Source organism: Cedecea sp. NFIX57 (genome assembly GCF_900177785.1).
Taxonomy (GTDB): Bacteria; Pseudomonadota; Gammaproteobacteria; order Enterobacterales; family Enterobacteriaceae; genus Cedecea; species Cedecea neteri_C.
In genome coordinates this window covers 1-56665 of sequence record NZ_FXAS01000021.1, presented here as the reverse complement: position 1 = coordinate 56665, position 56665 = coordinate 1, and the positions used below count along the sequence as shown (strand labels likewise).

Annotated in this window: 55 protein-coding genes and 1 riboswitch (1 of these 56 cut by a window edge); of the genes, 31 read left to right on the top strand and 24 right to left on the bottom strand. The window is 54.5% G+C overall.

The annotated features are described in order from the left end of the window. Together murQ and murP are read left to right on the top strand one after the other, a co-directional pair. Positions 1-73: the 3' end of an N-acetylmuramic acid 6-phosphate etherase gene (murQ, locus tag B9Y90_RS17735; protein ID WP_085542046.1), read on the top strand. It extends 836 nt beyond the left edge of the window; only the last 73 of its 909 coding nucleotides appear in the window; its start codon lies off the left edge, out of view; it ends in the stop codon at positions 71-73. Positions 74-75: 2 nt separating this feature from the next. After that, positions 76-1527 carry a PTS N-acetylmuramic acid transporter subunit IIBC gene (gene murP / locus B9Y90_RS17730; RefSeq protein ID WP_085542045.1) on the top strand — a complete coding sequence of 484 codons (1452 nt, stop codon included), beginning with the start codon at positions 76-78 and terminating at the stop codon, positions 1525-1527. Between the two features lie 2 nt (positions 1528-1529). On the opposite strand, the gene B9Y90_RS17725 is transcribed toward murP, so the two are convergent. Next, positions 1530-2330 (bottom strand): helix-turn-helix transcriptional regulator, encoded by an 801-nt coding sequence (locus tag B9Y90_RS17725; RefSeq protein WP_085542044.1) that lies wholly within the window; start codon positions 2328-2330, stop codon positions 1530-1532. A 9-nt stretch (positions 2331-2339) separates the two neighbouring features. Next, the gene (locus B9Y90_RS17720) at positions 2340-2891 is read right to left on the bottom strand and encodes a kinase inhibitor (RefSeq protein WP_085542043.1); all 552 of its coding nucleotides are present in this window, start codon (positions 2889-2891) and stop codon (positions 2340-2342) included. Between the two features lie 303 nt (positions 2892-3194). On the opposite strand from B9Y90_RS17720, the gene tauA reads away from it, so the two are divergent. Genes tauA through tauD form a run of 4 tightly spaced genes read left to right on the top strand, consistent with a single transcriptional unit; the run spans position 3195 to position 6621 of the window. Further along, positions 3195-4169, top strand: a complete 975-nt coding sequence (tauA, locus tag B9Y90_RS17715) for a taurine ABC transporter substrate-binding protein (RefSeq protein ID WP_085542042.1) — start codon at positions 3195-3197, stop codon at positions 4167-4169. A gap of 15 nt (positions 4170-4184) precedes the next feature. Continuing rightward, positions 4185-4952, top strand: a complete 768-nt coding sequence (gene tauB / locus B9Y90_RS17710) for a taurine ABC transporter ATP-binding subunit (protein WP_085542041.1) — start codon at positions 4185-4187, stop codon at positions 4950-4952. Next, positions 4949-5776 (top strand): taurine ABC transporter permease TauC, encoded by an 828-nt coding sequence (tauC, locus tag B9Y90_RS17705; protein WP_085542040.1) that lies wholly within the window; start codon positions 4949-4951, stop codon positions 5774-5776. The genes tauB and tauC overlap by 4 nt, the downstream gene beginning before the upstream one ends. Further along, entirely contained in the window at positions 5773-6621 is an 849-nt protein-coding gene (gene tauD, locus B9Y90_RS17700) for a taurine dioxygenase (RefSeq protein ID WP_085542039.1), read from the top strand. Before tauC ends, tauD begins: the two co-directional genes overlap by 4 nt. 43 nt (positions 6622-6664) lie before the next feature. Here tauD and nepI read toward each other — a convergent pair whose 3' ends face one another. Continuing rightward, positions 6665-7846 carry a purine ribonucleoside efflux pump NepI gene (gene nepI, locus B9Y90_RS17695; protein WP_085542038.1) on the bottom strand — a complete coding sequence of 394 codons (1182 nt, stop codon included), beginning with the start codon at positions 7844-7846 and terminating at the stop codon, positions 6665-6667. Positions 7847-8434: 588 nt separating this feature from the next. Between nepI and fimA the strand changes: the two genes are divergently transcribed. From fimA to sfmF, 6 genes are all read left to right on the top strand, one after another. Further along, positions 8435-8989: a type 1 fimbrial major subunit FimA gene (fimA, locus tag B9Y90_RS17690; RefSeq protein ID WP_039287876.1), complete on the top strand. Its 555-nt coding sequence runs from the start codon at positions 8435-8437 to the stop codon at positions 8987-8989. A 78-nt stretch (positions 8990-9067) separates the two neighbouring features. Further along, the gene (gene fimI, locus B9Y90_RS17685; protein WP_039296303.1) at positions 9068-9613 is read left to right on the top strand and encodes a type 1 fimbrial protein subunit FimI; all 546 of its coding nucleotides are present in this window, start codon (positions 9068-9070) and stop codon (positions 9611-9613) included. Between the two features lie 44 nt (positions 9614-9657). Next, complete coding sequence (fimC, locus tag B9Y90_RS17680; RefSeq protein ID WP_085542076.1) at positions 9658-10353, top strand: type 1 fimbria chaperone FimC; 696 nt, start codon at positions 9658-9660, stop codon at positions 10351-10353. Between the two features lie 31 nt (positions 10354-10384). Further along, positions 10385-12979, top strand: a complete 2595-nt coding sequence (locus B9Y90_RS17675; protein WP_085542037.1) for a fimbrial biogenesis usher protein — start codon at positions 10385-10387, stop codon at positions 12977-12979. 27 nt (positions 12980-13006) lie between these two features. Continuing rightward, entirely contained in the window at positions 13007-14011 is a 1005-nt protein-coding gene (gene fimH / locus B9Y90_RS17670) for a type 1 fimbria D-mannose specific adhesin FimH (protein ID WP_039287871.1), read from the top strand. Between the two features lie 9 nt (positions 14012-14020). Then, entirely contained in the window at positions 14021-14536 is a 516-nt protein-coding gene (sfmF, locus tag B9Y90_RS17665; RefSeq protein WP_039287868.1) for a fimbria assembly protein, read from the top strand. A gap of 74 nt (positions 14537-14610) precedes the next feature. Here the strand turns inward: sfmF and fimZ are convergent, their stop codons facing one another. The 4 genes from fimZ to fimW form a co-directional block, all read right to left on the bottom strand. Further along, a complete protein-coding gene (fimZ, locus tag B9Y90_RS17660) occupies positions 14611-15243 on the bottom strand; it encodes a fimbria biosynthesis transcriptional regulator FimZ (RefSeq protein WP_039287865.1) in 633 nt (210 codons plus the stop codon). Positions 15244-15807: 564 nt separating this feature from the next. Further along, on the bottom strand, positions 15808-16548 hold the full coding sequence (locus B9Y90_RS17655) for a hypothetical protein (RefSeq protein ID WP_085542036.1): 741 nt from the start codon (positions 16546-16548) through the stop codon (positions 15808-15810). An 8-nt stretch (positions 16549-16556) separates the two neighbouring features. Next, positions 16557-17264 (bottom strand): EAL domain-containing protein, encoded by a 708-nt coding sequence (locus B9Y90_RS17650; protein WP_039287859.1) that lies wholly within the window; start codon positions 17262-17264, stop codon positions 16557-16559. Between the two features lie 252 nt (positions 17265-17516). Further along, on the bottom strand, positions 17517-18119 hold the full coding sequence (fimW, locus tag B9Y90_RS17645) for a fimbria biosynthesis transcriptional regulator FimW (protein ID WP_039287857.1): 603 nt from the start codon (positions 18117-18119) through the stop codon (positions 17517-17519). A gap of 213 nt (positions 18120-18332) precedes the next feature. Here fimW and tsr point away from each other — a divergent pair, with 213 nt between their 5' ends. Next, positions 18333-19997, top strand: a complete 1665-nt coding sequence (gene tsr / locus B9Y90_RS17640; protein WP_085542035.1) for a methyl-accepting chemotaxis protein — start codon at positions 18333-18335, stop codon at positions 19995-19997. Between the two features lie 52 nt (positions 19998-20049). On the opposite strand, the gene B9Y90_RS17635 is transcribed toward tsr, so the two are convergent. Continuing rightward, positions 20050-20985, bottom strand: a complete 936-nt coding sequence (locus B9Y90_RS17635) for a LysR family transcriptional regulator (RefSeq protein ID WP_039287851.1) — start codon at positions 20983-20985, stop codon at positions 20050-20052. 178 nt (positions 20986-21163) lie between these two features. Here B9Y90_RS17635 and B9Y90_RS17630 point away from each other — a divergent pair, with 178 nt between their 5' ends. Next, entirely contained in the window at positions 21164-22498 is a 1335-nt protein-coding gene (locus B9Y90_RS17630) for an MFS transporter (RefSeq protein ID WP_085542034.1), read from the top strand. Positions 22499-22513: 15 nt separating this feature from the next. Then, positions 22514-23680 (top strand): M20 aminoacylase family protein, encoded by a 1167-nt coding sequence (locus B9Y90_RS17625; RefSeq protein ID WP_085542033.1) that lies wholly within the window; start codon positions 22514-22516, stop codon positions 23678-23680. Positions 23681-23729: 49 nt separating this feature from the next. Here the strand turns inward: B9Y90_RS17625 and ubiK are convergent, their stop codons facing one another. Then, positions 23730-23990, bottom strand: a complete 261-nt coding sequence (gene ubiK, locus B9Y90_RS17620; protein WP_039296297.1) for a ubiquinone biosynthesis accessory factor UbiK — start codon at positions 23988-23990, stop codon at positions 23730-23732. Positions 23991-24112: 122 nt separating this feature from the next. Then, positions 24113-24261, top strand: a riboswitch (FMN riboswitch). 94 nt (positions 24262-24355) lie between these two features. On the opposite strand from ubiK, the gene ribB reads away from it, so the two are divergent. Both ribB and ygiD read left to right on the top strand, forming a co-directional pair. Further along, a complete protein-coding gene (gene ribB, locus B9Y90_RS17615; protein WP_008460907.1) occupies positions 24356-25009 on the top strand; it encodes a 3,4-dihydroxy-2-butanone-4-phosphate synthase in 654 nt (217 codons plus the stop codon). A 178-nt stretch (positions 25010-25187) separates the two neighbouring features. Then, a complete protein-coding gene (gene ygiD, locus B9Y90_RS17610) occupies positions 25188-25976 on the top strand; it encodes a 4,5-DOPA-extradiol-dioxygenase (RefSeq protein ID WP_085542032.1) in 789 nt (262 codons plus the stop codon). 33 nt (positions 25977-26009) lie between these two features. Here the strand turns inward: ygiD and B9Y90_RS17605 are convergent, their stop codons facing one another. The 3 genes from B9Y90_RS17605 to tolC form a co-directional block, all read right to left on the bottom strand. Further along, positions 26010-27170 carry a glutathionylspermidine synthase family protein gene (locus tag B9Y90_RS17605; RefSeq protein ID WP_085542031.1) on the bottom strand — a complete coding sequence of 387 codons (1161 nt, stop codon included), beginning with the start codon at positions 27168-27170 and terminating at the stop codon, positions 26010-26012. 6 nt (positions 27171-27176) lie between these two features. Then, a complete protein-coding gene (locus tag B9Y90_RS17600) occupies positions 27177-27854 on the bottom strand; it encodes a DUF1190 family protein (RefSeq protein WP_085542030.1) in 678 nt (225 codons plus the stop codon). A 169-nt stretch (positions 27855-28023) separates the two neighbouring features. After that, positions 28024-29508 carry an outer membrane channel protein TolC gene (tolC, locus tag B9Y90_RS17595; RefSeq protein WP_085542029.1) on the bottom strand — a complete coding sequence of 495 codons (1485 nt, stop codon included), beginning with the start codon at positions 29506-29508 and terminating at the stop codon, positions 28024-28026. 212 nt (positions 29509-29720) lie between these two features. Here tolC and nudF point away from each other — a divergent pair, with 212 nt between their 5' ends. The 5 genes from nudF (at position 29721) to parE (ending at position 34265) form a co-directional block, all read left to right on the top strand. Further along, entirely contained in the window at positions 29721-30353 is a 633-nt protein-coding gene (gene nudF, locus B9Y90_RS17590; RefSeq protein ID WP_039287831.1) for an ADP-ribose diphosphatase, read from the top strand. 2 nt (positions 30354-30355) lie between these two features. After that, entirely contained in the window at positions 30356-30781 is a 426-nt protein-coding gene (locus B9Y90_RS17585; protein WP_085542028.1) for a DUF1249 family protein, read from the top strand. A gap of 143 nt (positions 30782-30924) precedes the next feature. Next, positions 30925-31752, top strand: coding sequence for a 3',5'-cyclic-AMP phosphodiesterase (gene cpdA / locus B9Y90_RS17580; protein ID WP_085542027.1), 828 nt, complete (start codon positions 30925-30927; stop codon positions 31750-31752). Next, entirely contained in the window at positions 31752-32327 is a 576-nt protein-coding gene (gene yqiA, locus B9Y90_RS17575) for an esterase YqiA (RefSeq protein ID WP_085542026.1), read from the top strand. Before cpdA ends, yqiA begins: the two co-directional genes overlap by 1 nt. Before the next feature lie 45 nt (positions 32328-32372). Further along, positions 32373-34265, top strand: a complete 1893-nt coding sequence (gene parE, locus B9Y90_RS17570; RefSeq protein ID WP_008460924.1) for a DNA topoisomerase IV subunit B — start codon at positions 32373-32375, stop codon at positions 34263-34265. A gap of 64 nt (positions 34266-34329) precedes the next feature. Here parE and B9Y90_RS17565 read toward each other — a convergent pair whose 3' ends face one another. The 4 genes from B9Y90_RS17565 to qseB form a co-directional block, all read right to left on the bottom strand. After that, complete coding sequence (locus B9Y90_RS17565) at positions 34330-34647, bottom strand: putative quinol monooxygenase (protein ID WP_085542025.1); 318 nt, start codon at positions 34645-34647, stop codon at positions 34330-34332. A 30-nt stretch (positions 34648-34677) separates the two neighbouring features. Beyond that, positions 34678-35259 carry an NAD(P)H-dependent oxidoreductase gene (locus B9Y90_RS17560; protein WP_039287817.1) on the bottom strand — a complete coding sequence of 194 codons (582 nt, stop codon included), beginning with the start codon at positions 35257-35259 and terminating at the stop codon, positions 34678-34680. A gap of 116 nt (positions 35260-35375) precedes the next feature. Then, positions 35376-36737, bottom strand: a complete 1362-nt coding sequence (gene qseC / locus B9Y90_RS17555; protein ID WP_085542024.1) for a quorum sensing histidine kinase QseC — start codon at positions 36735-36737, stop codon at positions 35376-35378. Further along, entirely contained in the window at positions 36731-37393 is a 663-nt protein-coding gene (gene qseB / locus B9Y90_RS17550; RefSeq protein ID WP_085542023.1) for a quorum sensing response regulator transcription factor QseB, read from the bottom strand. The genes qseC and qseB overlap by 7 nt, the downstream gene beginning before the upstream one ends. A gap of 192 nt (positions 37394-37585) precedes the next feature. On the opposite strand from qseB, the gene B9Y90_RS17545 reads away from it, so the two are divergent. The 6 genes from B9Y90_RS17545 to B9Y90_RS17520 all read left to right on the top strand — a co-directional run bounded on the left by B9Y90_RS17545 (position 37586) and on the right by B9Y90_RS17520 (position 45882). Then, positions 37586-37987: a YgiW/YdeI family stress tolerance OB fold protein gene (locus B9Y90_RS17545; protein ID WP_085542022.1), complete on the top strand. Its 402-nt coding sequence runs from the start codon at positions 37586-37588 to the stop codon at positions 37985-37987. A gap of 147 nt (positions 37988-38134) precedes the next feature. After that, entirely contained in the window at positions 38135-40405 is a 2271-nt protein-coding gene (gene parC, locus B9Y90_RS17540) for a DNA topoisomerase IV subunit A (protein ID WP_039287806.1), read from the top strand. A gap of 90 nt (positions 40406-40495) precedes the next feature. Then, positions 40496-41251, top strand: coding sequence for a 1-acylglycerol-3-phosphate O-acyltransferase (locus B9Y90_RS17535; protein WP_039287803.1), 756 nt, complete (start codon positions 40496-40498; stop codon positions 41249-41251). A 62-nt stretch (positions 41252-41313) separates the two neighbouring features. Next, complete coding sequence (gene ftsP / locus B9Y90_RS17530) at positions 41314-42726, top strand: cell division protein FtsP (RefSeq protein WP_039297975.1); 1413 nt, start codon at positions 41314-41316, stop codon at positions 42724-42726. A 207-nt stretch (positions 42727-42933) separates the two neighbouring features. After that, entirely contained in the window at positions 42934-45102 is a 2169-nt protein-coding gene (locus B9Y90_RS17525) for a YgiQ family radical SAM protein (protein ID WP_085542021.1), read from the top strand. A 117-nt stretch (positions 45103-45219) separates the two neighbouring features. Continuing rightward, complete coding sequence (locus B9Y90_RS17520) at positions 45220-45882, top strand: HAD family hydrolase (RefSeq protein WP_085542075.1); 663 nt, start codon at positions 45220-45222, stop codon at positions 45880-45882. Positions 45883-45922: 40 nt separating this feature from the next. Here B9Y90_RS17520 and phnE (B9Y90_RS17515) read toward each other — a convergent pair whose 3' ends face one another. The 6 genes from phnE (B9Y90_RS17515) to yqhD all read right to left on the bottom strand — a co-directional run bounded on the left by phnE (B9Y90_RS17515) (position 45923) and on the right by yqhD (position 51907). Further along, a complete protein-coding gene (gene phnE / locus B9Y90_RS17515) occupies positions 45923-46804 on the bottom strand; it encodes a phosphonate ABC transporter, permease protein PhnE (RefSeq protein ID WP_085542020.1) in 882 nt (293 codons plus the stop codon). Further along, positions 46801-47670, bottom strand: a complete 870-nt coding sequence (phnE, locus tag B9Y90_RS17510; RefSeq protein ID WP_085542019.1) for a phosphonate ABC transporter, permease protein PhnE — start codon at positions 47668-47670, stop codon at positions 46801-46803. Before phnE (B9Y90_RS17510) ends, phnE (B9Y90_RS17515) begins: the two co-directional genes overlap by 4 nt. Before the next feature lie 101 nt (positions 47671-47771). After that, a complete protein-coding gene (gene phnD / locus B9Y90_RS17505) occupies positions 47772-48713 on the bottom strand; it encodes a phosphonate ABC transporter substrate-binding protein (protein WP_008460942.1) in 942 nt (313 codons plus the stop codon). 35 nt (positions 48714-48748) lie between these two features. Beyond that, entirely contained in the window at positions 48749-49591 is an 843-nt protein-coding gene (gene phnC / locus B9Y90_RS17500) for a phosphonate ABC transporter ATP-binding protein (RefSeq protein ID WP_039287781.1), read from the bottom strand. 221 nt (positions 49592-49812) lie between these two features. Further along, positions 49813-50640 (bottom strand): 2,5-didehydrogluconate reductase DkgA, encoded by an 828-nt coding sequence (gene dkgA, locus B9Y90_RS17495; RefSeq protein WP_085542018.1) that lies wholly within the window; start codon positions 50638-50640, stop codon positions 49813-49815. Positions 50641-50743: 103 nt separating this feature from the next. Then, the gene (gene yqhD, locus B9Y90_RS17490; protein WP_085542017.1) at positions 50744-51907 is read right to left on the bottom strand and encodes an alcohol dehydrogenase; all 1164 of its coding nucleotides are present in this window, start codon (positions 51905-51907) and stop codon (positions 50744-50746) included. Positions 51908-52094: 187 nt separating this feature from the next. On the opposite strand from yqhD, the gene B9Y90_RS17485 reads away from it, so the two are divergent. Beyond that, positions 52095-52982, top strand: coding sequence for an AraC family transcriptional regulator (locus tag B9Y90_RS17485; RefSeq protein ID WP_085542016.1), 888 nt, complete (start codon positions 52095-52097; stop codon positions 52980-52982). A 60-nt stretch (positions 52983-53042) separates the two neighbouring features. Here the strand turns inward: B9Y90_RS17485 and yghB are convergent, their stop codons facing one another. After that, positions 53043-53702, bottom strand: coding sequence for a DedA family general envelope maintenance protein YghB (gene yghB, locus B9Y90_RS17480; RefSeq protein WP_085542015.1), 660 nt, complete (start codon positions 53700-53702; stop codon positions 53043-53045). A gap of 176 nt (positions 53703-53878) precedes the next feature. Further along, a complete protein-coding gene (gene metC, locus B9Y90_RS17475; protein WP_085542014.1) occupies positions 53879-55066 on the bottom strand; it encodes a cystathionine beta-lyase in 1188 nt (395 codons plus the stop codon). A gap of 256 nt (positions 55067-55322) precedes the next feature. Between metC and exbB the strand changes: the two genes are divergently transcribed. Together exbB and exbD are read left to right on the top strand one after the other, a co-directional pair. Continuing rightward, positions 55323-56057, top strand: coding sequence for a tol-pal system-associated acyl-CoA thioesterase (exbB, locus tag B9Y90_RS17465; RefSeq protein WP_085542012.1), 735 nt, complete (start codon positions 55323-55325; stop codon positions 56055-56057). Positions 56058-56063: 6 nt separating this feature from the next. Continuing rightward, positions 56064-56489 carry a TonB system transport protein ExbD gene (exbD, locus tag B9Y90_RS17460; protein ID WP_008460960.1) on the top strand — a complete coding sequence of 142 codons (426 nt, stop codon included), beginning with the start codon at positions 56064-56066 and terminating at the stop codon, positions 56487-56489. Positions 56490-56665 lie beyond the last annotated feature (176 nt).

Genomic DNA, 56665 nt, shown 5'->3' with positions numbered 1-56665 from the left:
CGAAGAGGCAAGCGAGCTGCTGGCGAAAAAACAAGGTTTTATACGTGAAGCATTGCGGGGGTTAAACGGGTAGCTATGGCGAAAATCACCGGCTCGATGATGGAAGACATCCTGCGCCTGACGGGCGGCAGCGGCAATATTCTTGTCTGCGGCAACTGCATGACGCGCCTCAGGCTGACGCTCAAAAACAGAGATCTCGTTCAGCACGACGACCTGAAGAAAATTCCCGGCGTGATGGGCGTGGTCAACGGCGACGACCAGCTGCAAATTATTCTCGGTCCTGGCAAAGCGCAAACCGCCAGCGAGCTGATGAATTCGATGCTCAGGCTGGAGGGCTTAAGCGAGCCGGAGCGTGGCGAAAGTGCGGACCTGGCCGCGCTCGCCAGCCAGAACAAACAGCAGATGAAGGCGAAGCAGAACAGCGCGGTGCATAACTTCCTCACCAAGTTTGCCACCATCTTCACGCCGCTGATCCCGGGCTTTATTGCCGCCGGGCTGCTGCTGGGGATTGCCACGCTGCTGCAGCAAACATTGGTGGTGGAAGGCACAACCCCTGCGGCATGGCTGACCCAGCTTATCGCCTATATGAAGGTGTTCAGTATCGGGCTGTTTACCTTCCTGAGCATTCTGATTGGCTTCAACACCCAGAAAGCTTTCGGCGGTACCGGCGTAAACGGGGCGATCATTGCCTCGCTGTTTATTCTGCGCTACGTGCCGGAAGGTAAAGTGGGCTATTACGCCGGAATGGATACCTTCTTCGGGCTGGCTATCGATCCGCGCGGCAACATTATTGGCGTGCTGCTGGCCTGTATGCTCGGGGCGTGGATCGAACGTCAGGTTCGACGGATGATCCCGGACAACCTGGATATGATCCTTACCTCGACGATGACCTTATTGATCACCGGGGCGATTACCTTTGTGGCGATCATGCCCATCGGCGGCGAGCTGTTCAAAGGCATGTCGTGGCTGTTTATGCACCTGAACGGCAACCCGTTCGGCACGGCGATTCTGGCCGGGCTGTTCCTGATTGCCGTGGTGTTTGGTATTCACCAGGGATTTGTCCCGGTCTATTTCGCGCTGATGGATGCTCAGGGCTTTAACTCGCTGTTCCCGATTCTGGCGATGGCCGGTGCGGGACAGGTGGGAGCGGCGCTGGCCCTGTTTGCCCGTTCGCCGAAAGGCTCGGTCCTGCGCACGCAAATCAAAGGGGCGATTATTCCCGGCCTGCTGGGCATTGGCGAGCCGCTGATTTACGGCGTGACGCTGCCGCGCCTTAAGCCGTTTATCACCGCCTGTATCGGCGGCGGGATTGGCGGGTTCTTCATCGGGCTGGTGGCCTGGCTGGGGCTGCCTGTCGGGCTGAATACGGTGTTTGGGCCGTCGGGTTTGGTGTCGATTCCGCTGATGACTTCTCATCAGGGGATCTTCGCCGGGATGGCGGTTTACGTTGCCGGGATTGTTATCGCCTACGTGGCCGGGTTTATCATGACCTGGTGCTTTGGCTGTAAGAACGTTGATTTGAGCTGAATTTACTGCGCTTTAGCGGCCTGCCGCAGCGCGCGCGGCGTTATCTGGAAGCGTTTTTGAAAACGAGCGGTAAAGCGAGACGGACAAAGATAGCCGTTCTCTCTTGCCACTTCGCTTATCGGGGTGTGCGTTGTCTGGATGGCGGCGAGGGCGTTATTCAGCCTCACGTCATCCAGCAGGTTCTGGAAACTTTCGCCTTCGGCGGCGAGGTGGCGGCGCAGCGTTGAGGTGGACATAAACAGCTGACGCGCCATTTCCGGGGCTGTCCAGCGCGCGCCAGGGTTGGCCAGCAAAAGGTTCTGGCAGCGACTGACCAGCGAATCCTGCGGATGAGAGAGAAAAAGATCGCTGATGTTGTTCTTCCCCAGCGTCAGCAAAATCGCCATCGCCAGATGTTCTAAAACCTGAGCTGGCAGCTTTTTCTGCAGGGCACTTTTTAATTGTTCCCAGCAGAAAACCAGCCCTTCATTTTGCCGTAAACAAAAGCCACGTTTGCTCTCTTCCTGCGGCTCCAGAGGATAAAACTGCCGGAAGCGCTGAATTAATCCCGGCGGCAGATAGAGCATTTCTGCCAGATAAAAACCGCCCTCGGGATAATTAGCAATGCCAAACTCATGCCCGGAGGGAAACAGGATTATCTGGCTGTTATTGGCAATATCGTTTTGCTCGCCCCAGCTCACCACTTTTTTACCCTGGCGAATGCGGCATAAGGCAGGCATCAGCAGTTTAACCCGATGGAGTTCGTGGGCCTGATACATGCGAATTTCCTGTATCGCCACGCGCGACTCTGCCTCTGCCTGCATAATAACTCCTTACTTGATGCCGTAGACCGGAACCACTTCTGTCGTGGCTATTTTGTTGGCGGTTAACATGTAGCCAACCAGGGCGCCGCTGGCGTTGGCGTCAATCGGCAGCTTGTCGGTTTTTAATGCCCAGACTTTAAAGTGGTAATGATGCGGTTGATCGCCCTTTGGCGGACATGCGCCACCAAAGCCAGCATAACCATAATCGTTTCTGCCCTGAACAGCGCCAGTCGGAAGTTTTGTGCCGTCTTTATTCCCCGCGTCGGCGGCAAGAGACGTTACGGCGACGGGAATATTCACCACCGTCCAGTGCCACCAGCCGCTGCCAGTAGGAGCGTCCGGGTCGTAGGCGGTCACGGCAAAACTTTTGGTGCCTTTTGGCGCGCCTGACCAGCTCAGTTCGGGTGACTGATTGCCACCGGAGCAGCCAAAGCCTTCGAAGACCTGCGCTGTTGCAAGCGGCGTCCCGCTTTTCATCTCGCTACTTTTTACCTGAAACCCAGCGGCTTCGGCGGATAACGATAAAAATGCCAGCGCGGCAACCACAATATGCTTTTTCATAACGACCTCTTGCTTGTTGGAATAATGCTTATTTTAGGGAAGCCGTGAAAGGCATTTCGTGCAGAACGGCGCGCCAATCGTGCCAAAAAGGTCAGAATGGCTTTATTTGCCGCCAGGAAAGAAACGTTTTTAATCATTTGTTTCCCGCCAAATAAGACAGGTGTTTTATTTATTGCCGCTCAATAACTATCGATACTCACTTTTTTTCTAAGGACGGAAAGGCATTAGCGATAATTTTTTATTCTTTTATGGAATCGTTGTCGTTGGAAATACTGCTTTCTCCCCCGAGACAGGAGCAGAATCATGGCAGCAAAACGACACTCACTCTGGCTGGTTGCACTGGCCTTAATCGCAGCTCAGGCCCACGCGGTGGACGTCACCGTGGCGTATCAAACCTCCGCCGAACCCGCCAAAGTTGCGCAAGCCGATGACGCTTTTGCCAAAGACAGCGGGGCGAAAGTGGAATGGCGTAAGTTCGACAGCGGCGCGAGCGTGGTGCGGGCGCTGGCCTCGGGCGATGTGCAAATCGGCAATATCGGCTCCAGCCCGCTGGCCGTTGCCGCCAGCCAGAACGTACCGATTGAAGTTTTCCTGCTGGCCTCCCGGCTCGGTAACTCCGAAGCGCTGGTGGTCAAAAAAGGCATCAAAACGCCGCAGGACTTGATCGGCAAACGCATCGCCGTGCCGTTTATCTCCACCACCCATTACAGCCTGCTGGCTGCCCTCAAACATTGGGGCATCAAGCCGGATCAGGTGCAAATCCTTAACCTTCAGCCTCCGGCAATCATCGCCGCCTGGCAGCGCGGGGACATCGACGCCGCTTACGTTTGGGCTCCGGCAGTGAACGAGCTGGAAAAAGACGGCAACGTGCTGACGGATTCGGCGCAGGTGGGCCAATGGGGCTCCCCAACGCTCGATGTCTGGGTAGTGCGTAAAGACTTTGCCGAAAAACACCCCGATGTGGTCACCGCTTTTGCCCGCAGCGCCGTTGCTGCTCAGCAAAGCTATCTCACCAACCCGGATGGCTGGCTTAAACAGCCGGACAACCTGAGCAAGCTTTCGCGTCTGAGCGGCGTGCCGGAAAGCGACGTCCCGGGGCTGGTGAAGGGCAATACCTACCTGACGGCGACGCAGCAGGTTGAACAGCTTAGCGGCCCGGTGAACAAAGCCATCGTGGACACCGCGCACTTCCTGAAAGAGCAGGGCAAAGTGCCGGCGGTCGCCACCGATTATAGCCAGTTTGTGACCGACCGCTTCGTGAAGCCGCTGGCGCAGTAAACAGGAGACACGGCGATGCTACAGGTTTCGCATCTCAGCGCGGAGTACGGCGGCAAGCCGGTACTCGACGACATTAATCTGACGGTGGACGAGGGCGAGCTGCTGGTGGTGCTCGGCCCTTCCGGCTGCGGTAAGACCACGCTGCTTAACCTGATCGCCGGTTTCGTCCCTTATCACTCCGGCAGCATTACGCTGCAGGGCAAAACGGTTGCAGGCCCCGGCGCCGAGCGCGGGGTTGTTTTTCAGAACGAAGGGCTGCTGCCCTGGCGCTCGGTGCTGCATAACGTGGCCTTCGGGCTGCAGCTTGCCGGGCAGGCTAAGCCCGAGCGCGAAGAGATTGCGCTCGACATGCTGCGCAAGGTAGGGCTGGAAGATAAGGCAAAAAACGCCATCTGGCAGCTTTCGGGCGGGCAGCGGCAGCGGGTGGGCATTGCCCGGGCGCTGGCGACGAAGCCCCAGCTTTTGCTGCTGGACGAGCCGTTTGGCGCACTGGATGCCTTTACCCGCGAGCAGATGCAAACCCTGCTGCTGAAGCTGTGGCACGAAAGCCGTCGGCAGGTGCTGCTGATCACCCACGACATTGAGGAAGCCGTCTTTCTGGCGACGGAGCTGGTCTTGCTATCGCCTGGCCCTGGCCGCGTCCTGGAGCGGCTCCCGCTTGATTTTGGCCGCCGCTTTGCCGCCGGGGAGCCGTGCCGCAGCATCAAATCTGACCCGGAATTTATCGCCAAACGTGAATACGTGCTGAGCCGCGTGTTCGATCAGCGGGAGGGCTTCTTATGAGCGTCGTTATTCAGGACAAACCCGTGCGCCGCAAATTAGCGTGGCGCTGGCCGTTTTCGCGTCAGCTCACCCTGAGCGCAACCACACTGGGGGTGTTGGTGCTGCTGTGGTGGTGGGTAGCGGCGCAGCACTGGATAAGCCCGCTGTTTCTGCCGCCGCCGGGTCAGGTGCTGGCGAAGCTTATCACCATCGCCGGGCCGCAGGGCTTTATGGACGCCACGCTGTGGCAGCACCTGGCCGCGAGCCTGGGACGCATTCTTACCGCGCTCGCCGCTGCGGTACTGATTGGTATTCCGGTGGGCATTGCGATGGGGTTGAGTCCCACCGTGCGCGGCATTCTTGATCCGCTGATCGAGCTTTACCGTCCGGTGCCGCCGCTGGCCTATTTACCGCTGATGGTGATTTGGTTTGGCATCGGCGAGACATCTAAAATCCTGCTGATTTACCTGGCGATTTTTGCGCCCGTGGCCATGTCCACCATGGCGGGCGTGCGCAGCGCGAAGCAGGTACGCCTTCGTGCCGCTCAGGCGCTCGGCGCATCTCGCTGGCAGGTTATCTGGCATGTGATTTTGCCGGGCGCGCTGCCGGAAATTCTGACCGGGTTCCGCATTGGGCTGGGCGTGGGCTGGTCCACGCTGGTGGCCGCAGAGCTTATCGCTGCCACGCGTGGGCTGGGCTTTATGGTGCAGTCCGCCGGTGAGTTTCTGGCGACCGACGTGGTGCTGGCCGGTATCGGCGTCATTGCCGTCATCGCATTTTGTTTAGAACTGGGGCTGCGGGCGCTACAGCGCCGCCTGACCCCGTGGCATGGAGAAGGGCAATGAGTGAAAAAGTGAACATTAAGCCGTTGGGGCCGTATATCGGGGCGCAGGTCGACGGCGTGGATTTAACGCGCGGCCTGAGCGACAACCAGTTCGAGCAGATTTACCACGCGCTGATCCGCCACCAGGTGCTGTTCTTCCGCGAACAGGAAATCACGCCCGCACAGCAGCGCGCGCTGGCTTTGCGCTTTGGCGACCTGCATATTCACCCGGTTTACCCGCATGCCGAAGGGGTGGAAGAAATTATCGTGCTGGATACCCACAACGATAATCCGCCGGATAACGACAACTGGCACACCGACGTGACCTTTATTGAAACGCCGCCTGCCGGGGCGATTCTGGCGGCGAAACAGCTGCCGGAAACCGGTGGAGATACGCTGTGGACCAGCGGGATTGCCGCTTATGAGGCGCTGTCCGAACCGTTTAAAACGCTGTTATCCGGGCTGGAGGCGGAGCACGATTTCCGTAAATCGTTCCCGGAGTACAAATACGCCCACAGCGACGTCGAACACCAGCGCTGGCGCGAAGCCGTGGCGAAGAACCCGCCGCTGCGCCATCCGGTGATTCGCACGCATCCGATCAGCGGCAAGCAGGCGCTGTTTGTCAACGAAGGCTTTACCACGCGCATTGTTAACCTGACGGAAAAAGAGAGCGAGACGCTGCTGGACTTCCTGTTTGCCCACATCACCAAACCGGAGTTCCAGGTGCGCTGGCGCTGGCAGCAAAACGATATTGCCATCTGGGATAACCGCGTCACGCAGCATTACGCCAACGCCGATTATCTCCCGGCCCGCCGCATTATGCACCGTGCGACAATCCTGGGGGATAAGCCTTTCTGGCGCGGTTGATAAAAAAATAGCGCCTGATACCCGGCGCTATTTTTAGCTGTTTTTAAGCCCTAACCTTCACCGCAACCAGCACCGCCGTCAGCAGCATCAGGCTGCCGGACAAGATGAGCGGTGCCAGCAGGCCGAGGTTATCCAGCGCCAGGCCGCCGACAGCCGCCCCGCAGGTGTTGGCCAACTGGATCACGGCCACCTGAATCGACCCGGCTTTTTCCGCCTGATCCGCCAGCGAGCGGGTTATCCACGTCGACCAGCCGACCGGCACGAGGGCAAAGGCCAGTCCCCAGACAATGGCAATGACTGACGCCACGGCTTTGTTCGCCCCCCACAGAACCAGTACCGCAGCGCTGATAGCGAGGATGAGCGGCGCACAGGCCAGGGCCAGCTTGAGTGAGCGTTTCAGGATCGGGGCGGAAAGTGAGGTGCCGATGAAGCTGGCGATACCAAAGCTCAACAGCACCAGCGTCAGGCCGTCCACGTCAAAGCCTGACAGGGTCATATAAACCGGGCGGATATAGGTAAAGAAGGAGAACTGCCCGGCGAACGCCATGAAAATAGCCAGCATACCCGCCAGCACGCCCGGGCGTTTGAGCAGGCCAGACATGTTTTGCTTCTGGTGCGCCGCTTCGCCCGGCAGAGAAGGCAGCGCTTTCCAGACCCACAGAATACAGGCGACCCCCATCAGGGCGGCGGCGTTAAAGACGTTACGCCAGCCAATGATCCCCCCAAGAAAGCTGCCCAGCGGGGCGGCAATCACTAACGCAATCGAGACGGCCCCGAAGATCACGGACAGCGCCTTAGGCACCGTGCGCGCGGGAACAAGGCGCATGGTCAGTGAGGCCGACATGGCCCAGAAACCGCCCAGCGCCAGCCCAAGGCAGGCGCGACCCAGCAGCAACAGAGTAAAATTACCCGCGAACGAAACCAGCAGGCAGGAGGCGGTGAGCAAAACAGCAAAAAGCAGTACCACGCGGCGGCGATCGGTCGACCCAATCAGGTTGGTGATAAACAGGCTGGCGAACATCGCCACAAAGGCGGTGACCGTGACCGATTGCCCGGCAAGGCCTTCTGAGATATTCAATTCCTGCGCCATCGGCGTCAGCAGGCTAACCGGCAAAAACTCAACGGTAATCAGGCAGGCCACGCAAAACGCGATGGCAAAGACTGCCGACCAGTTGGGGCGGGTTATTGAGTTTGCCGGAATGGCATGGGGGGCTGTTTCATTCATCCTGAAGTCCTGGGTCAAAGTGCGGGGCAAGCCTTCCAGTGTATCATCGCTTGCGCAACGTCTTTAACCTTTTGGCAACTTCACTCAGTATTGCGCATTAGGTGTTCAAAACCCTCTTTCTTGAATGAAACACAAAACAAACAAATTTAACAAAAAATGAACAATATTCTGGTGCTAAGAGAACAATATAACCCCCTAAATTAACGAGCCTTTTATCCCTTTCTACCCGTTTTCCCGAAATGTTTCCCCGGTATTTTCTTAGGTCTTATTAAGACCGCGCTTATATAACATAAAGAATTGGCATCTGTTACTTAATTCAAATTTGGCTTAATTTAGCCACACTTCGTAACCCATCACGAATATATAAAAATTTCATCTTGAATTATTAAAGATAACGTCGTTCGGCGCATTAAATAATACGCTGGGGAAACGTTTGTCTTTAATTCTAATGAAACCACTAAGCATTCTAAGGAATTCCCACAGGATGTGGGGAATGCGTTATGCGGTCATTTAAGACCGATGATGATTCAAACGGAGTCATGAAGGATGCATAACTCCGATGTGCGTTTTATATATGAAGGAATACCCATGAAATTAAGCAAAATCGCCTCTTCTCTGATCGCCACCGTTGCTCTGGTGAGCGGTGCCGCTAACGCAGCAGATCCTGTTACCGTTAATGGCGGGACCGTACACTTCCAGGGCGAGCTGGTTAATGCCGCTTGCGCAGTGAGCACGCAGTCCGACGGCCAGATCGTTAAACTGGGTCAGTACCGTACCGCAGCTTTCACCAAAGTGGGCGATACCTCTTCCCAGATCCCATTCAACATCGTTCTGACCGACTGCGATAGCACCGTTGCGGCCACCGCTTCTGTGGCATTCACCGGCCAGACTGATGCGACCGACCCAACGCTGCTGGCGGTAAACTCTGGCGGTAACGCAACTACCGCGAAAGGCGTAGGTATCGAGATCCTGGATCGTACCTCTAAGACCCTGTCTCCGAACGGTTCTACCTTCTCTACCGCTCAGACTCTGAACGACGGTGAGAACACCATTCCGTTCACCGCTCGCTATAAAGCAACTGCGGCAACCGCCACTGCCGGTGCTGCGAACGCGGACGCAACTTTCGTTATGAAATACGAATAATCAGCCACGGCTGAGAGCACAGGGATGATTCAGCCTCATGGATGAGGCTTGTCCGACGCGAGTCCAGAGAGGACGATGATGATAAGGAAAATCCTGCTCCTGGCGATGCTGGCTGCGGTGAATCCCGTTCAGGCAAAGCGCATTGTGGTTATCCACGGTGGGGAAGTGCATATGCAGGGTGAGCTGGTTAACGGCGCCTGCGCCGTCGCGCCTGAAAGTCAGGAAATGACGGTGCAAATGGGCCAGTACCCGAGCAACGTATTTAAAGATGTTGGCAGCTACGCGCCGCCCAGCATCCCTTTTACCCTTCGGCTGACGGACTGTCGCCCGGAGGTTTATGACCATGTGGGCATCGCGTTTCAGGGGTCTACTCCGGCGGAAGATCCGCTGGTCTTTCTGGCCACGTCCAGCGTAAGTGGCAATGATGCCAGCAGCGGCATTGGCCTCGCGTTATTTGACCCACAGCAGCAGTTGATTATTCCCAATAGCGAACCGGCGTCTTATTCGGAAATAACCACGCAGGAAATGAGTTTTCATTTTACTGCCCGTTATCGTGCGGTTTCAAAGCATATGTCGCCCGGAAATATTCGCTCTGACGTCTGGTTCACGCTGGTTTATCCCTGAACCTCTGCTTCTCCATTCTGGCTATTTTGATGGTACCTGTCGTGATGAACAAATTATATAAAGCCGTTTCGGCACTGATGCTCTCTTTAATGATGGTTGCTTTTAATGCGCAGGCAGCAGGCGGTATTGCCCTGGGCGCCACGCGCGTAATTTACCCGGCCGATGCGAAACAAACCTCGCTGGCTATCACCAACAGCGATCCGAAAGAACGCTTCCTGGTGAACTCATGGATCGAGAACGATCTGGGGCAGAAAGAGAAAAGTTTTGTGGTCACGCCGCCGCTGTTTGTCAGCGAGCCAAAAAGTGAAAACACGCTGCGTATTATCTACGCCGGACCTGCGCTACCGACGGATCGGGAGTCCATTTTCTGGATGAACGTGAAGGCCATCCCTTCCGTGGATAAAAACAGCGTTGAGGGCAAAAACGTCCTTCAACTGGCGGTGCTTTCCCGCATCAAACTGTTCGTGCGCCCTAAAAATCTGCAGATGCAGCCGGAAGATGCGCTGAAAGAGATTCGCTTCGCGCGCAGCGGCCAGTACCTGAAGATCAGCAACCCTTCGCCTTACTACGTTTCGCTGGTCAACCTGAAGATGGGGAGTGAAAAACTGCCTAACACCATGGTGGCGCCAAAAAATAGCGTGCAGGTTGCGGTGCCGTCCGGCGTTCAGGGGGCAGTGAGCTTCCAGACCGTTAACGACTACGGCGCGGTGACCAAAGCACAAGCGGGTGTCATGCAGTAACGCCAGGCTGGCAAAGGGAAGCAGGTAAATCATGAAGAGATCAGTCTCGCGTAAGGTGTTTACGCTAGCGCCGCTGGCGGCGACCATTGTGGCATCACTCTGGCCCGCGTTCGCTGCCGCCGAGAGCTATTTCAACCCGGCATTTTTGTCGGACGATACCGCGACGGTGGCGGATCTGTCTCGTTTCGAAAAAGGCAGCAGCCAGCCGCCGGGCGTTTATCGTGTAGACATCTGGCGCAACGATGAATTTGTTGCCACCGAAGACGTGCATTTTACCGCGACAGAATCGAAAGTCCCTGCTTCTGAAGCCGTGAAGTCCGGCGGGCTGACGGCCTGTCTCGACGTTGACTGGCTCAAGCGTCTTGGGCTGAATATGCTGGCGTATCCTGAGCTGGCGAAATATAAATCCGGCGAGTGCGTTCCCGTGACGACGGCGGTACCCGGCGCTGAAGTGAGCTATGACTTTTCGCGCCTGCGGCTTGATATTAGCCTGCCTCAGGCCTCTTTAATCAACAGCGCCCGTGGCTACATTCCACCCGATCAGTGGGATGAAGGGATCCCCGCAGCGCTGCTGAACTACACCTTCACCGGCAACCGGGGCACTTACAACGACAGCTATTATCTGAACCTGCAAAGCGGCCTGAATCTGGGCCCGTGGCGTCTGCGCAATAACGGCGCATGGAACTACACCAGCGGTGATGGCCACCACCAGAATCAATGGCAGAACATCAGCACCACGCTGCAGCGCACGATTATCCCGCTCAAGGGCGAGCTGGTCATGGGCGACAGCAACACCGGCAGCGATGTGTTCGACAGCCTCGGGTTTCGTGGGGCACGCCTCTATTCTTCCGACAGCATGTACCCGGACAGCCTGCAGGGCTACGCGCCAACCGTGCGCGGAATTGCGCGTACCAACGCCAAAATTGTTGTCCGTCAGAATGGCTACGTGATTTATCAGAGCTACGTTTCTCCGGGCGCGTTCGCCATCAGCGATCTTAACCCGACGTCTTCAAGCGGTGACTTAGAAGTGACGGTAGAAGAGAAAGATGGTTCTGTGCAGAAGTACACCGTGCCTTATTCCACCGTGCCGATGCTGCAGCGTGAAGGTCGGTTTAAATATGACGTGGTGATGGGGGATTTCCGCAGCGGGAATAATCAGCAGGATAAGCCGTTCTTTACTCAGGGTACGCTGATTGCCGGCCTGCCGAATGGCTACACCGCCTATGGCGGAACACAGCTGGCAGAACGCTATACCGCCGTCGCGTTAGGTGCCGGTAAAAACCTCGGTGACTGGGGGGCGATTTCGCTCGATCTTACCCATGCACGCAGCAAGCTGGCGGATGACAGTGAGCATCAGGGGCAGTCGCTGCGCTTCCTGTATGCCAAATCCCTGAGCGGCTACGGGACCAACTTCCAACTGCTGGGCTATCGCTACTCCACGCGCGGTTTTTACACTCTGGATGATGTGGCTTACCGGAATATGGAAGGCTACCAGTACGAGTGGCAAAACAACGACAGCAATCGCCAGGAGCTGGTGGCGACCAGCTATCACAACCTCCGCTACAACAAAAAGGGCCGATTTCAGGTCAACATCTCCCAGTCGCTGGGCGATTACGGCTCGGTCTACGTTTCTGGTAGCCAGCAAACTTACTGGGGAACCGATCAGGACAATACCTGGTACCAGCTGGGGTACTCCAGCGGTTGGCGCGGGATCAGCTACTCACTTTCCTGGTCGTGGAGTAAGTCGCTCGGCCTGGCAGACACCAACCGGATTGTCGCCTTCAATCTTTCGATTCCGTTTAGCACGCTGCTTGGGCACGGTTATTCGCGCGATACGGCGTTGGATCGTGCCTATGCCACGATGGCCACAAGCCGCAGCTCTGACGGCAAAAACAGCTGGCAAACCGGGGTCGGCGGCACGCTGTTGGAAGGCCGTAACCTGAACTACAGCGTCAGCCAGGGGCATACCAGCAATAACGGCTATTCCGGCAGCGCCACCGCCAACTGGCAGGCAACGTACGGCACGCTTGGCCTGGGCTACAACTATGACCGCAATCAGCATGACTTCAACTGGCAGGCTTCTGGCGGCGTGGTCGGCCATGTGGACGGGGTGACTTTCAGCCAGCCGCTGGGAGATACCAACGTATTGATTAAAGCGCCTGGCGCTTCCGGCGTCAGCATTGAAAACCAGACCGGGGTGAAAACGGACTGGCGCGGCTATGCCGTCATGCCGTATGCCACGGTTTACCGCTACAACCGCGTAGCGCTGGACACCAATACAATGGACAACCACACCGACATTGAAAATAACGTTAGCAGCGTAGTGCCGACGGAGGGCGCGCTGGTTCGTGCCACCTTCGACGCCAGAATTGGCGTGCGTGCGATCCTCACCGTTAAACGCGGTGACCGCCCGGTGCCGTTTGGTTCCGTGGTGCGGGAAGAGCAAAGCGGCGTGACCAGCATGGCCGGTGACGACGGGCAGATTTACCTCAGCGGCCTGCCGCTGAAGGGCAAGCTGTTGATCCAATGGGGCGACGGGAAGGGTTCCCAGTGTCGCGCCAACTATTCCCTGCCGGAAGAGAGCCTGAAGCAGGCTGTCGTCATGGCAACCGCCACCTGTTCATAGCGTGCGGAGAGAGTCAGGAAGATGAAAATGAAACTGAACAATGTTATTGCGGGTGGCTTGCTGCTGGCCTGCGCAGGCCCTGCTGCTGCGACGGTTTGCTACAACTCAAGCGGCACCGTCACCGACGTCTCCTACGATCTGTCGGACAAATTTAACAGCAGCAATAACAACGTTGGGCAAGTGATTACCCTGGCGGAAAAAACGCAGTGGGTCGGGGTGAATGCCACCTGCCCGGCCGGCACGAGCGGTAACACGACGATGCGAAGCTACGTGACGGATTTGCCCGTTCAGGAAGTGGTGGGCAGTTATCAGTACCTGAAGATTAATGATTATCTTAACGGGGCGATGCAGATCACCGACAGCTATGCCGGTACGTTCTACCCGCCGCGCAATTACATTCAAATGGGGAGCCACCCCAACGTCTCTAAGCAGCAGCCTTTTGGTGTGCAGGATTCGAAGCTGGTGTTCCGCCTGAAGGTGACGCGCCGGTTTATTAACATGGTGCCTATCCCAAAACAGACCATGTTCCGCGTCTATGTGACGACGCGTGGCTCAGATCCTTTAAGTACGCCGGTTTACACCATCAGCTACAGCGGCAAAGTTGAAGTCCCGCAGACATGCGAAATCAACGCCGGGCAGGTAGTGGAGTTTGATTTTGGCAGCATCGGAGCATCGTTATTCAGCCAGGCCGGGGCCGGTAACCGCCCGCAAAGCGTGACCCCGCAAAGTAAAACGGTCGGCATCAAATGCACCAATATCGATGCCCAGGCTTACCTCACGCTGCGCCTTGAGGCAGAGAAAAGCAGCGGCAATATGATGATCTCCGATAACAGCGATTTGGGCTTTATCGTGGCAAACGCCAGCGGGACTCCCCTGACGCCAAACAACCTTGGCAGCAAGATTAATTTCCAGCTGGATGACGCCGCGTCGGCAAGAGTGGGAATTCGCGCCTGGCCGGTCAGCGTGACGGGCGTTAAGCCGAAGGAAGGGCCGTTCACGGCCCGTGGCTATCTGCGTGTTGATTTCGATTAAGGGGGCAGGATGAACAAATTTTTCCTGAGCGCGCTGGCCTTGCTAGTGCTCATGCCCTCTGCGAAAGCGGCCACTCCGCTGGGTGAGATCAACGTTGAGCTGCGTGGCAATATCGTGGATTACACCTGCGTTGTAGAGACGGGAAGTGATAACAAGACCGTGAAGCTGGGTTCGTGGCCGACCAAACAGCTGCGCACTGCCGGAAGCACGACGCAGGCAATGCCGTTCAACCTGAAACTAACGGGCTGTCCGCCGAGCGGCACGGCCTCCATCACCTTCAATGGAAAAAGTACCGGGACAGGTCTGCTGGCGCTCAACGCGGCCAGTACGGCGAAGAACGTGGCCATTGAGCTACTGAATGAGGATAAGTCCCGATTGTTGCTGAATAATGCCAGTAAAACGATGCAGGTTGATGCGAACGGTGATGTGACGCTGAAGTTTTGGGCCAACTACATTGCCACGGCAGACAATGCGGATGCCGGGCTGGCCAATGCGGATGCGACGTTTCTGATTAATTATAACTAAATGCGTTTTAATGATTCCAGAAAATAACCGGGAGGAGGTTCCCGGTATTTCCGCTTCCAGTGCGTGAAGGTCCCTTATAGCAGTTCGTGCACCTTGGCATAGTCAATCAGCTCGACAATGGAAGTGAGTCCGAGTTTAGAGAATATATTAGCTTTATGTGCGCTAATGGTTTTATTGCTAAGCAATAGCTGTTCGGCAATCTCTTTATTCGACAACCCGTTTGCCAAATAGCGTAAGACGGTAACTTCGCGATTGGATAACGGCATATCGTCCATTGTTCCCCGACGAGATTTATGGCTACTGATAAAGTGCAGCGTCTCAGAAGGGAAAAAGGAGTAGCCAGACAGCAACATTTCAACCGCGTTAAATATATCTTCCTGTTCCTTACGTTTGCTCACAAAACCGTTGGCACCAGCCTGAATCGCGCGTCCGGCGTAAAAAGACTCTGATTTTGATGACAGGAAAAGGATCTTAGTATTTTCCTGTATTCCTTTGATTCTCTTGAGCAATGTGAAACCGTCGGTGTTAGGGAGTTCAATATCAAGAATCACCAGATCGACCGGATTCGCTCGCATATAGTCGATAACTTCCCGACCATCATCTGTTTTTAAAACAACATTAATATCTTTATTTCTCTGGAGCAGGACTTCTATCGACATTCTGACAATAGGGTGTTCGTCCATAATGATTACGGATGCCGGTTTCATTTTTTTTGCCTCGATTGTTTGATAAAAACATCGCTTTGACACAGCGTCAATGGCAGCGAAAGTGATAAACAGTGAGTTGACGGTTGCCGGTCTTTATGCGGGAACCTCCTTGTTTGCTTTAAAACTTATCCCTTTTTTAAATTCGTTATTCGTAGCGGAGAACGACTGCCTAAATAACTTCACATTTAAACGTTATAAATGCCCTGGCAAATATAAATATGTGATGGAGTGATTATACAGCGCAGTTTTTGTGGGAAAAGTCTGATGTTCCTGGGGGGCATCTGAGTCAATACGAAATGCTGTGTAGTTAATTGGCCTTTTTCTAAATTGAATTAACTCACCTTAATTTTAAGTTAGGTTGGTTTGAAAGACTTTTTATTGCAGAAAAAATGACATTTAGTTCTGATTGTTGTTAATTTGTTTTGGATCAAAAAGTGCTGAATGGCGGCAGGGCGGAAGAATTGCTTCCAGGAATAGTTGTAATTGTTATTATTTTGTTGGTTTTTAACTCAAGTTGAACATAGAAATTAAGTAAATTCTTAAAATATCTTATCACTCAGTAGGTTAGTCCGATCGCCAATGTGCGTTATTTGCAACAGAAATTTCATGAAGCAGATGCAGCATTTTACTGCGTTTATCGAGGCCCAGTCGGGCCAGCAAAACGTTGAAGCGGTAAACGACGTAATGATAGGGTTTATCCAGTAAAAGGGCGATAGATTTCAATGACTCTCCGCGGCCTAGCGCCAGTAAAATAGCCCATTCTCTAATGGAAAAACCGGGGGTGTCGTACCGCGTGGTCAAATCGGTGTCGTAACAACTTAGCGCCTGTTTCAGTTTGTCCGGTGGCAGACGACGCTCTACGAGTTGGCAGTCCACGGCCAGCAGAATAAATCGCGTAACTTCAGGTTTTCGTAACGCGCTAAGTAAGATGATTTGGGACTGCGGCGTGGCGATTATCTGTTGGCGAATGGCCTGCAGAATTTCAAACGTCGGTGTCTCCAGGCTGTCGAGGTCGATGATCAGACGGGGTACAGAGGAGAGTGTTTGATGCGCGATGACGTCATCCAGTGAAGTGGAAACCGGAATGTTAAGGTGTTGAAAAAGATTGCCGGTGATTGCGTGGCTGAGAAAGCTGTCGGCAGAAATCAGGATGGCGTCGGGCTTCTTTGGTTTTTGTCCCCCAATCAATTGCTGCTGAAGATATTCGAGTCGATCAAAAAAAAGTGGCGCTGTGTAGTTGGCGGGGTTTAGAAAATAATCAGTCCGACTACGACGGTGTTTATTTCGCCTCATGGCTGCGCACATAAGTCTCCTCACAATGACAATGTATCAGAGAGCAGCCAACGTTTATGCGGCCATAAATAGCCCTGCCCAAGATTGGCACCTGACTGGCGAGCGAGTTCGAGATGTTGCGTGTCTTCGATACCTTCAATGACAACCTGAGGTGATATATCTGCGCACTGTGCAACCAATTGCCTAAGTGCCCGGCGGTTTTTGCTGAGCGTCCAGAATGCGTGTTTATCAATTTTTACTCCGCCGACATCAATGGCGTAGCGGTGGAAGCTTTCAATACAGCCGTCGGTAAGGTCATCAAGCCAGACCGATATCCTTTGTTGCTGTAACAGCTTAATTCGCTCACACAGGCAAAGCTGATGCTGCGTGGAGCACAGACCGAAAAGTGGAGCATCCTGTATCTCAATTGTTATCCATGATTCGCAAACATCAAGCAGGTGTGTGAATAGCCGATCGTCTATCAACGCCATAAGAGGAAGGTTAAGGCAGTATCTGCCGGGTTTTTGTCGGGACTTCAGCAGTTCGGTTTGCTGGCAAAAAAGTGCCACGCTGTCGGAAGCCGGCAGATTTGCAAAAAAAGCGTCAGGATCGCGCGACGGCGTTAGCTGACTGAGTACTTCGTAATGAATAACGTGTCCGCTGAATAAATTAACAATCGGCTCCAGGCGGAGGCCGGATATATGCTGGTTAACAGATAATAAAATGTTATCGCTAGAAATATTTATCATTATTTTGTCGCTAATTGTGACAATTATTACGGAGTTGCTGTTCGATCAATGACCTGAGAGAAAGAGGTCGTGCACTTTCAGCAAATTTGGAGATTATTCTGAGCGTATTCTCTCAGCGCTACGAAAGGGTGAATAGCAGGGATGGCTTATTCCAGGTTGCGAAAATTCGCAACCCTGAAGTGTGAAGGGAGTGTTTTTTTGATAATTAAGAGTAATTCCCTGGCATAATAAGAAAGTACTTAATCAATGGATTCAATCCAGCAAGAAAGGCAAATTGAGCTTGATATAATTCATGAGTTTATATTGGCTCTTGATATTAAGTTTTTTCATAATCGACAGTCGTTTATCTCGCGCTGCATTTTCATCGATATGCATAATAAAAGCCGCATCAATCAGCGAGTAACCACAGGCCATTAGCTTCAACAGCTCGCGCTCCTGCATGTTGAAATGCCGTGTTGTGCAGTAGTGGCAAATAGATGTAGGCACCGGCAGCGTGTTTTTTTTACGCCGTTCGGGATCTATCCAGGGGGCCAGCTTGAGCCTGACATCTTCGACCTCATCCTCACGGTATATAGACGGCAGCATATACAGGCAGGGGCGAAACATCAGGTTCTCCTGATCCTGCTTTTTGCAGATGAGGATCACCCTCTGATGGCGCGTCGTCTGCGGTATTTTGTAGCAGTTGGCCGTTGACCAGTTGTCATCGAGTGCGAAAAAAACCAGATCCGCGACGTCCTGGTGCGCCAACGGTAGGAAATGATAAGTCTCGCTAAACTGATGACAGAGCTGCTGGATAATAATTTTAATGCCATTGGCAAAATGGCTATTTCTTTCACAGATAGCAACGGTGAGCATGCCTTCCTCCGGGCTGGTTGACTATTAAAAAAATGATAGTGAAAAAAACTCGGGTTATGAATGTGTTACGACTTAACCCCGCAGGCGTGGAGGATGAATTATTGCCAGGCCATTTCCTGGGAGTAGCAGAAAAAACGGCAAAAAAACGCTTTGGGTAAAGTTTTCTGCTGTTACGCCGATGATTAAGACTTGTCTTACAGGGAATGAGAAGCAATGTTAAACCGTATCAAAATCGTTACAAGCTTACTGGTCGTCCTGGGGCTGTTTGGCATTTTGCAGATAGCTTCCGGTGGGTTGTTCTTCAACGCGCTGAAGCAGGACAAAGAAAATTTCACCGTTCTACAAACCATTCGTCAGCAGCAGTCAACGCTGAACGGCAGTTGGGTCGCGCTGCTGCAGACCCGTAACACTCTGAACCGCGCCGGTATTCGTTACATGATGGATGCCAATAAAATTGGCAGCGGTGCAACCGTTGAAGAATTGATGGCGATCGCCAGCACTTCGCTGAAACAGGCTGAGGTTGAGTGGGCGGCTTATGAAGCTTTACCGCGCGACCCACGTCAAAGCGACACGGCCGCACAAGAAATTAAGCGCAACTACGATATTTATCACGGCGCGCTGGCGGAGCTGATTCAACTGCTCGGTGCGGGGAAAATTAACGAATTCTTCGATCAGCCAACCCAGGGGTATCAGGACGGCTTTGAGAAGCAATACGTTAACTATCTGCAGCAAAACGATCACCTTTATCAGGAAGCGGTCGACAGCAGCAATAGCTCCTACAGCATGGCGATTTGGATCCTGATTGGCGTCCTGATTGTGGTACTGGTAGTGATCCTTGTGGTTTGGCAGGGGATCCGCACCACGCTTATCTCTCCGCTGAATCGCCTGATCGAAAGCATTCGCCACATCGCCAGCGGCGATCTGGTGCGCAAAATCGACGTGGAAGGCACCAACGAGATGGGCCAGCTGGCCGAGAACCTGCGGCATATGCAAAACGAGCTGGTGATTACCGTGGGCGAGGTCCGCAACGGAGCGAATGCTATTTATAGCGGCGCCAGCGAGATTTCCATCGGCAATAACGACCTCTCTTCTCGTACCGAACAGCAGGCGGCTTCGCTTGAGGAAACGGCTGCGAGCATGGAGCAGCTGACTGCCACGGTGAAACAGAATGCCGAGAACGCCCGTCAGGCTAGCCAGCTGGCGTTGAGTGCGTCTGAAACCGCACAGCGCGGCGGCAAAGTCGTGGACAATGTGGTGCATACCATGAGTGAAATTGCCGGCAGCTCGCAGAAAATTGCCGACATTATTAGCGTCATTGATGGAATCGCCTTCCAGACCAATATCCTGGCTCTTAACGCCGCCGTTGAAGCTGCCCGTGCGGGCGAGCAGGGCCGTGGTTTTGCCGTGGTAGCCGGAGAAGTCCGTAACCTGGCGCAGCGTAGCGCGCAGGCCGCGAAAGAGATCAAAACCCTGATTGAGGACTCGGTCAGCAAGGTGGATACCGGCTCAACGCTGGTTGAAAGCGCCGGGGAAACCATGGGGGAAATCGTGAATGCGGTGACCCGCGTGACCGATATCATGGGCGAGATTGCCTCTGCTTCTGACGAGCAAAGCCGCGGGATCGATCAGGTTGGATTGGCGGTGGCAGAAATGGATCGTGTGACCCAGCAAAACGCCGCCCTGGTTGAGGAGTCTGCCGCCGCAGCCGCTGCGCTGGAAGAGCAGGCTAGCCGGTTGACGCAGTCCGTTTCCGTGTTCCGTATCGCTCAGGAGCGCCAGGCCAAAGCCCAGGCCGCTGCGCCAAAGGTTGTCGCGACGACGCCTGCACCGCGTAAAGCCGTAGCCGCAGCGTCTGACGAAAACTGGGAAACCTTCTGATTCGGTGATTTTCAGTGAAACAAGGCGGATAGCTCAGGCTTGTCCGCCTTTTTTATATTCTCGCCACCATCTCCAGTGCGTCGCTGTCCTGGAGCCAGTCGCGCGAATTGATCCTCAGCATTTCCATAAAAGTTGTTCCCGCAGTGGAAAGTCGTCCAAGGCTGGGGCAAACGATATTCACGCTGGTTGCCGGCAACACTTCTTTGAGCGTGAGTGGACGGAGGTTTTTTTCATAACCTGGGAAGCGCAGCCTGACCGATGTCCACATGCTGACAATGGGTGCCTGCTCCATCATGCGCGCCATAATCCACGGGGAAGAACAGTGAACAATCGTCGGTGGTAGCGGCAGGTTATAGCGGCGAAAAACCTGGCCCAGAATAGAGTGTTCTCCTGGTTCATCCCAGTCCAGCCAGGGAAATTGCATCAGACTTTTCAGCGTCGTGGTGTGGGTAACGGGGTGATGTTCGCCGGCAATAATGGTATTGCTCAGTGCGTAGAGTGTCTCGTGATAAAACGTACCGATGGGCGTTCCGCTGGCGCTGGTCATTACCGCCATATCCAATCTCTGATTCGCCAGGGCATCCAGGATCTGGTGCGGCCTGCCTTCCATCGCGGTTAGCTTCACGCCTGGGTATCGTGTCTGATACTGACTCATTGTGGTACAGAAGGGGCCGTAAGAGGCGGCGGAGGTAAATCCAACGCGCAACTGGCGCATAGCTTTCCCGAGCAGATTATCTATTTCATCTCTTGCCTGATGTAACGATCGATCAATATCTCTGGCATGGCGCAACAGCACTTGCCCGTACTCATTCAACGTCACTCCCCGTGATGAGCGTTGCAAAATTGGCATGCCGATTTCAGTTTCCATCTCCTGAATGGTCTTGGAAATGGCGGGTTGAGTGAGATGCAGCGCTCGGGCTGCCTTACCAATGCTGCCTTGTGCGGCAACCTCTAGCAATACATCTAACTGATTTAGTTTGATTTTCATTTGTTACCCCGCCTTGTGTCACCGCCATAGTGCAAAAAATGTGCTTTCAGGATAGGAAGAATATAACCAAAGGCATAACTAATTTTTATGTTTGCGATGTTCTTTTTTTATGCAGATAGTCGAATCACTCCCCGGAGTAACAACACAACATGCAAAAAATAATTAGAAGGAAGTGAGCATGAAATCATCTGCCAGTTCTGCCTCCACGGCCAGCGGGTTGATAGCCGCGGTGCCGCCTCAGAGCCGCCCAGTGGAAGAGCGAACCAGCGCTAAGTCGCTGGTGGCCGTAACATTGGGAAACGGATTAGAAATCTATGATTTCGCGGTGTACAGCTTCTTTTCGGTCATCATTGGTCACCTCTTTTTCCCCTCCAGTAATGATTATGTTTCTCTGCTGCTGGCGGTCGCGACTTTTGGTGTCGGTTTTGTCATGCGCCCTTTGGGGAGTCTGGTGTTGGGCAATTATGCAGACAAACATGGCCGCCGTTCAGGAATGACGCTGATCCTCGGGCTGATGGCACTTGGTGTCATGCTGGTGGCGTTTGCGCCGACTTACAGCCAGGCCGGGATTGTGGGGCCAATGGTGCTGATTGCCGGGCGTTTGCTCCAGGGATTTTCTGCCGGAGGAGAAATCGGCGCGGCGACCAGCTGGCTGATGGAGGCCGGGGATAAATCCCGCCGCGGGCAACGTGTGAGCTGGCAGATGACCAGCCAGGGGGGCGCGGCGCTTTTTGGTGCGGCCATGGGCGCGGGATTGAGTCATTATCTCAGTGAAGAAGCCTTGTACGATTGGGGCTGGCGCGTACCCTTTATTCTGGGCCTGGCGATCATGCCCATTGGCATGTACATCCGACGTCACCTGCCTGAAACCCATCATACTGAATCAGCTCCCCAGAAGGAGAATTCGGCAAAAACTCTCTGGCGGGAACATCGCCGTGCGCTGTTGCTCGGCATTTTGCTGATAATGAAAGGCACAACAACGTTTTACATTATTATTTATTACATGCCTGCCTATATGGTGAACACGCTGCATATGCCGGCGGCAACCTCCTACTGGATCAGCCTGACGGCAGCGCTTTTGACGCTCCTGATCCCCTTTTTTGCCGGAAAGCTGGCGGACCGTCTGCCCCGACGTAAACCGATCATGACTATTTGTTTTTCCGTGTCGCTAGTGCTGATTTGGCCGATCTTTGCGTCGATCCTTAACGGCATGCCGCTGTTTATCACTATCGCGTTAATTGCTGTCGATCAGGTGCTCGCTAATGTTTGCACTGTGGTGCTGTTTTTGCTGCTGCTCGAAGCATTTCCGCAAACGGTTCGGGCCTCGGGGATCGGTATCGTTTATGCCGTTGGCGTAACGCTGTTTGGCGGCTTTGCACAATTTAACGTGACCTGGTTACTTAAAGTGACGGGGCAGCCGATGACGCCGGCATGGTATCTGATTTTTTGCTCTTTCGTTTCGCTGGCGGCGCTGTTTGCCTGGCGGGAACGGAAAACGCTACCCGATGCTTAATACAAGGAGCTATCTATGTTGATTAAAGAGATTCTGGATCGTGAAGAAGAGATGATCGCCATTCGGCGTGATTTCCACCAGCACCCGGAACTGGGTTTTGAAGAGTTTCGCACCAGCGATCGTATTGCTGAGCTGCTGACGGGCTGGGGTTACGAGGTACATCGCGGGTTAGGAGGCACCGGGGTAGTTGGGACGTTAAAAGTGGGTAGCGGCGGTAAAAGATTGGGGATCCGCGCCGATATGGATGCGCTGCCGATGCAGGAGCAAACAGGGCTGCCGTGGGCAAGCCAGGTCGAAGGTAAAATGCATGCATGTGGGCATGACGGACACTGTGCCATTCTGCTTTCGGCGGCCTGTTATCTGGCGGAGAAGAAGCCTTTTAATGGGACATTACACCTGATCTTCCAGCCTTCTGAAGAAAAGATCGGTGGTGCTAAGCGCATGATCGACGATGGCCTGTTCAGGTTATTTCCGTGTGATGCGGTGTTTGGCCTGCATAATTTTCCCCTGATCCCCGCCGGGCAATTTGTGACAAAACCAGGGGCGCTGATGGCATCTTCTGACAGTCTGACGATCACCCTGGAAGGCAAAGGCGGGCATGGTTCGATGCCGGAGCACTGTATCGATCCTACCATAGCTGGGGCATCTATTGTGATGGCGCTGCAGACTATCGTCTCTCGCAATATCGATCCTCAGGATTCAGCTGTGGTTACCGTGGGCAGCCTGCAGAGCGGCACAACGCACAACATTATTCCTCATAGCGCCGTGCTGAAACTGAACATGCGTGCCTTTAAAAAAGAGGTGCGTGAGGCGCTCAAACAAAGGGTTGAGACTCTCGTCCACGCTCAGGCGGAAAGTTTTGGCGTGAAAGCCAGTATTGAAGTGGATTTTGGCTATCCAGTGACGATAAATAACGAAGCGCAAACGGCCTTTGCGCTTCAGGTTGCCCGGGATACATTCGGCCCAGATAAAGTCGCTGACCCTCAGGAGGTTAAGAGCATGATGGGCAGCGAGGATTTCTCTTTTATGCTGGAAGAGGTGCCTGGTTGTTATATCTGGCTGGGAACGGCGACGGGGAAAGGCGACTACTCGGTACATCATCCGCTGTATCAGTTTAACGATGCTTGTATTTCGGTAGGAGCAACATACTGGGTCCGGTTGAGCGAGGCATTTTTGCGCTGAGCATTTCCCCCTGGCGCTTTCCTTTGCGGGAGCGCCAGGGGGATGGGGATTACTCGGCGTCTTTCGGGACTTCGCGGTTTTCCAGTTCGGTCAGACGCTGCTCCAGCAGAGCCAGTTTCTCGCGGGTGCGCAGCAGCACCTGAGTTTGCACGTCAAACTCTTCGCGGCTCACAAGGTCAAGACGGGTTAACTGAGACTGAAGGATCTGGCGTACTTTCTTCTCCACATCATCCCCGAACTCACGAATCCCTTTCGGCATTGACTCATGGACCTGGCGGGCGATTTGTTCAATTTTTTTCGGGTCAATCATAGCGGCTTCCATTATCTGGCGAGTAATAGGGCTAATTGTAATGCCTGATTGCCAGGGGATAAACTGGAAATGTTGCCTGTGTAATCGTTGCCCACAAAAATGATTAGCGCTATAGTGAACCTGCTTATTCTCAGGGCGGGGCGAAACTCCCCACCGGCGGTAAATCAGCGAACGCTGAAAGCCCGCGAGCGCTTCAGGCTTTGCCTGAAGGTCAGCAGATCCGGTGTAATTCCGGGGCCGACGGTTAAAGTCCGGATGGGAGAGAGTAACGATCACGTCAGGCCCTGGCCTGCCCGCGTTATTTTTTTAGCTCCTAAGACTGCCCTGATTCTGGTAACCATAATATTAATGAGGTTTTTATTACCATGAATCAGACGCTACTTTCTGCATTTGGCACCCCGACTGAGCGCGTTGAGCGTGCTCTTGATGCGCTTCGCGAAGGCCGTGGCGCCATGGTTCTCGACGACGAAAATCGTGAGAACGAAGGCGATATGATCTTCCCGGCTGAAACCATGACCGTTGAGCAAATGGCGCTGACCATTCGCCACGGGAGCGGTATTGTCTGCCTGTGCCTGACCGACGAACGCCGTAAACAGCTCGACCTGCCGATGATGGTCGAAAACAACACCAGCGCTTTCGGCACCGGGTTTACCGTGACCATCGAAGCGGCGCACGGCGTGACAACCGGCGTTTCTGCGGCCGACCGTCTGACCACCGTTCGTGCAGCGATTGCCGATGGCGCTAAGCCGAGCGACCTGCACCGTCCTGGTCACGTTTTCCCGCTGCGTGCGCAGCCGGGCGGCGTGTTAACTCGCGGCGGCCACACCGAAGCCACTATCGACCTGGTTTCTCTGGCTGGTTTCAAACCTGCGGGTGTGCTGTGTGAACTGACCAACGACGACGGCACCATGGCGCGCGCGCCGGAGTGCATCGAGTTCGCCCGTAAACACAATATGGCGGTTGTGACCATCGAAGATCTGGTGGAATATCGCCAGGCGCAAGCGCGTAAAGCTAGCTAAAAAAATAAAGCCCGGTCAGCGCGATCGGGCTTTTGCTTTTCATTCCTGCCTGGCTGTTTTGGTCTTTTCAGACCTGTTCAAAATTTCTGATGATCATCATCATGCTTATCTGAGTTCTTCCCATAAAAATTGGGCGTAATCTGTGTGTATTAAATCTTAGCCATTTAAGGACACCATCATGACAAGCCCACGTATGCCCGCGCTGTTCCTTGGCCATGGTAGCCCAATGAACGTGCTGGAAGATAACCGCTATACCCGCACCTGGGCTCAGCTTGGCGAAACGCTGCCGCGGCCAAAAGCGATTGTGGTGGTGTCTGCCCACTGGTTCACCCGTGGAACGGGCGTGACTGCGATGGAAGCACCGAAAACGATTCACGACTTTGGCGGTTTTCCGCAGGCGCTGTATGACACGCACTATCCGGCACCCGGTTCGCCTGAACTGGCGCAACAGCTGGTTGAATTACTGGCACCAACGCCGGTGGCATTAGATAAAGAGGCGTGGGGCTTTGACCACGGCTCGTGGGGCGTACTGATCAAGATGTACCCGAATGCGGATATTCCGATGGTGCAGCTGAGTATCGACAGCACGAAGCCGGCAGCCTGGCATCTGGAGATTGGCCGCAAACTGGCCACGCTACGTGACCAGGGCATTATGCTGGTGGCGAGTGGTAACGTCGTGCATAACCTGCGCACGGCACGCTGGCACGGTGAAAATACGCCTTACCCATGGGCCGAGTCGTTTAACGACTATGTTAAAGCGAACCTGACCTGGCAGGGGCCTGCGGAACAGCATCCACTGGTGAACTATCTCAGTCATGAAGGCGGCTCACTGTCTAACCCGACGGCGGAGCATTTCCTGCCGCTGCTTTATGTGCTGGGCGCGTGGGACGGCAAAGAGCCGATCACGATCCCGGTCGACGGCATAGAAATGGGATCGCTGAGTATGCTGTCGGTTGTGGTGGGATAAAGAAAAGGCGCCTTTCGGCGCCTTTTTCAACGTTTATTCAACAAAAATATGCGGATAGAAACGGGAAAGATCCTGCGTAATAAGCTCGCGATCCTCACGAATCCCGATCCCGGCAGGCTGATCGTTAATAAGCCAACTGCCAATCAGCGTATAACTGTCGCCGAATTTTGGTAGCTGATAGAACTGCTGGACGATCATGCCTTCTTCGCCATATGGCCCGTCAACGCGCGCGATTTCCTGGCCATTCTCGATGATCTTCACGTTGGCGCCTTCGCGAGAGAAGATCGGCTTCACGACGTATTTTTCCATCGGCGGGAAGTTATCTTCGGCGAAATAGGCTGGCAACAGGTTAGGGTGGCCAGGGAACATCTCCCACAGCATCGGCAGCAGGGCTTTGTTGGAGATAATGCTTTTCCAGGCCGGCTCTAACCAGCGCACGCCTGCATCTTCCAGCTTGGTGGAGAACATCTCACGGAGCATGAATTCCCACGGGTAGAGCTTGAACAGGTTGCTGATAACCTGATCCTTCAGATCGGTAAACTGACCTTTCTCCCCGAGGCCAATTTCCTCGATAAACAGGAACTCGCTGGCGACGTCAGATTCGGCGGCGCAGTCCTGCAGATACTGCACCGTGCCGCGATCTTCGACTGTGTCCTGGCAGCAGGCAAAGTGCAGCAAATTGAAGCCATGCTGTTGCTTCAGTTCGGCGAAACGCTCAATCAGCTTTTCCTGCAGGCTGTTGAACTGGTCTGCGCCTGCGGGCAGCTTGCCTGCAGCCACCTGATCTTCAAGCCAGATCCACTGGAAGAAGGCTGCTTCATACAGCGACGTCGGTGTATCGGCGTTGTTTTCCAGCAGCTTGGGTTCACCGACGCCATCCCACGCCAGATCCAGACGGGAATAGAGGGAAGGCTGCTGGCTGCGCCACGACTGGCGAACAAATTCCCAGGTGTGTTTCGGAATGCGGAAACGGGCCATCAGCTCATCGCTGGCTACCACCTTTCCCACAACCTGCAGACACATTTGATGCAGTTCGGCAGTCACCTCTTCCAGGCGTTCAACCTGAGCCAGGGTGAGCTTATAATAGGCGTCTTCACACCAGTACGGTTCGCCGTACATGGTGTGGAAATTGAAGCCATATTCCGTGGCTTTTTCGCGCCAGTCCGGGCGCTCAACGATAGAAACTCTTTCCATGATTTATCAGCCGCCCATCGAACGGCTGCTGCCGGAAGTGGCGCTGCTGCGCTGCATGGTAGATTGCCTGGCTACCGATTCACCAAAGCCGCCGCGAGTGACCGTTGAGGTGGTGGCAGGTTTTGGTGCCATTGCGCTTTTCGGAACGGTGGTCGTCCGGCCTGGGGTGGCCGCGCCGTAGCTTTTGCCGCTGGCATCGGCGTACTTACCGTAAGCCGGGCTGGCCGGGTTTTTTGAGGTAAACAGCGGCTGCTGCGCAAAGCCCGCGCCGCCGCCCATCAGACGGCCCATCATGTAGCCCGCCATCAGCGGCATCCAGAAGCTGCCGCTTTGCTGCGGTTGAGCCTGAGCCTGGCTTTCCCCTGCAAGACTTGCCTGAGCAGGCGCTGGCTGGCACTGCCCTTCGCCAAACTCGGCCACGCAGGCTTCACGGGAAGCGTACTTCGGTGCCGTGCGTTCAGCTTCTTTCAGGGCGTTACTATAGGCAGTTGTACATTCCGCGCTTTTGCCCGGGTTTGCCTGCGAGCAGTCATCCGCGTTTTGATACATTGAGACAGTTTCGTCGCTTTGTTCACAGCCGGCCAGCATAAAGACAGCGGTAACAGCCAACGCCACCGGCGTTAAATGGCGTGCGTTCCAGCTTTTGCGGAACGATGAATGATTTATATTTTTTGTCCGTTTCATTTAATCAGTCCTGAGCCCAGTAGGTTTGGTGCTAAGGATAGGGGATGAACGGTTGAAATTGAAGCGATGCAGGCCTGTTGGCAGGAGATCTTTACGTTGCCTTACGTTTAAATGAGAGACAGAAAAAAAGGGACGTAAAAATACGCCCCTTTCGTTGACATTCCGGCGATTAATTAGCGAATGGGTTCGCTTTTTTCCCGCTGGTGGCCGCTGCCGGAGTGGCATGAGTCGCTTTTGTCGATGCGGCTGCTGGCGTGGTGTTGTAACCGTCAGCCCGGGCATCCTGCTCCGGGGTTTCCGGGGCAACGCTGTCCGCGGAGGTTGAAACCGGTTTGCCCAGGGTGTTGTTCAGCGCAATCAGATCCTGCTCGTTCAACGTACCCAACGCTGATTTAATATTCAGCTGGTTAATCAGGTAGTTATAACGTGCGCTGGAGAGTTGCTGTTTGGCGTTATACAGCGTGGTGGTCGCATCCAGCACGTCAACGATAGTACGGGTACCCACCGAGTAACCGGCTTCCATCGCATCCAGGGAGCTTTGCGCAGACACAACGGCCTGTTTGTAAGCGTTGATGGTGCTGATAGAGGCGTTCACGTTATTAAAGGAAGAACGCACGGTCTGTACCACGCTGCGGTGCGCACTTTCCAGCTGCTCGCTGGCACCCACAAAGTTGTACTGAGCCTGTTTAACCTGAGAGTTAACCTGGCCACCCTGGTACAGCGGCAGGGAGAAGCTCAGGCCAACCTGGTTCTGCCCTTTGTAGCTGTTGTCATACGCTGAGTTATTCCCGGTTTTAGAACCATTGTAGCTGGTGTTAGACACACCGCTGGACGCGTTCAGGCTCAGGGTCGGCAGGTGGCCGTCTTCAGCCAGACGAATTTGTTCGCGCGCCAGATCCTGGCTCAGGCGAGCCTGAAGCAGGCTAAGGTTGCGTTTCTCAGCGTCTTTGAGCAGGTTGTTGACTGCATCTGGCTTGGTGGTTTTGAAACCGTCCACGTTCAGGGACGCCAGGCTCAGATAGTCGTTCCCGGTGACCTGACGCAGGGATTCCACCGCGTTGTCCAGATTATTACGGGCGGTAACTTCGTTCGCCAGTACGGTGTCGTACTGCGCACGGGCGTTCTGCACGTCGGTAATGGCAACCAGGCCCACGTTAAAGCGCTGAGTGGTTTGATCCAACTGGCGGTAGATGGCTTGTTTCTGCGCTTCAGTATAAGAAAGTGCGTCAATGGCGCTCAGCACGTTAAAATAGGCTGTGGCCGTATTCAGGATCAGAGACTGCTGATCGGTCTGGAAGCTGACATCCTGAATCCCTGCGGTTTTTTCCTGCAGGCTCAGGGCGCGCCATTTCGACATATCAAAAATGGTTTGCGTCAGCTGTAACGTTGCGCTTGTCGCGTTGGAATTAACACCATTCTGATCGCGGAAACCGTTACCGTAGGTGTAATCTGCACCCAGACCCAGCTGTGGCAATAATGGGCTGCGTGCTTCATTAATTTTTTCGAATGCGGCGTCACGGTCAGCAGCGGATTTACGCAGGTCCGGGTTGCTGGTGCGGGCCTGCTGGTAAACCTGCAGCAGGTTTTCTGCCTGGCTCATGGCGCTGAAACCCGTCAGGCTCAGACCGATAAGAATGGGGAGCAGTTTCTTCATTTGCATTCCTTGTTGTGAAGCAGAATTATTTTGTTTAACGCCGACAGGAGTCAAAGATGATCGCCGATTCTACAGATTCCGTCAGCCGGGCAGGTTGGCGTAAAGTGCCATCTACCTTAATTTTCACCAATCTACCACATCAAAATTGAAAGGGCAGTTATGCAGGGTTGAAATCGCCCGGCCAGCGCCCATTTGTCATCAGGACATCATTTATGAATAAGTCAGAAAAGCTTGCGGCTACTTTCGCCAAAAAGGATGTAGAAATTATTGCACGGGAAACGCTTTATCGTGGCTTTTTTTCACTCGATCTTTATCGTTTTCGCCATCGTTTATTCAACGGCGAAATGAGTGGCGAAGTGAAGCGCGAAATTTTTGAGCGCGGTCACGCTGCGGTGCTGCTACCCTATGACCCTGTGCGCGATGAAGTCGTGCTGATAGAGCAGATTCGTATTGCCGCCTGGGACACCAGTGAAACCCCATGGCTGTTGGAAATGATCGCCGGCATGATTGAAGAAGGTGAAAGCGTAGAAGATGTTGCGCGCCGTGAAGCCGTAGAAGAAGCAGGCCTCGCTGTGGGCCGGACCAAACCGGTTCTAAGCTATTTAGCCAGCCCTGGCGGCACCAGCGAACGGCTGTCTATTTTAGTCGGCGAAGTGGATGCCACTCAGGCCAAAGGTATTCATGGCCTGGTGGAAGAAAACGAAGATATTCGTGTTCATGTGGTCAGCCGGGAGCAGGCTTACCAGTGTGTCGAAGAGGGGAGCATCGACAACGCGGCGTCGGTCATCGCTTTGCAATGGCTGCAGCTGCATTATGAGCAACTAAGAAAAGAGTGGAACCACTGATTATGAAGCGCTATACCCCTGACTTCCCCGAAATGATGCGTTTGTGCGAAACCAACTTCGCGCAGCTGCGCCGCCTGTTGCCAAAAAATGATGCAGTGGGTGAAACGGTAACCTATCAGGTTAATAGCGCCAGATATCGCTTAACTATCTCAGAATCAACGCGTTATACAACGCTGGTGGAAATTGAACAAACGCAGCCCGCGGTGAGCTACTGGAGCCTGCCGTCAATGTCGGTCAGGCTGTATCACGATGCGATGGTCGCGGAAGTGTGTTCAAGTCAGCAGATCTTTCGCTTCAAAGCGCGATATGATTATCCGAATAAAAAGTTGCATCAACGCGACGAAAAGCATCAAATTAACCAGTTTCTTGCTGACTGGCTGCGCTACTGTTTAGCGCATGGAGCAATGGCCGTGCCCGTGTATACCTAGTTTTTAGGGATCAGGACGGCTAACGGCACAACGCCCTGAATAAATGGATGATATTGATACCCTGAATGAATCGAGCTGCGGCCTGGATATCAGCAGCTTAAGTGTGGTGGGTAGTAAGTGTGCGTGAAACCTAAGGACACCATTTGGAAAGCCTGTTAACCCTTCCTGTGGCCGATGGAGGCCGGATCAGGATATTGCAAATAACCGATACCCACTTGTTCGCGGGAAAGAACGAAACGCTGCTCGGGATTAATACCTGGAAGAGCTATCAGGCGGTGCTGACCGCCATTCTCGCCGAACAGCGTGCCTGCGACTTACTGGTGGCAACCGGGGATTTGGCCCAGGATCACAGCGTGGAGGCTTATCAGCACTTTGCTGAAGGGATCTCCCGCGTTTCCGCGCCTTGCGTTTGGCTACCGGGTAACCACGATTTTCAGCCTGCGATGTTTAACGCCCTGCAGGAAGCAGGCATTTCCCCGGCAAAGCGCGTTTACATCGGCGACCACTGGCAAATTTTGCTGCTGGACAGTCAGGTTTTTGGGGTTCCTCACGGTGAACTGAGCGATTTCCAGTTGGAATGGCTTGAGCGTCAGCTGGCTGCCGCCCCAGAGCGTCACACGTTGCTTCTGCTGCATCACCATCCTCTTCCTGCTGGCTGTAGCTGGCTGGATCAGCACAGCCTGCGCAATGCTGCCGCACTGGATGCCGTGCTTAAGCCCTGGCCGCAGGTGAAAACGCTGCTTTGTGGGCACATTCATCAGGAACTGGATCTCGACTGGAACGGTCGCAGAATGCTGGCCACGCCTTCGACATGCGTCCAGTTCAAACCCCACTGCGCCAATTTCACGCTCGACACTATTGAGCCGGGTTGGCGCTGGCTTGACCTTTACCCTGACGGTAGCCTGACGACGGAAGTGTGCCGGTTGCAAAGCGGTAAATTCAGTCCTGACACGGCTTCTGAGGGGTATTAATGCCTGCGTTACTGTATCTGCACGGGTTTAATAGCTCACCGGCCTCCGCAAAAGCGACCCGGTTTAAGTCATGGCTGGCGCAGCATCATCCTGACATTGAAATGATTGTGCCTCAGTTGCCGCCGTACCCCGCAGAAGCCTCCGAGCTGCTGGAATCGCTTGTGCTTGAGCGCGGAGGAGAGCCGCTGGGTATTGTGGGGTCTTCCCTCGGTGGCTATTACGCGACATGGCTTTCGCAGTGCTTTACGCTGCCTGCGGTGGTGGTCAATCCGGCTGTTCGCCCCTTTGAGCTGCTCGTGGGGTATCTCGGTAAAAACGAGAACCCCTACACCGGGCAGCAATATGTGCTAGAGTCACGCCATATTTACGATCTGAAAGTCATGCAGATTGACCCGTTGGACGCGCCAGACCTGATTTGGTTGCTGCAACAAACGGGCGATGAGGTGCTTGATTACCGCCAGGCCGTAGCCTACTACGCGCTCTGCCGCCAGACGGTGAAACCCGGTGGCAATCATGCCTTCACGGGCTTCGAAGATTATTTCACACAGATTGTCGACTTCCTCGGCTTACGCTGAGGCCTGACGGCCGATTTCCTGTTTCGCTATCTGAATGAATAAACCATGACGCAATCCTATAATGCCGATGATATAGAGGTACTCACCGGGCTTGAGCCTGTTCGCCGCCGCCCGGGGATGTACACAGACACCACTCGTCCTAATCATTTAGGGCAGGAGGTCATTGATAACAGCGTGGATGAGGCGCTGGCAGGTCACGCCAAGCGCGTGGATGTCATCCTGCACGCCGACCAGTCGCTGGAAGTCATTGATGACGGTCGCGGGATGCCTGTTGATATCCATTCCGAAGAGAAGGTCCCGGCCATTGAGCTGATCCTTTGCCGTCTGCATGCGGGCGGTAAGTTCTCGAATAAAAACTACCAATTCTCCGGCGGCCTCCACGGCGTAGGGATCTCTGTGGTTAACGCCCTTTCCAAACGCGTTGAAGTGACCGTCCGCCGCGACGCTCAGGTATACAGCATCGCTTTTGAAAACGGCGAGAAGGTGCAGGATCTGGAGGTGATTGGCACCTGCGGGAAGCGTAATACCGGGACCAGCGTGCATTTTTGGCCGGATGAAAGCTTCTTCGACAGCCCTCGTTTTTCGGTTTCGCGGCTCAGCCATCTGCTGAAAGCAAAAGCTGTATTATGCCCAGGGGTAGAGATTACCTTTACCGATAAGGTGAATAATACCGAGCAGCGCTGGTGCTACCAGGACGGCCTGAACGACTATCTGTGCGAAGCCGTTAATGGCCTGATTACCCTGCCGGAAGCGCCGTTTATCGGCAATTTTTCGGGTGATACCGAAGCCGTTGACTGGGCGCTGCTCTGGCTGCCGGAAGGTGGCGAGCTGCTGACAGAAAGCTACGTAAACCTGATCCCAACCATGCAGGGCGGAACTCATGTAAACGGCCTTCGTCAGGGGCTGCTCGACGCGATGCGTGAATTCTGCGAATACCGCAATATTCTGCCGCGCGGCGTGAAGCTCTCTGCGGAAGATATCTGGGAACGCTGCGCCTACGTGCTGTCGGTCAAAATGCAGGATCCTCAGTTTGCTGGCCAGACGAAAGAGCGTCTCTCCTCACGCCAGTGTGCGGCCTTTGTTTCCGGCGTTGTGAAGGATGCTTTCAGCCTGTGGTTGAACCAGAACGTGCAGGCGGCAGAACAGCTGGCAGAGCTGGCGATTTCGAGCGCGCAGCGCCGTATGCGCGCCGCGAAGAAGGTTGTGCGTAAAAAGCTGACCAGCGGGCCGGCGCTGCCGGGTAAGCTGGCGGACTGTACCGCGCAGGATTTAAGCCGGACCGAACTTTTCCTGGTGGAAGGGGACTCGGCGGGCGGCTCCGCGAAGCAGGCTCGCGATCGCGAATATCAGGCGATCATGCCGCTGAAAGGGAAAATCCTGAATACATGGGAAGTTTCTTCTGACGAAGTGCTTGCCTCGCAGGAAGTGCATGATATTTCTGTGGCGATCGGTATTGATCCGGACAGTGAAGATCTGAGCCAGTTGCGCTATGGCAAGGTCTGTATCCTTGCGGATGCGGACTCCGATGGTCTGCACATTGCCACGCTGCTGTGCGCACTCTTTGTGCGCCACTTCCGGGCACTGGTAAAAGGTGGTCACGTTTACGTGGCGATGCCGCCGCTCTACCGCATCGATCTGGGTAAAGAGGTTTATTACGCGTTGGATGAAGAAGAAAAAGCCGGCGTGCTGGAACAGCTTAAGCGCAAAAAGGGCAAGCCAAACGTGCAGCGCTTTAAAGGGCTGGGCGAGATGAACCCGCTTCAGCTGCGTGAGACCACGCTTGATCCGAATACCCGCCGTCTGGTTCAACTGACCATCAGCGATGAAGATGACCAGCGCACGCTGGCGACGATGGATATGCTGTTGGCCAAGAAACGTTCGGAAGATCGCCGCAACTGGCTGCAAGAGAAAGGCGATATGGCCGATATCGAGGGCTAAACGTTTTTCTCCAAAACGTAAAAGGGATGGCTCAGGCCATCCCTTTTTGCATTCTAATGCCCAGTTACTTCACGGCTTCTTCGAGAATGCGGATATGTACTTCCAGCACATCGTCTTTCACGCGGGCGCTATGTTCTTTCATGTGTGTGGTCTGAAGATGCGCTTCCAGGTGCGCGACGCTTTCCCATTTTTCCAGCATGAAGATGGAATCCGGGGCGGTAGTCTGGAACGCGACCTGGGCGTTATGATCGACCAGCGGCGCGTAGCCGTGGCAGCCATCTTCCTGCAGCACGGTTGGAATAATTTTCTCAAACGCTGCAATTACCGCCTGGCGGTGGTGTGAACCAGGACGTGTGCGAATTTCTGCAATCACTGTCAGCATGACTAACTCCTTATGTTATCCGGCCAACAGTTAAGCAAAAATACCAGCCAGATGCTTGCGATATTCTGCTACATAATGTGGCACGTCAGGTGCTTTGATGACGTCATTAGCGATAAAGGTTGGCAGTCCTTCCATACCCAGGAATTGGTTCGCTTTGTGGAACGGAAGATAAACGCCATCCACGCCAACGCCATGGAAAAACTGATCCTTTTCGGTGAAAGCTTCTAAAGGTGCGTTCCACGTCAGGGATATCATGTAGGTTTTGCCCTGAATCAGGCCACCGGAGCCATATTTTTTAGAAGCGTCTGAACGAGTACGACCGTCGCTGGCATACAGCGAACCGTGACCTTCGGTGAACACATCGTCAATGTACTTTTTGACCGTCCACGGGGCGCCCATCCACCAGCCCGGCATCTGCCAGATGATGCTGTCTGCCCAAAGGAATTTCTCAACTTCTGCTTTAACGTCATATTCGCTGTCTGCGCGAGTGACCTGAACATCATGCCCGAGGTCGCGCAAATAGCTTTCCGCGACTTCAGTCATGGTGTCATTAAGCTGGCCGTTAGAATGACCGAATTTTTTACCGCCGTTAATAATCAGGATGTTGCTCATCGTTAGCCCTTAAATAATTACGTTTGCCAATCATTATAATGAGCGCCTTGCTGTGTAAAAATGACCAAAATGTGCAAAGACTTTTGCTGTACAAGCAATAATCAGACTGAAACCTCTCAGTTCCAACTGATGTGAACCCTAAAGCCGCCGCTTTCTGCATTGCCGAAAGTTGCCTGCATACCGTGCAACGCCGCAATTCGACTTACGATTGACAACCCCAACCCGCTGCCTGTTTTTAGCTGCCCTGGCGGGCGGAAGAAGCGTTCGCCCAAAGAGGCAAGATATTCAGGGTTCACACCTGGTCCATTGTCGATAATCTCAAGGTTATGTTCGTTTAGCACGACGTTCACAATGCTGCCTGCGGGACTGTAGCGGATGGCGTTATCGAGGATATTGCGTAGCATCAACCCGAGTAAAAGTGGCTGGCCACGGCGAGTCACCGGTTGCTCCAACATCTGCAGGCGAATATCAATGTGTTCTCGCTGGGCCCCGTGCCAGGCTTTCATCACGTTTTCCTGAAGCAGCGTCTGCAGCGACACGTCTTGCACATCGTTAAGTTCAGCCAGGGAGTCCAGTCGGGAAAGCGTAAGGAGCTGTTCAACAAGACGAGAAGCGCGATCGATGCCGTGGTGAAGCTGGTTTAGTGCCTGACCCCTGACCTGAGCATCATCCTCAGCCAGTTGAGCCACCTCTGCCTGTACCTTCAGGGCGGCAAGCGGGGTACGGAGTTCGTGCGCAGCATCGGACGTGAAGCGCCTTTCACGCTGCATAAACGCCTCTGTACGCTCAAAAAGCTGATTTAATGCTTCCACCAGCGGCCTGACTTCCAGCGGAAGCGCCTGCGTCGCCAGCCTGCTGTTGTCGGCCGGAGGACGGTGCTGTAGTTTTTGCGTTAGCTTACGCAGCGGTGCCAGTTCTGAACTGACTAACCAAATCAGCAGGGCCAGCATCAGCGGCAACACGATTAGCCAGGGCATGAGCTGAGCGGAAACCACATCCAGGGCCATATCGTTCCTGTAATCCCACTCCTGGCCGACCACGATGCGATAATGCCCATCAGGTGTTGTCAACCAGACCAGACGCCATTGATCGTCATCATCTTCGAGTCGTCCGTCAGCAAATCCATCTCTATGCCATGAATAAGTCAGCCCTTTACCGCTGTCGCCGTCATTGAGCACAAGCCTGCCGTCTACGGTAAAAATGGCGAAGGCTAATGTGTCATCATCAAGTTTACCTCGATGTTTTTTCAGTATGTTTTTACTGCGAGGAAGCTGTAAATCGATATTGTTTGCAGTGTTGAAATCCAACACGCTTAGCCGCTTAGCAAAAAGCAGTTGCTGCGTATCGAAGAGCTTGTTGAGCGATTTGCGGGCTTCATACCACGCGGTAGTACTGGCAATGGCTGCGGCTGCAAAGGTAAGTACGATAAAGCCTACTGTCAGACGCGAGCGTAAGCTTTTGGTCAAGGTGTTTAGCATGTGTCACCCAACGTATAGCCGATGCCGTGTACGGTGCGAATAAAACTGCTGCCCAGTTTTTTGCGAAGATGGTGAATATGAACTTCAAGGGCGTTACGTGAGACTTCATCGTCCCAGTTATAGATTTTTTCCTCGATTAACGTGCGCGGTAGCACGCGCCCGGCGTTTCGCATAAGCAACTCGAGTAAGGCGAATTCCTTGGGCTTCAGCTGCAAGGGCTCGCCGTTGAGAGATACCGTATGGTTTGCCGGGGAAAGCACAACATTTCCGTAGGTTAGTTCCGGCTGCGCGTGGCCGTGCGCCCGGCGGATGAGCACTTGCAGCCGAACCGCGACTTCTGTGAGTGCGAAAGGTTTACAAAGGTAGTCGTCCGCCCCCAGCTGTAATCCTTCTATCCGCTCGTCCAGCGAGTCCCTGGCCGTTAAAATCAGCACCGGTTCGTTGTGGCCTTCTTTTCGCCAGGCACGGAGGATATCCAGACCATCCATACCGGGCAGGCTGAGATCCAGCACTACGGCATCGTAGGGGGCGAGGCCAAGTGCGGCTTGCCCCTGAAGCCCATCGTTAAACCAGTCAACCGCAAACCCCATTTTGATTAATCCGGCTTTAATGCCGTCACCAATCAGTGGGTCATCCTCAATAAGTAACAGGCGCATGGCGCACTCCTTGTGGCTGCCGTTATGGCGTGCAGTAAATACCCGAATCCCTTATGTGTACAGCAGAAAAGCCTACTCCTTCGGTAAAGGCCGCAAATACACAATAAAAAATAGTTTCCACTCTGGGGATTAAGATCCCGCTAAGATTTGAGCGATTTAATGGGGGCTAAGAAACGAAAGGAGAATTACATTATGAAAAAGACAGCAGCTTTGTTTGCCATTATTGCTTTAACTTCAGCCCCTCTCTTTGCTGCTCAGACCGGTGGGTTTGTTGACCCTAATGCCTCGGTACAAACTCAGCCTGTACAGCAGGGCGGCTTTGTGGGCCCAACGGGGAGTAAAACCACGGTAAAACAGGCCAAAACGTTATCTGATGACACTTGGGTGACGCTGACCGGCAAAATAGAACAGCGCATTGGTGGCGATGATTACATTTTCCGCGATGCAACCGACAGCATCAACGTAGATATTGATCATAAGCGTTGGAACGGCCAAGTGGTCACCCCACAGGATACAGTGGAAATTCAGGGTAAAGTGGATAAAGACTGGAATTCGATTGAAATCGACGTAAAGCAAATTAACAAACTGAAGTAACGCTTGAAATGCGGCTTGCCCTTCTGGGCTGCCGCTTCGTATAAAGCTATTCATCGCTATGACTCAACAGGCCAGATAAGGTACTATCGGCGGCAATTACGCCGATTGTGGCCACAATCGGTTCGTCAGTTTGAGGATGAATGAGCAATGAGTGATTTGACTCATGATGGTGCTGAGCGTCTTGCGCTGCACGAATTCACGGAAAATGCGTATCTCAACTATTCCATGTACGTCATCATGGACCGCGCCCTGCCGTTTATTGGCGACGGGCTCAAGCCGGTTCAGCGTCGAATCGTATATGCGATGTCTGAGCTGGGGCTAAACGCCAGCGCAAAATTCAAAAAGTCTGCCCGTACCGTGGGTGATGTGCTGGGTAAATACCATCCGCACGGCGACAGCGCCTGTTATGAAGCGATGGTGCTGATGGCGCAGCCGTTCTCTTACCGCTACCCCTTGGTTGACGGGCAGGGGAACTGGGGCGCGCCGGATGATCCCAAGTCCTTCGCTGCAATGCGTTATACCGAATCTCGCCTGTCGAAGTACGCGGAGCTGCTGCTCAGCGAACTTGGACAGGGAACGGTAGATTACATCCCGAACTTTGACGGAACGCTGCAGGAGCCAAAAATGCTGCCTGCGCGTTTACCTAACATTCTGCTTAACGGCACAACCGGCATTGCGGTAGGGATGGCAACGGACATTCCTCCACATAACTTGCGTGAGGTTGCCCAGGCCGCCATAACGTTGATTGACCAGCCAAAAACGACGCTGGACAGCCTGCTGGATATTGTCCACGGTCCGGATTATCCGACCGAAGCGGAAATCATTACGCCGCGTGAAGATATTCGCAAAATCTACCAGAACGGGCGCGGTTCAGTTCGCATGCGTGCGGTATGGCGCAAAGAAGACGGTGACGTGGTGATTACCGCGCTGCCACACCAGGTGTCGGGCGCTCGCGTGCTGGAACAGATTGCCAGCCAGATGCGGGCGAAAAAGCTGCCAATGGTTGAAGACCTGCGCGATGAGTCGGATCATGAAAACCCGACCCGACTGGTGATTGTGCCTCGTTCTAATCGTGTAGACGTTGAGCAGGTCATGAACCATCTGTTCGCGACCACCGATCTGGAAAAAAGCTACCGCGTTAACCTGAATATGATTGGCCTGGACGGCCGCCCGGCGGTGAAAAACCTGCTGGAGATCCTCAGCGAATGGCTGGTCTACCGTCGTGACACGGTGCGCCGCCGCCTGAACTACCGTCTGGAAAAAGTCCTTAAACGCCTGCATATCCTCGAAGGCTTGCTGGTGGCGTTCCTCAATATCGACGAAGTGATCCATATCATTCGTACCGAGGATGAGCCGAAGCCGGTGCTGATGTCGCGCTTTGATATCAGCGAAACGCAGGCCGAAGCGATCCTTGAGCTGAAGCTGCGCCACCTCGCCAAACTGGAAGAGATGAAGATCCGCGGCGAGCAGAACGAGTTGGAAAAAGAACGCGATCAGCTGCAGGGTATTCTCGCTTCCGAGCGTAAAATGAACACGCTGTTGAAGAAAGAACTGCAGTCGGATGCCGATACCTACGGTGATGACCGCCGCTCTCCACTGCACGAGCGCGGTGAAGCGAAGGCGATGAGCGAGCATGACATGGTGCCGTCTGAACCGGTGACTATTGTGCTGTCGCAAATGGGCTGGGTGCGCAGCGCCAAAGGCCACGATATTGACGCGCCGGGCCTGAGCTACAAAGCCGGTGACAGCTATCTTGGCTCTGCCAAAGGCAAAAGTAATCAACCCGTGGCGTTCATTGACTCCACCGGGCGAAGCTACGCGCTGGATCCGATCACGCTGCCGTCAGCGCGAGGTCAGGGTGAGCCTCTGACCGGTAAGCTGACGCCACCGCCAGGTGCGACGGTGGACTATGTGCTGATGGCCGCAGACGATCAGAAGCTGCTGATGGCGTCTGATGCGGGCTATGGCTTCGTCTGTACCTTTAACGACGTTGTATCACGCAACCGCGCAGGTAAAACGTTGATTTCCCTTCCTGATAACGCCCGTGTACTCCCTCCGCTGGAAATTCACAGTGCAGACGACATGCTGCTGGCTATCACCGCTGCCGGGCGCATGCTGATGTTCCCGGTGAGTGATTTGCCGGAATTGTCGAAAGGGAAGGGCAACAAAATTATCTCTATCCCGGCAGCCGAAGCGGCGAAGGGTGAAGATAAGCTGGCACATCTGTTTATCCTGCCGCCGCAAAGCACGCTGACGCTGCATGTCGGGAAGCGTAAAATTAAGCTTCGCCCTGAAGAGTTGCAGAAAATAACCGGTGAGCGAGGCCGTCGCGGGACGTTGATGCGTGGTCTGCAGCGTATCGACCGTGTAGACGTCGATTCCCCTGTGCGGGCTGGAGCTGGAGACAGCGAAGAATAATCCGGGGTACGGTGGCAACGTTGCCGCCGTCCGGTGTGTTTTACGCTAAAGCCGATATACTTATCAACGGCTTCGGCTCATGAGGTAGTTATGCTAGCGATTGTACGTTTTATTATTGTCGTTATTTACTGCATCCTGGTATGCATCTTTGGTTCAATTTATTGTCTGTTTAGCCCGCGCAATCCGCGCCATGTGGCAACTTTTGGGCACCTTTTCGGGCGTCTGGCGCCAGTATTCGGTCTTAAAGTTGAAACCCGCTTACCTGCCGGGGCAGAAAACCACCCCACCGCGATTTACATCGGTAACCATCAGAACAACTACGATATGGTGACGGCCTCGAGCATCGTGCAGCCGCCGACGGTGACGGTTGGGAAAAAAAGCCTGGTGTGGATCCCATTTTTTGGCCAGCTTTACTGGCTGACGGGCAACCTGTTGATCGACAGGGATAACCGGGCAAAAGCCCACGGTACAATCTCTCAGGTTGTAGATCAGATTCGCAAGCGTAATGTTTCTATCTGGATGTTCCCGGAAGGGACCCGCAGCCGTGGCCGCGGCCTGCTGCCGTTTAAAACCGGGGCGTTTCATGCCGCGATTGCGGCGGGCGTGCCGATTATTCCGGTGTGCGTTTCCAATACCAGTAATAAAATTAAGCTAAATCGTTGGAACAACGGTTTGGTCATCGTCGAAATGCTGCCGCCAATTGATACCAGCGCTTATGGGAAAGATCAGGTCCGTAAGCTGGCCACTGACTGTCGTGAACTGATGATGGCCAAAATCGACGAACTCAATCAAGAAGTTGCCGCGCGTGAAGCAGCCGGCAAAGTTGAAAAGAATCAGGCGAGTTAAATGCCGCCTTTGGCGGTACGGTTTGTATCGCCTTTCGTTATTCAGTTTTACATGGAGCAATTATGTCACTCAGTCGGCGTCAGTTTATTCAGGCATCCGGAGTTGCGCTTTGTGCCGGCTCGGTGCCGCTGAGGGCAAACGCGGCAGGGCAGCAGCAGCCTTTACCTGTCCCCCCTCTGCTTGAATCTCGTCGCGGCCAGCCCTTATTCCTGACGCTGCAGCGCGCTCACTGGTCATTTACTGGCGGCGCGAAGGCACCCGTTTGGGGTTTTAACGGGCGCTATATGGGGCCAACCATTCGCGTCTGGAGCGGGGATGACGTGAAGATGATTTACAGCAACCGTCTGCAGGAAAATGTTGCGATGACGATTGCTGGCCTGCAGGTGCCGGGTCCGCTGATTGGCGGGGCCGCACGTATGATGTCGCCAAACGTAGACTGGGCGCCCGTTTTACCTATTCGCCAGCGAGCCGCCACGCTGTGGTATCACGCCAACACGCCGAATCGCACCGCAAGACAGGTTTACAACGGCCTCGCGGGGATGTGGTTAATTGAGGATGAAGTCAGCAAATCTCTGCCAATCCCTAACCATTACGGCGTGGACGACTTCCCGATCATCATCCAGGACAAGCGGCTCGATAACTTCGGTGCGCCGGAGTATCAGGAGCCGGGCAGCGGCGGTTTTGTTGGCGATACGCTGTTGGTGAACGGGGTGCAAAGCCCGTATGTGGAAGTGTCCCGTGGTTGGGTGCGCCTGCGTTTATTGAACGCCTCAAACTCGCGCCGCTATCAGCTGCAAATGAGTGATGGTCGCTCCATCGCAGTGATTTCCAGCGATCAGGGGTTCCTGCCGGCACCCGTTTCGGTCAAGCAGCTGTCGCTGGCGCCGGGAGAGCGGCGAGAAATTCTTATCGACATGACCGAAGGCAAAGAGGTCTCGATTACCGCCGGTGAAGCTGCGGGAATCATGGATCGCATTCGTGGTTTCTTTGAGCCGTCGAGCATTTTGATTTCCACGCTGGTGTTAACGCTGCGTCCTACCGGCCTGCTGCCTCTGGTGACCGACACGCTGCCAATGCGCCTTCTGCCGGAAGAGATTATTGGCGGTAACCCAACGCGCAGCCGTGAAATCACCCTCGGTGACGATCCGGGCATTAACGGCCAGCTGTGGGATATGAAGCGGATAGATATTCAGACTCAGCAGGGCACCTGGGAACGCTGGACGGTACGCGCCGATACGCCGCAGTCTTTCCACATTGAGGGCGTCAGTTTCCTGGTGCGCAACGTGAACGGGGCTTCTCCGTTCGGGGAAGATCGCGGCTGGAAGGATACCGTGTGGATTGACGGGCAGGTTGAGCTGCTGGTCTACTTTGGGCAGCCATCCTGGGAGCATTTCCCGTTCCTCTATTCCAGCCAGACGCTGGAGCTTGCCGATCGCGGCTCCATCGGTCAGCTATTGGTTCAGCCCGCGCCGTAGTTTTACCCTCTCCCTCTCCCTAACCCTCTCTCTGGAAGGGAGAGGGGACAGCATGGTACTTTGCTCTGAGTTTTTCTCCCTCGCCCTTTTGGGGAGAGGGCCGGGGTGAGGGGCAGAAAACCCAGAATAACCCTTCAAAAAATAGTCCTAATAGGCGTATAATCGCCGCCCTTTTGTTCATTTCTACATCACCTCTTCGGAAATCCTATGAGCGTCAAAAGCCTGATCCAGCCGGATCGCGAACTCTTTTCATGGCCTCAATATTGGGCTGCTTGTTTTGGTCCGGCACCGTTTTTACCCATGTCTCGCGCGGAGATGGACGAACTCGGCTGGGACAGCTGCGACATCATTCTGGTCACCGGCGACGCCTATGTGGATCACCCCAGCTTCGGGATGGCTATTTGTGGCCGTATGTTAGAGGCTCAGGGCTTCCGCGTAGGGATTATTTCCCAACCGGACTGGTCTTCTAAGCAAGACTTTATGAGTCTCGGCAAGCCGAATCTGTTCTTTGGCGTGACCGCCGGGAACATGGATTCGATGATCAACCGCTACACGGCAGATCGTAAGCTGCGGCATGACGATGCCTACACGCCGGATAACGTGGCAGGCAAGCGTCCCGATCGCGCTTCTTTGGTCTACACCCAGCGCTGTAAAGAAGCGTGGCGTGATGTGCCGGTGATCCTGGGCGGCATCGAAGCGAGCCTGCGCCGTACCGCGCACTATGACTACTGGTCTGATACAGTGCGCCGCTCGATTTTGGTGGATGCCAAAGCCGATATGCTGATCTTCGGCAACGGTGAACGGCCGCTGGTGGAAGTGGCACATCGTCTGGCCAACGGCGAAGGGATCGCTGACATTTGCGACGTGCGTAATACCGCCATCATGCGCAAAGAAGCGATGCCCGGCTGGGCAGGCGTCGATTCTACCCGCCTTGATACGCCAGGAAAAATCGACCCCATTCCGCACCCTTACGGGGACGATCTGCCTTGTGCTGACGGCAATAAACCGAAGGACAAGAAGGCGGATGAAGCCAAAGCTGTAACCGTGCAGCCGCCGCGACCAAAGCCGTGGGAAAAGACCTATGTTCTGCTGCCGTCCTTTGAGAAGGTGAAGGCCGATAAGGTGATGTATGCCCACGCTTCGCGGATCCTGCATCATGAAACCAACCCTGGCTGCGCCCGGGCGCTAATGCAAAAGCACGGCGATCGCTATATCTGGATCAACCCACCGGCTATTCCACTTTCGACCGAAGAGATGGACAGCGTGTTCGCGCTTCCTTACCAGCGTGTGCCTCATCCTTCCTACGGCAAGGCTCGCATTCCGGCCTATGAGATGATCCGCTTCTCGGTGAACATTATGCGTGGCTGCTTCGGAGGCTGCTCTTTCTGCTCCATCACCGAGCACGAAGGTCGCATTATCCAGAGCCGATCCGAAGATTCCATCATCAGTGAAATCGAAGCCATGCGCGACAGCGTGCCGGGCTTTACCGGCGTGGTGTCCGATCTCGGTGGCCCAACCGCCAATATGTATATGCTGCGCTGCAAGTCGCCGCGCGCGGAGCAAACCTGCCGTCGCCTGTCGTGCGTTTATCCGGAAATTTGCCAGCATATGGACACCAACCATCAGCCGACCATCGATCTCTACCGCCGCGCCCGCGATCTTAAGGGGGTGAAAAAGATCTTAATCGCTTCCGGCGTACGCTACGATCTGGCGGTAGCCGACCCGCGCTATATCAAAGAGCTGGCTACTCATCACGTAGGCGGTTACCTGAAAATTGCCCCAGAACATACCGAAGAAGGGCCGCTATCGAAGATGATGAAGCCGGGGATGGGCAGCTATCATCGCTTTAAAGAGCTATTCGATACCTATTCGAAGCAGGCTGGCAAAGAGCAGTATCTGATCCCATACTTTATCTCCGCGCACCCGGGGACGCGTGATGAGGACATGGTGAATCTCGCGCTGTGGCTGAAGCAGCACCGGTTCCGCCTCGATCAGGTTCAGAACTTCTATCCATCGCCGCTGGCTAACTCCACCACCATGTATTACACGGGTAAAAATCCGCTGAGCAAGGTGAGCTACAAAAGCGAGGATATCGTCGTGCCTCGCGGCGACCGCCAGCGCCGCCTCCATAAAGCCCTGTTGCGCTATCACGACCCGGCTAACTGGGCGCTGATTCGCGAGGCGCTGGAGGCGATGGGTAAAAAGCATCTGATTGGCGGCAGACGTGAATGCCTGGTGCCTGCCCCAACCCTGGAGGAAATGCGAGAAGCCCGCAGGAATGCTCGTCACGCCCGGCCGGCGCTGACGAAGCACACCCCGCTTGCGCACCAGCGCCGCCAGGCAGCGGCAGGAAAGAGGAAGCCGCATGTGAAGTAACGGCGTGCTTTCATGCCGCTGTCATTTTTTTCTGCGACAAAGAGAAGTGGGAATCCCTGTCCGTCGGGTCTGGTGCTAAGCTGCCCGGCGGCCTCTTTGCTGAAATGAGAAATGAACATGTCTAACCCGCTGTACGTTTTTGACCTCGACCATACCCTGATTGACGCCGATTGCAGCACCCTCTGGAGCCGCTTCCTTTCCCGCGAAGGGCTGATAAAAGATCCTGATTATCTGGCCAAAGAGCACAAGCTGATGCTCGACTACCAGCGCGGCGAAATGAACATTCACGAATACGTTGGTGTCACGCTGGCCCCGCTGACCGGTATGACAATTGCCGATGTCGATACGCTGGTGGCCCGCTGTGTAGAAACCGATGTTCTGCCGCTGGTTTACCCGGAAGCCAAGCGCCTGATTGAGCAACTGTACGCCCAGGGTCAGCAGATGATGATCATCTCTGCGTCGGTCAGCCTGCTGGTAAAGGCCATTGCGCCGCGGCTGGGCATTGAACACGCCATCGGTATCGACCTGGTGACCGGCAATAATGCCTACACCAGCGTGATAAGCGGCGTGCCGAGCTATCAGGCTGGCAAAATTACCCGTCTGAAGGAGTGGCTGGCGGTGAACCCGGAATACAGCGGAGAACTGACGTTTTATACCGACTCTATTAACGATTTACCGCTGTGCCTTGAGGCCGATAAAGTGCTGATGGTAAATCCTTGCCAGAAACTTGCCGCGCAAGGCGCACGTTACGGCTGGCAAACGCTGAACTGGTCTTTATAGCGAAACCGGGGCATGGCGAAAACCGTGCCCCGTTTAGATGTTATTGCGGAGAATACAGCGGCACCGGCTTCCCGGTGATATAGCGGCGGCGCAGCCAGGCCGAAATAGCATCCATCGCCATCACCACGCAGACCAGAATCAGGGTGATAAACATCACCACGTCCCAGTTCCACAGCCGCATGTTCTCGGCGTAAACCAGGCCGACACCGCCCGCGCCGACAAAGCCCAGCACCGCCGCTGAACGGGTGTTGGATTCAATCTGATACAGGCTGAGGGAGAGAAATGCCGGGAACGACTGGGTGAAGATCCCGAAGCGGTGCTTCTGAATACCCGCAGCTCCCACGGCGGTTAATCCCCGGCTCGGAGAGCGCTCTACCGCTTCGTGCCCCTCGGCATATAGCCTGCCCAGTAAACCCGTATCCTGCATGATAATTGCCAGTACGCCTGCCAGAGGCCCAAGCCCCACGGCACGCACAAATATTAGCCCCCAAATCGCCATATCCACGCCACGCAGCAGGTCGAACAGGCGACGCACCAGCAGCGCAATGACTCTGGCCACCGGGCCCTGCATGATATTGCGTGCGGCAAAGAACGACAGCAGCAGCGCCAGCACTGTGGCTGTTAGCGTCCCGGCAAAAACAATGGCGAGCGTAATGGCGATTTGCGAGAAGTAATAGGCGAATGGCCAGTTAACAAAGTCATGCCAGACAAACATGCGCAGGAAGTAGCGCCCGAGCTGAGCGATGCCGGTCAGGATTTGGCCGGAGTCGATGCCGAAAGTGAAGAAAAACCAGACGTAGTAGCCGAGGATAGCGGCGGCCAGCAGCCCGATGTGGCGCAGATAGCGCCCCTGCATCCGGTAAAGTTCACGGTGCTGCTCGCGGCTTTTAGCGAGATCCGGTGTTGCCTGTGAAATGCTCATTTTTTCCCCTCCAGAACCCAGCGGCGCAGCCTGCCGGACAGGACATCGAGGATGGAAACCACCACGATAATCAGCAGCAGCGTGATGCTGACCTGATCGTAGCGATCGAGTTTAATGTTGGTCATCAGCTCCTGGCCGATCCCCCCCGCGCCAACGAGGCCAAGAATGGTGGAGGAGCGGAAGTTAATCTCAAAGCGCATAAAGCTGTAGGACAGGAAGATTGGCTTCACCTGCGGCCACAGGGCGAAGCGCACGCGCTGAAGTGGCGTAGCACCGCAGGCCACCAGGCCACGTACAGGTTTGTCGGAGGCGCTTTCGATGGCTTCATAAAACAGCTTGGTCAGGCTGCCAATGGTGTGCAGGGCCAGCGCCAGAAACCCCGGAATAGCGCCGATGCCAAAGGCCATCACAAACATGACCGCCCACGCCAGTTCCGGCATGGTTCTCAGGAAGGCGACCGATGCCCGAACGCCGAAGCGCACGGCGGGCGGCGTCCAGGTATTACCGGCGGCCAAAAATGCCAGCACGGCAGCAATACAGGTCGAAATCAGCGTCGACGCCAGCGCCAGCTGCAGCGTCTCCCAAATCAGCGGCAGCTGAATAGGCAGGCGGTATCCCCAATAGGCCAGCGAGCCTTTGGTGTGAACGTCGGCCAGCAGAACCGGGAGGTGCAGCGTCGGCAGGGTTTCGAACATGTAATCGAAGAAATTGGGCAGCGATTGCCAGATGGTGGTCAGGCTGAACTCAGCGACATGACCGGCGGTAAGATACAGGCCTACCAGCAGCAGGGACCAGATCAGGGTGTCGCGCTTCTGGCGCATTCTGACCTGGTGATAGTAACGCTCAAATTCCGTATTCAACATCATCACTTATTATCCGGTTTGTTTCCGGTGACGGGTTGCCCCGCCCTGATAAAAAAGCACCCTGGCAGGTCGCCGGGGTGCGATTTTTATGCGGTGGGCATCAATTAGCGAGCGCTAACCAGCTCACGCTTCATGTCGATGATCTGCTGGAAGTCAGCCACTGACGCCGGGCCGATGTGCTGGGTGCCGCCCATCGCCTTCACGAAGCAGCCGTGATCTTCTTTATCCAGTTTTTTCACCGCATCCACCACTTTGGCCTTGAAGTCCGCTGGCAGCTTGTTGCTGACCAGGATCGGGCCGTTCGGGATCAGTGGCGAAGTCCAGATGATGCGGATCTGCTTCATCAGGTCAGGGTGATCCATACGGATCAGGCGGTTAAACGCCCCGGCGGTGTAGCCGTCGTTATAGTCGCCAACCATGGAAGCCCAGGTCACCGCGCCGGCAAACTGGCCGTTCAGCACGCCCAGGATGTCCTGTTCGTGGCCGCCGGAGAAGGTGACGCTGGAGAAGAAGTTGTTGTATTTGTTGTCCGCGGTGCCGCCGAGTTTCTGCTTGAACTCGTGGTTCGGGATCAGGTAGCCAGAGGTGGAGTCCGGATCCGCGAAGCCGAAGGATTTGCCTTTCAGATCTTCGATGGTTTTGTACGGGCTGTCTGCTTTCACGATCACCACGGAGTGGTAGCCGCGGGACTGATCTTTATCGTCAACCGCGATGCCAACGATATCTACCGCTTTCGGATCGTTCATGTACACCGAAGCGTAGGAAGAAGGAGACATGCTCAGCACCAGGTCGACTTTACCGCCGATCAGGCCCTGAATAACGCCAGAGTAGTCAGAAGAGTTACGCAGTTTAGTGTCGACATTCAGTTCTTTATCCATGAACTGCTTCACACACTGGTTATCACCAATTTGCTGGGTCGCATTCTGTCCGCCGAGGATCCCGAGGTTCAGTTCGCGCGGCTGGTCAGCAGCCATAGCGTGGCCTGCAATCACAAGGCCAGTAATCACTGCGGATAAACGTAATGCGCCAGTCAGTTGCTTTTTCATTATCATTGCCTGTGTTGTATCAATTGGAGAGAGAATTAATGCACTTGATTGATTTCATCGCCGTACAAGAGATGCAGCACGTCGTCCGTTAACATCGACGGATGACCGTCAAACACGATATTGCCTTTTGCAACCCCGATAACGCGGGTGCAGTACTCTTTCACCAGTTCGATGGAATGCAGGTTCACCATCACGCTGATGCCTTGCTCACACACTTCACGCAGCACTTTCATGATGCGTTGGGTATTTTTCGGGTCGAGTGAAGCTACCGGCTCATCGGCCAGCAAAATGCTTGGGTTTTGCATCAGCGCGCGGCAAATGGCGACGCGCTGCATCTGGCCGCCGGAAAGGTTCTCGGCGCGCTGCAGAGCGTGGGGCAGCATGTTCATCCACTCCAGAAGCGAAATCGCACGGGCGCGGTCTGCCTCAGGGAATACTTTAAACAAGGATTTCAGCGTGGAGGTCTGGCTCAGGCGGCCCAGCAGGACGTTAGTCAGCACGTCCAGTCTTGGTACCAGGCAGAAGTCCTGGAAGATCATGCCGCATTCGGTGCGCCACTGGTTCAGGGCGCGACCGCTGAGTTTAGACACATCGTGCGGCATCCCGACTTCCGGAAAGCTGAGGATCTCGCCCGACGTGGCAGAATGCGTACCGTTCAGAATATGCAGCAGCGTGGATTTCCCCGCGCCTGAACGGCCAATCACGCCAACCAGTTCACCGGCATGCAGGTCGAAGTTAATGTCATGCAGCACGGTCTGGTGCGCGTTATAGGCTTTACTCAGGCTCTTAACGCTCAGGACTTTACGCCCTGGCGCAGGCGCAAACTGCGGCAGCGACTCCAGGTCAGAGTTGGTAACTACGGCAAGGGATCTGTTCATAACCATTCCAAATGAGTTAGCGAAGCTGGCCCTATTTATCGTGGTGTTGTGTGACTTTTTGATTACGGCTAAAAGAACAAATAATGAACGCCATGAAAATTCACGCGACGATCAAACGGATGTGTTACACGTAGAAAGCGCTGGGGCAGGGGGGGCAGGAAATAAAAACCACCCGGCGGGTTAAGGCGAGGGTGGTTTGGGAGAGAAAAGAGAAGCCGGATTTAGCCGACAAACACGTCCGGGTCTGGCCCAAGGCGTTTGCCGCTGTCGAGCTTCGCAATTTCAGCCAGCTCTTCTTTGTCCAGGCGGAAGTCGAACACGTCAAAGTTTTCAGCAATACGGGCAGGTGTGACCGACTTAGGGATAACCACCAGTCCGCTATCGAGGTGCCAGCGAATCACTACCTGGGCTGGGGTTTTGCCGTATTTGTCCGCTAAATCACGAATGATTTTCTGATCAAATACACCTTCACCCCCCTGTGCCAGCGGGCTCCAGGACTCCGTCTGGATTTTATGGGTCGCGTTCCAGGCGTGAAGCTGACGCTGTTGTAACAGAGGGTGCAGCTCAATCTGGTTGATCACCGGGCTAACGCCGGTTTCGTCGATCAGCCGCTGGAGATGATTAAGATTGAAGTTACACACCCCGATACTCTTCACCAGCCCCTCTGTTTGCAGCTCAATCAGCCCTTTCCAGGCTTCGAGATAGTGATCTTTACTCGGCACCGGCCAGTGCAGCAGATAAAGGTCGACATAATCGAGCTGCAGCTTCTTAAGGCTATCTTCCAGTGCCTGGCGAGGACGCTGCTGGTCGCTGTTCCAGAGCTTGGTGGTAATAAACAGGTCATCCCGCGCAACGCCTGCGCTTTTCAGCGCGGCACCTACGCCGTCCTCGTTTTTGTAGGCGGCGGCGGTATCAATGGAGCGGTATCCCACTTCCAGGGCTTTCTCGATAGCTGTCCTGACCTGGTCGTTGCTGGCCTGCCAGACACCGAGCCCAAGCTGTGGCATTACGTTGCCATCCTGGAGCTTGATTAAGGTTGGATGAGTCATGCGTACCTCCTTAATAGTGCGAAAAACACCGGGCAAGCCCGGTGTAAGTTTTGTATTAAGTCTAGTCGAAACTCAGGCAGTCAAAGCGCTAACCTGGATTCTCTTAGCGAGCGGCTTCGTAAATGCGGCGGCTAACGTCCAGCGTAATGTCCTGATGTTCGCCCAGCTTAGTCATGCCTTTTTCTTCCAGTTTCACCAGCAGAGCAGGGATGGAGCTGCCGTCCAGACCGTAGGCGGACAGGCGGGTCGCGGTGCCCATTTTCTCGAAGAAATTGCGGGTCGCTTCGATAGCCGCATCAATACGCTCTTCTTCGCTGCCGGAGGTGATGTTCCAGACGCGTTCTGCGTATTGCAGCAGTTTGGCGTGCTTCTCGTTACGCTTTTCATTCATCAGAGAAGGCAGAACCACCGCCAGCGTTTGAGCGTGGTCCAGACCGTGCATTGCGGTCAGTTCGTGGCCCAGCATATGGGTCGCCCAGTCCTGCGGCACGCCAGCCCCGATCAGGCCATTCAGCGCCATCGTTGCAGCCCACATCACGTTCGCACGCACGTCATAGTTTTCCGGATCTTTCAGCGCTTTCGGGCCGTCTTCAATCAGCGTCAGCAGAATGCCTTCAGCAAAACGATCCTGAACTTTGGCGTTAACCGGGTAAGTCAGGTACTGCTCGATGGTGTGCACAAAGGCATCCACCACGCCGTTAGCAACCTGTTTAGGTGGCAGGGTGTAGGTGTAAACCGGATCCAGAACCGCAAAGACAGGCTGCACGAAGTCAGACATGAACGCCTGTTTGTCGCCGGTAGAGCGGCGGGAAACTACCGCGCCTTTGTTAGACTCTGAGCCGGTTGCAGGCAGCGTCAGCACGGAACCCATTGGGATCGCGCTTTTCACGTCGTTACCGCGGGTCAGCAGAATGTTCCACGGATCGATATCCTGTGGATAGTGCGCCGCCGCGGCGATGAATTTCGTGCCGTCGAGTACGGAGCCACCGCCGACTGCCAGCAGGAAAGTCACGTTTTCTTTACGCGCAATCTCTACGGCTTTCATCAGCGTTTCGTAAGACGGGTTAGGTTCGATCCCGCCAAACTCCAGCACGTCGAGGCCTTTCAGTGCGTCTTTCACCTGGTCCAGTACGCCAGTTTTAATCACGCTGCCGCCGCCGTAGGTAATCAGTACACGAGCGTCCGCAGGGATCTGGTCACGCAGTTCTGCCAGGGAGCCTTTACCAAACAGGATGCGGGTTGGGGTATGAAGATTGAAGTTATTCATGATGGGTTTCCCGTTCGTTAGATGAGTCACATTGCTAAATCTGATGGCGCTTATTGTGGTCCGCCACCCTGTCTCTCTCAATGCATATTCCTGCCTTTATCTTGCCTGTTTCTCCAAACGACTGGAGAAATAGCAGAATCCATCGCACACTGTAAGCCGGATAAAAAGCGCCGTGGAGATGTAAGGAATGAACCGCCAGGCTATCTGTCAGCAGCTGACGGATAAAATCAATCAGCTGATTTTAAAAGAAAAGAGTGATGTATTTTTTGATGGCGTACGGCTGATGTACGGCACCAAACCGCTGGCGCGTACCCCGGTCATGTACGAGCCGGGCATTGTTTTTCTCTTTTCGGGTCATAAAACGGGTTACCTCAATGACCGCGTGTTCCGCTATGACGCCAATGAATACCTGCTGCTGACGGTGCCCTTGCCGTTTGAGTGCGAAACGTTTGCGACCGCCGACGTACCGCTCGCCGGGATGCGTGTGAAAGTGGATATCCAGCAACTGCAGGATTTGCTGATGGATATTGGCGAAGACGATCTCTTCCGTCCGCAGTCCTGTACTGATGGGATCAATTCTGCCGAACTGTCAGAAGAAATTCTTTGCGCTGCAGAGCGGTTGCTGGACGTATTAGAGAGGCCTCTTGATGCCCGGGTTCTGGGCAAGCAGATTATCCGCGAAATCCTTTATCACGTATTGACGGGCCCAAGCGGCGGGGCGCTACTGGCGCTGGTAAGTCGTCAGACGCATTTTAGCCTGATCAGCCGGGTGCTGCGTCGGATTGAAAACCAGTACACCGAAAACTTGTCGGTGGACCAGCTGGCAGCCGAGGCCAACATGAGCGTTTCGGCTTTCCATCATAATTTTAAGTCGGTGACCAGCACGTCGCCGCTGCAATACCTGAAAACTTACCGCCTGCATAAGGCAAGAATGTTAATGCTGCATGACGGTATGAAGGCAAGCGCGGCGGCTATCCGCGTGGGCTACGAGAGCGCGTCTCAGTTTAGCCGGGAGTTTAAACGCTATTTTGGCGTGACGCCGGGGGAAGATATGGCGCGGATGCGGGTCATTTAATGAGGCAATAACGGAGAGCGCATAAGTCGGGCTTATCCGCTCTTTCTTTATTAAGCGGGATTACGCGGCGCTAACCTTTTTTTTCAGCACCACAAACACCGTGCCGACCAGGCCCACAATCAGCAGGGCAACCGGCAAAATCATCAGGAAGGTCATCACCTGATCTTCATGACGCTTAACAAAGGGGATCATGCTGAGCGCGTAGCCCAGGCTAATCACAACGCCCACCCACAGCAGGCCGCTTAGCCAGTTAAAGAACTGAAAACGGCGGTTGCTGAGGCCGGAAATCCCCGCCATGGTAGGCAGCAGAGTACGAACAAAGGCCAGGAAGCGGCCCGCGAGCAGCGCCAGTAAACCGTGGCGGTCAAACATTTGCGTGGCGCGCTGGTGGTACTGGGTTGGCAGCTGTTTAAGCCAGCCCTTCACCGTGCGGGTATTGCCAAGCCAGCGTCCTTGTAAATAGCTAAGCCAGCAGCCCAGACTGGCTGCGATGGTTAAAATCACCAGCGTCGGCATAAAGCCCATCACGCCTTTGGCGATAAGCGCGCCTGCGAGCAGCAACAGGCTGTCACCCGGCAAAAATGAAGCGGGAAGCAGCCCATTTTCCAGGAACAGCGTCGCAAACATGACGCAGTAGACAATGCCAATCACATGGGGGTCGGCCAGCGCGGCAAAATCATGATGCCAAAGCGCCTCGACAATATTTTGTATAACAGCCATAGGTATTCCTGTGGAACCGCTTATTGAGTTCGCCCTGAGTATTGCACCCGCAACTTAGGCTCACCTTAATTTCTACACATTGTACTGCTAAAATCTTCGCGACACCTTGATCCCAGGCTCAACAAAACGCCGATGATGGCAAAAAAGCGGTCCACGGTTACCGATAAACGGAATTTTTAGGCAATACGCCGGAAACCCGCTTCCAGATCGGCAATCAGATCGTCCACGTTTTCCAGCCCAATGTGAAGGCGAACCAGGGTGCCGCTAAAGTCGACGCCGCCAGCCGGGCGGATCTCCGCCAGCTCTTCAGGCTGATTAGCGAGAATAAGCGATTCATAGCCACCCCAGGAATAGGCCATGCTGAAATACTCGAAATGATTGAGGTACTGTTCATACTCTTCATCACTCAGCCGCTTTTTCAGCACAAATGAGAACAGCCCGCTGCTGCCCGTAAAGTCACGTTCCCAGTATTCATGCCCTTTGCTGCCGGGCAGTGCCGGATGATTCACGCGCTCAACCTGCGGATGCTGTGCCAGCCATTCGGCGACTTTTAAGCTACTTTCCTGGTGCTGACGCAGGCGCACACCCAGCGTGCGAATGCCGCGGCTGGTCATATATGCGGTGTCTGCATCCAGCATTTGCCCCATCAGATAGGCGTTTTCGCGTAGCTGATCCCAACATCGGGCATTGGATACCGCGGTGCCGACCATCGCATCCGAATGGCCAATTAAATATTTGGTTCCTGCCTGGATGGAGATATCGATGCCGAACTCCAGCGCTTTAAATAGCACGCCAGCCGCCCAGGTATTGTCGATCATGATGATAGCGTCAGGAGCAACGCGCCTTACTGCCGTGACAATCGCCGGAATATCGTGGACTTCCATCGTAATGGAACCGGGGGATTCCAGAAAAACGACTTTGGTGTTCGGCTGAATGAGGTCGGCAATATCTGCACCAATCTCCGGTGCGAACCAACTGGTGCTGACCCCGAGCTTTGAGAGAATTTTGGTGCAGAAGTCCTGCGTTGGCTCATAGGCCGTTTCGGTCACCAGGACATGATCGCCCTGTTCGACAAAGGCGAGAATCGTATTCGCCACCGCAGCGGCACCACAGGGGAAGAGGGCACAGCCAGCGCCGCCTTCCAGTTCACACATCGCTTCCTGCAACGAGAAATGGGTCAGGGTGCCGCGGCGGCCATAGAACAGCTCGCCCTTAGCGCGGTTTGCGGTGGCCTGCTTTTTGGCCTCAACGCTTTCAAAGACGAGAGAAGAGGCGCGCTGAATAACGCTGTTAACCGAACCCTGAGTAAACTTCTTGCTGCGCCCGGCGTTGACCAGCGCCGTTTCGATGTGTTTTTCCGCCATTTCAACTTCCCCGTCTAACCATCTGGATGTCTGGACGTAAATTAACACAAAATGCGCAAAGGGCATCATGGCGTTTTTTCAGGTTGGCGAAAAAAGTCATCATTTCACCAGGTGGGGGCTTTTCCTGCGTAAGCGCAAGGAATGCTTCAACAATTTCCGGCACTCTGTAAATACTAATGAGAACGACTATCAATTCGATAGTTTTTTGATATATTAGTCTCAGTTTTGACATTTATTTCTCGCTGGAGCGTAAGACGTGACGAGTAATCTGATGCAGACGGATCTGTCCGTTTGGGGCATGTATCAACATGCTGACATCGTAGTGAAGATCGTGATGATTGGCCTGATTCTGGCCTCTGTTGTCACCTGGGCAATTTTTTTCAGTAAGAGCGTGGAGCTGATTACCCAGAAACGTCGCCTCAAGCGAGAGCAGCAACAGCTTGCTAACGTGCGCTCCCTGAATGAAGCGAGCAGCGCGGCCGAAGCGTTTGACAGCAAAAGCCTGAGCACGCTGTTAATCAACGAAGCCCAGAACGAACTGGAACTTTCAGCCGGCGTGGAAGATAACGAAGGCATTAAAGATCGTACCGGCTTCCGCCTTGAGCGCCGCGTGGCCGCTGTTGGGCGTCACATGGGGCGCGGCAACGGTTTCCTGGCTACCATCGGTGCGATTTCACCGTTCGTCGGCCTGTTCGGGACCGTTTGGGGCATCATGAACAGCTTCATTGGTATTGCGCAATCCCAGACCACTAACCTGGCGGTCGTTGCGCCGGGCATCGCCGAAGCGTTGCTGGCGACGGCAATCGGCCTGGTTGCCGCCATCCCGGCGGTCGTCATCTATAACATTTTCGCGCGTATGATCGGCAGCTACAAAGCGACCCTCAGTGACGTTGCCGCGCAGGTTCTGCTGCTGCAAAGCCGCGATCTGGACCTGGATGGTACCGCTCAGCCGCGTCCGGTGCGTAATACCCAGCAACTGCGAGTAGGTTAATGCCCCATGGCAATGCGTCTGAACGAAAACCTCGATGACAATGGTGAAATGCACGAAATCAACGTTACGCCGTTTATCGACGTGATGTTGGTGTTGCTGATCATCTTCATGGTGGCGGCGCCGCTGGCAACGGTGGACGTGAAGGTTAACCTTCCGGCCTCCAGCAGTGAACCACAGCCACGCCCTGAGAAGCCGGTTTACCTGTCGGTAAAAGCCGATCATTCGATGTTTATCGGTAATGATCCGGTAACTAAAGAGTCAATGGTCAACGCGCTGATTGCCGCGACCGAAGGGAAAAAAGACACCACCATTTTCTTCCGCGCGGACAAAACGGTGGACTACGAAACGCTGATGGACGTGATGGATACGCTGCACCAGGCAGGGTATCTGAAGATTGGCCTGGTCGGCCAGGAAGTCACGAAAGCGAAGTAAGCGGTAGTGACCCTAACCCTCTTCCAAAGGGGGAGAGAATAAACCATGTTCCCCGCACCTGTTTCCCCCCTCGCCCTTTTGGGGAGAGCAGCTGTGTTTAAAGTCAAGGGTGGCGCTATGTCGTCACCCATTCTTTATTATCCCGAAGCATTGCATTCAGGATGGTCACCAGCTTT

Excerpts from the sequence above, each read along its gene's own strand:
- murP (WP_085542045.1), top strand. The coding sequence starts at position 76 with ATGGCGAAAATCACCGGCTCGATGATGGAAGACATCCTGCGCCTGACG.
- B9Y90_RS17725 (WP_085542044.1), bottom strand. The coding sequence starts at position 2,330 with ATGCAGGCAGAGGCAGAGTCGCGCGTGGCGATACAGGAAATTCGCATG.
- B9Y90_RS17720 (WP_085542043.1), bottom strand. The coding sequence starts at position 2,891 with ATGAAAAAGCATATTGTGGTTGCCGCGCTGGCATTTTTATCGTTATCC.
- tauA (WP_085542042.1), top strand. The coding sequence starts at position 3,195 with ATGGCAGCAAAACGACACTCACTCTGGCTGGTTGCACTGGCCTTAATC.
- tauB (WP_085542041.1), top strand. The coding sequence starts at position 4,185 with ATGCTACAGGTTTCGCATCTCAGCGCGGAGTACGGCGGCAAGCCGGTA.
- tauC (WP_085542040.1), top strand. The coding sequence starts at position 4,949 with ATGAGCGTCGTTATTCAGGACAAACCCGTGCGCCGCAAATTAGCGTGG.
- tauD (WP_085542039.1), top strand. The coding sequence starts at position 5,773 with ATGAGTGAAAAAGTGAACATTAAGCCGTTGGGGCCGTATATCGGGGCG.
- nepI (WP_085542038.1), bottom strand. The coding sequence starts at position 7,846 with ATGAATGAAACAGCCCCCCATGCCATTCCGGCAAACTCAATAACCCGC.
- fimA (WP_039287876.1), top strand. The coding sequence starts at position 8,435 with ATGAAATTAAGCAAAATCGCCTCTTCTCTGATCGCCACCGTTGCTCTG.
- fimI (WP_039296303.1), top strand. The coding sequence starts at position 9,068 with ATGATAAGGAAAATCCTGCTCCTGGCGATGCTGGCTGCGGTGAATCCC.
- fimC (WP_085542076.1), top strand. The coding sequence starts at position 9,658 with ATGAACAAATTATATAAAGCCGTTTCGGCACTGATGCTCTCTTTAATG.
- B9Y90_RS17675 (WP_085542037.1), top strand. The coding sequence starts at position 10,385 with ATGAAGAGATCAGTCTCGCGTAAGGTGTTTACGCTAGCGCCGCTGGCG.
- fimH (WP_039287871.1), top strand. The coding sequence starts at position 13,007 with ATGAAACTGAACAATGTTATTGCGGGTGGCTTGCTGCTGGCCTGCGCA.
- sfmF (WP_039287868.1), top strand. The coding sequence starts at position 14,021 with ATGAACAAATTTTTCCTGAGCGCGCTGGCCTTGCTAGTGCTCATGCCC.
- fimZ (WP_039287865.1), bottom strand. The coding sequence starts at position 15,243 with ATGAAACCGGCATCCGTAATCATTATGGACGAACACCCTATTGTCAGA.
- B9Y90_RS17655 (WP_085542036.1), bottom strand. The coding sequence starts at position 16,548 with ATGTGCGCAGCCATGAGGCGAAATAAACACCGTCGTAGTCGGACTGAT.
- B9Y90_RS17650 (WP_039287859.1), bottom strand. The coding sequence starts at position 17,264 with ATGATAAATATTTCTAGCGATAACATTTTATTATCTGTTAACCAGCAT.
- fimW (WP_039287857.1), bottom strand. The coding sequence starts at position 18,119 with ATGCTCACCGTTGCTATCTGTGAAAGAAATAGCCATTTTGCCAATGGC.
- tsr (WP_085542035.1), top strand. The coding sequence starts at position 18,333 with ATGTTAAACCGTATCAAAATCGTTACAAGCTTACTGGTCGTCCTGGGG.
- B9Y90_RS17635 (WP_039287851.1), bottom strand. The coding sequence starts at position 20,985 with ATGAAAATCAAACTAAATCAGTTAGATGTATTGCTAGAGGTTGCCGCA.
- B9Y90_RS17630 (WP_085542034.1), top strand. The coding sequence starts at position 21,164 with ATGAAATCATCTGCCAGTTCTGCCTCCACGGCCAGCGGGTTGATAGCC.
- B9Y90_RS17625 (WP_085542033.1), top strand. The coding sequence starts at position 22,514 with ATGTTGATTAAAGAGATTCTGGATCGTGAAGAAGAGATGATCGCCATT.
- ubiK (WP_039296297.1), bottom strand. The coding sequence starts at position 23,990 with ATGATTGACCCGAAAAAAATTGAACAAATCGCCCGCCAGGTCCATGAG.
- ribB (WP_008460907.1), top strand. The coding sequence starts at position 24,356 with ATGAATCAGACGCTACTTTCTGCATTTGGCACCCCGACTGAGCGCGTT.
- ygiD (WP_085542032.1), top strand. The coding sequence starts at position 25,188 with ATGACAAGCCCACGTATGCCCGCGCTGTTCCTTGGCCATGGTAGCCCA.
- B9Y90_RS17605 (WP_085542031.1), bottom strand. The coding sequence starts at position 27,170 with ATGGAAAGAGTTTCTATCGTTGAGCGCCCGGACTGGCGCGAAAAAGCC.
- B9Y90_RS17600 (WP_085542030.1), bottom strand. The coding sequence starts at position 27,854 with ATGAAACGGACAAAAAATATAAATCATTCATCGTTCCGCAAAAGCTGG.
- tolC (WP_085542029.1), bottom strand. The coding sequence starts at position 29,508 with ATGAAGAAACTGCTCCCCATTCTTATCGGTCTGAGCCTGACGGGTTTC.
- nudF (WP_039287831.1), top strand. The coding sequence starts at position 29,721 with ATGAATAAGTCAGAAAAGCTTGCGGCTACTTTCGCCAAAAAGGATGTA.
- B9Y90_RS17585 (WP_085542028.1), top strand. The coding sequence starts at position 30,356 with ATGAAGCGCTATACCCCTGACTTCCCCGAAATGATGCGTTTGTGCGAA.
- yqiA (WP_085542026.1), top strand. The coding sequence starts at position 31,752 with ATGCCTGCGTTACTGTATCTGCACGGGTTTAATAGCTCACCGGCCTCC.
- parE (WP_008460924.1), top strand. The coding sequence starts at position 32,373 with ATGACGCAATCCTATAATGCCGATGATATAGAGGTACTCACCGGGCTT.
- B9Y90_RS17565 (WP_085542025.1), bottom strand. The coding sequence starts at position 34,647 with ATGCTGACAGTGATTGCAGAAATTCGCACACGTCCTGGTTCACACCAC.
- B9Y90_RS17560 (WP_039287817.1), bottom strand. The coding sequence starts at position 35,259 with ATGAGCAACATCCTGATTATTAACGGCGGTAAAAAATTCGGTCATTCT.
- qseC (WP_085542024.1), bottom strand. The coding sequence starts at position 36,737 with ATGCTAAACACCTTGACCAAAAGCTTACGCTCGCGTCTGACAGTAGGC.
- qseB (WP_085542023.1), bottom strand. The coding sequence starts at position 37,393 with ATGCGCCTGTTACTTATTGAGGATGACCCACTGATTGGTGACGGCATT.
- B9Y90_RS17545 (WP_085542022.1), top strand. The coding sequence starts at position 37,586 with ATGAAAAAGACAGCAGCTTTGTTTGCCATTATTGCTTTAACTTCAGCC.
- parC (WP_039287806.1), top strand. The coding sequence starts at position 38,135 with ATGAGTGATTTGACTCATGATGGTGCTGAGCGTCTTGCGCTGCACGAA.
- B9Y90_RS17535 (WP_039287803.1), top strand. The coding sequence starts at position 40,496 with ATGCTAGCGATTGTACGTTTTATTATTGTCGTTATTTACTGCATCCTG.
- ftsP (WP_039297975.1), top strand. The coding sequence starts at position 41,314 with ATGTCACTCAGTCGGCGTCAGTTTATTCAGGCATCCGGAGTTGCGCTT.
- B9Y90_RS17525 (WP_085542021.1), top strand. The coding sequence starts at position 42,934 with ATGAGCGTCAAAAGCCTGATCCAGCCGGATCGCGAACTCTTTTCATGG.
- B9Y90_RS17520 (WP_085542075.1), top strand. The coding sequence starts at position 45,220 with ATGTCTAACCCGCTGTACGTTTTTGACCTCGACCATACCCTGATTGAC.
- phnE (WP_085542020.1), bottom strand. The coding sequence starts at position 46,804 with ATGAGCATTTCACAGGCAACACCGGATCTCGCTAAAAGCCGCGAGCAG.
- phnE (WP_085542019.1), bottom strand. The coding sequence starts at position 47,670 with ATGATGTTGAATACGGAATTTGAGCGTTACTATCACCAGGTCAGAATG.
- phnD (WP_008460942.1), bottom strand. The coding sequence starts at position 48,713 with ATGAAAAAGCAACTGACTGGCGCATTACGTTTATCCGCAGTGATTACT.
- phnC (WP_039287781.1), bottom strand. The coding sequence starts at position 49,591 with ATGAACAGATCCCTTGCCGTAGTTACCAACTCTGACCTGGAGTCGCTG.
- dkgA (WP_085542018.1), bottom strand. The coding sequence starts at position 50,640 with ATGACTCATCCAACCTTAATCAAGCTCCAGGATGGCAACGTAATGCCA.
- yqhD (WP_085542017.1), bottom strand. The coding sequence starts at position 51,907 with ATGAATAACTTCAATCTTCATACCCCAACCCGCATCCTGTTTGGTAAA.
- B9Y90_RS17485 (WP_085542016.1), top strand. The coding sequence starts at position 52,095 with ATGAACCGCCAGGCTATCTGTCAGCAGCTGACGGATAAAATCAATCAG.
- yghB (WP_085542015.1), bottom strand. The coding sequence starts at position 53,702 with ATGGCTGTTATACAAAATATTGTCGAGGCGCTTTGGCATCATGATTTT.
- metC (WP_085542014.1), bottom strand. The coding sequence starts at position 55,066 with ATGGCGGAAAAACACATCGAAACGGCGCTGGTCAACGCCGGGCGCAGC.
- exbD (WP_008460960.1), top strand. The coding sequence starts at position 56,064 with ATGGCAATGCGTCTGAACGAAAACCTCGATGACAATGGTGAAATGCAC.